Source organism: Trinickia sp., from assembly GCF_051954495.1.
Lineage (GTDB): Bacteria > Pseudomonadota > Gammaproteobacteria > Burkholderiales > Burkholderiaceae > Trinickia.
In genome coordinates, this window is the sequence record NZ_JBQCHR010000169.1 from 1 (window position 1) to 57,509 (window position 57,509).

At 63.7% G+C, this 57,509-nt stretch carries 48 protein-coding genes, 1 pseudogene and 2 riboswitches (1 of these 51 running past the window's edge); of the genes and pseudogenes, 18 read left to right on the plus strand and 31 right to left on the minus strand.

Features of this window, described 5'->3' with window-relative positions; all coding sequences use genetic code 11:
- The 5 genes from ACTHNR_RS23430 to mnmE all read right to left on the minus strand — a co-directional run.
- A partial coding sequence (locus ACTHNR_RS23430; RefSeq protein ID WP_440550778.1) for a MerR family DNA-binding transcriptional regulator occupies positions 1–68 on the minus strand: 68 nt, incomplete at its 3' end.
- Positions 69–400: 332 nt separating this feature from the next.
- Complete coding sequence (locus tag ACTHNR_RS23435; RefSeq protein ID WP_440550674.1) at positions 401–805, minus strand: DUF5615 family PIN-like protein; 405 nt, start codon at positions 803–805, stop codon at positions 401–403.
- Positions 802–1,485 (minus strand): DUF433 domain-containing protein, encoded by a 684-nt coding sequence (locus tag ACTHNR_RS23440; RefSeq protein WP_440550675.1) that lies wholly within the window; start codon positions 1,483–1,485, stop codon positions 802–804. The genes ACTHNR_RS23435 and ACTHNR_RS23440 overlap by 4 nt, the downstream gene beginning before the upstream one ends.
- Before the next feature lie 178 nt (positions 1,486–1,663).
- Entirely contained in the window at positions 1,664–1,981 is a 318-nt protein-coding gene (locus ACTHNR_RS23445) for a DUF3761 domain-containing protein (protein ID WP_440550677.1), read from the minus strand.
- A gap of 56 nt (positions 1,982–2,037) precedes the next feature.
- Entirely contained in the window at positions 2,038–3,441 is a 1,404-nt protein-coding gene (gene mnmE, locus ACTHNR_RS23450) for a tRNA uridine-5-carboxymethylaminomethyl(34) synthesis GTPase MnmE (protein WP_440550679.1), read from the minus strand.
- Positions 3,442–3,861: 420 nt separating this feature from the next.
- Between mnmE and ACTHNR_RS23455 the strand changes: the two genes are divergently transcribed.
- Complete coding sequence (locus ACTHNR_RS23455) at positions 3,862–4,284, plus strand: transcriptional regulator (protein WP_440550681.1); 423 nt, start codon at positions 3,862–3,864, stop codon at positions 4,282–4,284.
- 115 nt (positions 4,285–4,399) lie between these two features.
- Here ACTHNR_RS23455 and yidC read toward each other — a convergent pair whose 3' ends face one another.
- From yidC to rpmH, 4 genes are all read right to left on the minus strand, one after another.
- On the minus strand, positions 4,400–6,061 hold the full coding sequence (yidC, locus tag ACTHNR_RS23460) for a membrane protein insertase YidC (RefSeq protein WP_440550682.1): 1,662 nt from the start codon (positions 6,059–6,061) through the stop codon (positions 4,400–4,402).
- Between the two features lie 30 nt (positions 6,062–6,091).
- On the minus strand, positions 6,092–6,322 hold the full coding sequence (yidD, locus tag ACTHNR_RS23465) for a membrane protein insertion efficiency factor YidD (RefSeq protein WP_440550780.1): 231 nt from the start codon (positions 6,320–6,322) through the stop codon (positions 6,092–6,094).
- Positions 6,323–6,461: 139 nt separating this feature from the next.
- The gene (gene rnpA, locus ACTHNR_RS23470; protein WP_440550684.1) at positions 6,462–6,908 is read right to left on the minus strand and encodes a ribonuclease P protein component; all 447 of its coding nucleotides are present in this window, start codon (positions 6,906–6,908) and stop codon (positions 6,462–6,464) included.
- A gap of 82 nt (positions 6,909–6,990) precedes the next feature.
- Positions 6,991–7,125: a 50S ribosomal protein L34 gene (gene rpmH / locus ACTHNR_RS23475; protein ID WP_004198824.1), complete on the minus strand. Its 135-nt coding sequence runs from the start codon at positions 7,123–7,125 to the stop codon at positions 6,991–6,993.
- A gap of 418 nt (positions 7,126–7,543) precedes the next feature.
- Between rpmH and dnaA the strand changes: the two genes are divergently transcribed.
- The 3 genes from dnaA (at position 7,544) to gyrB (ending at position 13,193) form a co-directional block, all read left to right on the plus strand.
- Positions 7,544–9,151 carry a chromosomal replication initiator protein DnaA gene (gene dnaA / locus ACTHNR_RS23480; RefSeq protein ID WP_440550685.1) on the plus strand — a complete coding sequence of 536 codons (1,608 nt, stop codon included), beginning with the start codon at positions 7,544–7,546 and terminating at the stop codon, positions 9,149–9,151.
- A gap of 273 nt (positions 9,152–9,424) precedes the next feature.
- Entirely contained in the window at positions 9,425–10,528 is a 1,104-nt protein-coding gene (dnaN, locus tag ACTHNR_RS23485; RefSeq protein ID WP_440550687.1) for a DNA polymerase III subunit beta, read from the plus strand.
- A gap of 193 nt (positions 10,529–10,721) precedes the next feature.
- Positions 10,722–13,193, plus strand: coding sequence for a DNA topoisomerase (ATP-hydrolyzing) subunit B (gene gyrB / locus ACTHNR_RS23490; RefSeq protein ID WP_440550688.1), 2,472 nt, complete (start codon positions 10,722–10,724; stop codon positions 13,191–13,193).
- A 321-nt stretch (positions 13,194–13,514) separates the two neighbouring features.
- On the opposite strand, the gene ACTHNR_RS23495 is transcribed toward gyrB, so the two are convergent.
- On the minus strand, positions 13,515–14,135 hold the full coding sequence (locus ACTHNR_RS23495; RefSeq protein WP_440550690.1) for a LysE/ArgO family amino acid transporter: 621 nt from the start codon (positions 14,133–14,135) through the stop codon (positions 13,515–13,517).
- A gap of 554 nt (positions 14,136–14,689) precedes the next feature.
- On the opposite strand from ACTHNR_RS23495, the gene ACTHNR_RS23500 reads away from it, so the two are divergent.
- Positions 14,690–15,079, plus strand: a complete 390-nt coding sequence (locus ACTHNR_RS23500) for a DUF7079 family protein (protein ID WP_440550691.1) — start codon at positions 14,690–14,692, stop codon at positions 15,077–15,079.
- Between the two features lie 158 nt (positions 15,080–15,237).
- On the opposite strand, the gene ACTHNR_RS23505 is transcribed toward ACTHNR_RS23500, so the two are convergent.
- From ACTHNR_RS23505 to ACTHNR_RS23520, 4 genes are all read right to left on the minus strand, one after another.
- Positions 15,238–16,695 (minus strand): MFS transporter, encoded by a 1,458-nt coding sequence (locus ACTHNR_RS23505; protein ID WP_440550693.1) that lies wholly within the window; start codon positions 16,693–16,695, stop codon positions 15,238–15,240.
- Between the two features lie 49 nt (positions 16,696–16,744).
- Positions 16,745–17,341, minus strand: coding sequence for a TetR/AcrR family transcriptional regulator (locus ACTHNR_RS23510; protein ID WP_440550694.1), 597 nt, complete (start codon positions 17,339–17,341; stop codon positions 16,745–16,747).
- Positions 17,342–17,957: 616 nt separating this feature from the next.
- A complete protein-coding gene (locus ACTHNR_RS23515) occupies positions 17,958–18,368 on the minus strand; it encodes a hypothetical protein (RefSeq protein WP_440550696.1) in 411 nt (136 codons plus the stop codon).
- 278 nt (positions 18,369–18,646) lie between these two features.
- The gene (locus ACTHNR_RS23520) at positions 18,647–19,525 is read right to left on the minus strand and encodes a LysR family transcriptional regulator (protein ID WP_440550698.1); all 879 of its coding nucleotides are present in this window, start codon (positions 19,523–19,525) and stop codon (positions 18,647–18,649) included.
- Positions 19,526–20,172: 647 nt separating this feature from the next.
- Here ACTHNR_RS23520 and ACTHNR_RS23525 point away from each other — a divergent pair.
- Complete coding sequence (locus tag ACTHNR_RS23525; protein WP_440550699.1) at positions 20,173–21,609, plus strand: aldehyde dehydrogenase (NADP(+)); 1,437 nt, start codon at positions 20,173–20,175, stop codon at positions 21,607–21,609.
- A 205-nt stretch (positions 21,610–21,814) separates the two neighbouring features.
- Here the strand turns inward: ACTHNR_RS23525 and ACTHNR_RS23530 are convergent, their stop codons facing one another.
- Positions 21,815–22,168 (minus strand): DUF4148 domain-containing protein, encoded by a 354-nt coding sequence (locus ACTHNR_RS23530; RefSeq protein WP_440550700.1) that lies wholly within the window; start codon positions 22,166–22,168, stop codon positions 21,815–21,817.
- A gap of 299 nt (positions 22,169–22,467) precedes the next feature.
- On the opposite strand from ACTHNR_RS23530, the gene ACTHNR_RS23535 reads away from it, so the two are divergent.
- Entirely contained in the window at positions 22,468–22,866 is a 399-nt protein-coding gene (locus ACTHNR_RS23535; RefSeq protein WP_440550702.1) for a VOC family protein, read from the plus strand.
- Positions 22,867–22,996: 130 nt separating this feature from the next.
- Here ACTHNR_RS23535 and ACTHNR_RS23540 read toward each other — a convergent pair whose 3' ends face one another.
- From ACTHNR_RS23540 to ACTHNR_RS23555, 4 genes are all read right to left on the minus strand, one after another.
- Positions 22,997–23,152 (minus strand): hypothetical protein, encoded by a 156-nt coding sequence (locus ACTHNR_RS23540; RefSeq protein ID WP_440550703.1) that lies wholly within the window; start codon positions 23,150–23,152, stop codon positions 22,997–22,999.
- Between the two features lie 68 nt (positions 23,153–23,220).
- On the minus strand, positions 23,221–24,396 hold the full coding sequence (locus ACTHNR_RS23545; RefSeq protein WP_440550705.1) for a DUF4382 domain-containing protein: 1,176 nt from the start codon (positions 24,394–24,396) through the stop codon (positions 23,221–23,223).
- Between the two features lie 152 nt (positions 24,397–24,548).
- A complete protein-coding gene (locus ACTHNR_RS23550) occupies positions 24,549–25,856 on the minus strand; it encodes an MFS transporter (protein WP_440550707.1) in 1,308 nt (435 codons plus the stop codon).
- Between the two features lie 62 nt (positions 25,857–25,918).
- Positions 25,919–27,391 carry a M20 family metallopeptidase gene (locus tag ACTHNR_RS23555; RefSeq protein WP_440550709.1) on the minus strand — a complete coding sequence of 491 codons (1,473 nt, stop codon included), beginning with the start codon at positions 27,389–27,391 and terminating at the stop codon, positions 25,919–25,921.
- A gap of 179 nt (positions 27,392–27,570) precedes the next feature.
- Here ACTHNR_RS23555 and ACTHNR_RS23560 point away from each other — a divergent pair, with 179 nt between their 5' ends.
- Together ACTHNR_RS23560 and ACTHNR_RS23565 are read left to right on the plus strand one after the other, a co-directional pair.
- Complete coding sequence (locus ACTHNR_RS23560) at positions 27,571–28,470, plus strand: LysR family transcriptional regulator (RefSeq protein WP_440550710.1); 900 nt, start codon at positions 27,571–27,573, stop codon at positions 28,468–28,470.
- A gap of 108 nt (positions 28,471–28,578) precedes the next feature.
- Positions 28,579–29,796, plus strand: coding sequence for an MFS transporter (locus ACTHNR_RS23565; RefSeq protein WP_440550712.1), 1,218 nt, complete (start codon positions 28,579–28,581; stop codon positions 29,794–29,796).
- 102 nt (positions 29,797–29,898) lie between these two features.
- On the opposite strand, the gene ACTHNR_RS23570 is transcribed toward ACTHNR_RS23565, so the two are convergent.
- Positions 29,899–31,143 (minus strand): NAD(P)/FAD-dependent oxidoreductase, encoded by a 1,245-nt coding sequence (locus tag ACTHNR_RS23570; protein ID WP_440550714.1) that lies wholly within the window; start codon positions 31,141–31,143, stop codon positions 29,899–29,901.
- Positions 31,144–31,182: 39 nt separating this feature from the next.
- A complete protein-coding gene (locus ACTHNR_RS23575) occupies positions 31,183–31,962 on the minus strand; it encodes an ABC transporter substrate-binding protein (RefSeq protein WP_440550715.1) in 780 nt (259 codons plus the stop codon).
- Positions 31,963–32,133: 171 nt separating this feature from the next.
- On the opposite strand from ACTHNR_RS23575, the gene ACTHNR_RS23580 reads away from it, so the two are divergent.
- Together ACTHNR_RS23580 and ACTHNR_RS23585 are read left to right on the plus strand one after the other, a co-directional pair.
- Positions 32,134–33,096 (plus strand): ornithine cyclodeaminase family protein, encoded by a 963-nt coding sequence (locus ACTHNR_RS23580; protein ID WP_440550717.1) that lies wholly within the window; start codon positions 32,134–32,136, stop codon positions 33,094–33,096.
- Positions 33,097–33,155: 59 nt separating this feature from the next.
- On the plus strand, positions 33,156–33,800 hold the full coding sequence (locus tag ACTHNR_RS23585) for a helix-turn-helix transcriptional regulator (RefSeq protein WP_440550781.1): 645 nt from the start codon (positions 33,156–33,158) through the stop codon (positions 33,798–33,800).
- 130 nt (positions 33,801–33,930) lie between these two features.
- On the opposite strand, the gene ACTHNR_RS23590 is transcribed toward ACTHNR_RS23585, so the two are convergent.
- The 9 genes from ACTHNR_RS23590 to xylF all read right to left on the minus strand — a co-directional run bounded on the left by ACTHNR_RS23590 (position 33,931) and on the right by xylF (position 46,350).
- Positions 33,931–36,411: a family 20 glycosylhydrolase gene (locus tag ACTHNR_RS23590; protein ID WP_440550718.1), complete on the minus strand. Its 2,481-nt coding sequence runs from the start codon at positions 36,409–36,411 to the stop codon at positions 33,931–33,933.
- Positions 36,412–36,791: 380 nt separating this feature from the next.
- Complete coding sequence (locus tag ACTHNR_RS23595; protein ID WP_440550720.1) at positions 36,792–37,559, minus strand: hypothetical protein; 768 nt, start codon at positions 37,557–37,559, stop codon at positions 36,792–36,794.
- Positions 37,560–37,716: 157 nt separating this feature from the next.
- A complete protein-coding gene (locus ACTHNR_RS23600) occupies positions 37,717–38,874 on the minus strand; it encodes a fumarylacetoacetate hydrolase family protein (protein WP_440550722.1) in 1,158 nt (385 codons plus the stop codon).
- A 32-nt stretch (positions 38,875–38,906) separates the two neighbouring features.
- Positions 38,907–40,691 (minus strand): IlvD/Edd family dehydratase, encoded by a 1,785-nt coding sequence (locus ACTHNR_RS23605; RefSeq protein WP_440550723.1) that lies wholly within the window; start codon positions 40,689–40,691, stop codon positions 38,907–38,909.
- A 30-nt stretch (positions 40,692–40,721) separates the two neighbouring features.
- Entirely contained in the window at positions 40,722–41,606 is an 885-nt protein-coding gene (locus ACTHNR_RS23610; RefSeq protein ID WP_440550724.1) for an SMP-30/gluconolactonase/LRE family protein, read from the minus strand.
- Positions 41,606–42,376: an SDR family NAD(P)-dependent oxidoreductase gene (locus ACTHNR_RS23615; protein ID WP_440550726.1), complete on the minus strand. Its 771-nt coding sequence runs from the start codon at positions 42,374–42,376 to the stop codon at positions 41,606–41,608. The genes ACTHNR_RS23610 and ACTHNR_RS23615 overlap by 1 nt, the downstream gene beginning before the upstream one ends.
- A 66-nt stretch (positions 42,377–42,442) precedes the next feature.
- Positions 42,443–43,633 (minus strand): sugar ABC transporter permease, encoded by a 1,191-nt coding sequence (locus tag ACTHNR_RS23620; protein WP_440550728.1) that lies wholly within the window; start codon positions 43,631–43,633, stop codon positions 42,443–42,445.
- On the minus strand, positions 43,630–45,201 hold the full coding sequence (gene xylG / locus ACTHNR_RS23625) for a D-xylose ABC transporter ATP-binding protein (RefSeq protein ID WP_440550730.1): 1,572 nt from the start codon (positions 45,199–45,201) through the stop codon (positions 43,630–43,632). The genes ACTHNR_RS23620 and xylG overlap by 4 nt, the downstream gene beginning before the upstream one ends.
- Positions 45,202–45,321: 120 nt before the next feature.
- Complete coding sequence (gene xylF / locus ACTHNR_RS23630; RefSeq protein ID WP_440550732.1) at positions 45,322–46,350, minus strand: D-xylose ABC transporter substrate-binding protein; 1,029 nt, start codon at positions 46,348–46,350, stop codon at positions 45,322–45,324.
- A gap of 350 nt (positions 46,351–46,700) precedes the next feature.
- On the opposite strand from xylF, the gene ACTHNR_RS23635 reads away from it, so the two are divergent.
- Both ACTHNR_RS23635 and ACTHNR_RS23640 read left to right on the plus strand, forming a co-directional pair.
- Positions 46,701–47,915, plus strand: coding sequence for a XylR family transcriptional regulator (locus tag ACTHNR_RS23635; protein ID WP_440550734.1), 1,215 nt, complete (start codon positions 46,701–46,703; stop codon positions 47,913–47,915).
- Between the two features lie 23 nt (positions 47,916–47,938).
- The gene (locus ACTHNR_RS23640) at positions 47,939–49,021 is read left to right on the plus strand and encodes an aldose epimerase family protein (protein ID WP_440550736.1); all 1,083 of its coding nucleotides are present in this window, start codon (positions 47,939–47,941) and stop codon (positions 49,019–49,021) included.
- Positions 49,022–49,029: 8 nt separating this feature from the next.
- Here the strand turns inward: ACTHNR_RS23640 and ACTHNR_RS23645 are convergent, their stop codons facing one another.
- Positions 49,030–49,698 carry a hypothetical protein gene (locus ACTHNR_RS23645; RefSeq protein ID WP_440550738.1) on the minus strand — a complete coding sequence of 223 codons (669 nt, stop codon included), beginning with the start codon at positions 49,696–49,698 and terminating at the stop codon, positions 49,030–49,032.
- Positions 49,699–49,954: 256 nt separating this feature from the next.
- Positions 49,955–50,062, plus strand: a riboswitch (glycine riboswitch).
- 19 nt (positions 50,063–50,081) lie between these two features.
- Positions 50,082–50,240, plus strand: a riboswitch (glycine riboswitch).
- A gap of 98 nt (positions 50,241–50,338) precedes the next feature.
- On the opposite strand from ACTHNR_RS23645, the gene gcvT reads away from it, so the two are divergent.
- The 5 genes and pseudogenes from gcvT to ACTHNR_RS23670 form a co-directional block, all read left to right on the plus strand.
- Positions 50,339–51,457, plus strand: a complete 1,119-nt coding sequence (gene gcvT / locus ACTHNR_RS23650) for a glycine cleavage system aminomethyltransferase GcvT (protein WP_440550740.1) — start codon at positions 50,339–50,341, stop codon at positions 51,455–51,457.
- Positions 51,458–51,544: 87 nt separating this feature from the next.
- Positions 51,545–51,925, plus strand: a complete 381-nt coding sequence (gene gcvH, locus ACTHNR_RS23655; protein ID WP_440550742.1) for a glycine cleavage system protein GcvH — start codon at positions 51,545–51,547, stop codon at positions 51,923–51,925.
- A gap of 94 nt (positions 51,926–52,019) precedes the next feature.
- Positions 52,020–54,976 (plus strand): annotated as a pseudogene (gene gcvP / locus ACTHNR_RS23660) (aminomethyl-transferring glycine dehydrogenase).
- Positions 54,977–55,082: 106 nt separating this feature from the next.
- Positions 55,083–56,222 carry an alginate lyase family protein gene (locus ACTHNR_RS23665; RefSeq protein WP_440550744.1) on the plus strand — a complete coding sequence of 380 codons (1,140 nt, stop codon included), beginning with the start codon at positions 55,083–55,085 and terminating at the stop codon, positions 56,220–56,222.
- A 154-nt stretch (positions 56,223–56,376) separates the two neighbouring features.
- A protein-coding gene (locus ACTHNR_RS23670) for an L-serine ammonia-lyase (RefSeq protein ID WP_440550746.1) crosses the window boundary here: on the plus strand, positions 56,377–57,509 show its 5' portion. 256 nt of this gene lie beyond the right edge of the window; only the first 1,133 of its 1,389 coding nucleotides appear in the window; the start codon lies at positions 56,377–56,379; the stop codon falls past the right edge of the window.

Consider the following 57,509-nt stretch of genomic DNA (forward strand, 5'->3'; position numbering starts at 1 on the left):
TCTTTCTCGTAGAAACGAATCGTTTCGGTCGTGCAGTGGGCCGCTTTGGCCAGTTCTCCGATTTTCATCGAAACCTCATGGCGGCCATGGATTGGCCTTGGAGTGGCTACAGGGTCCTTACTGTACTCCGATCGCTCGTACACTGCTTTTCGCGAGGCGCGCTAATGGGCGCTCCAGCGAGCCAAGCTCACATTGCGGCGCGGTCCATATCTTGCGCGCCTGACCATGCTCGTCAGTAATGTCGAGACGATGGGGACGGCTGTCGATGAGCGCGGTTCTATGTCTGAAGCGGCAATTGCATTGAGGGTGAGCGCGCGAGGGGCCGTCGTAGTGGAGTCTGTCACGCGTGAGTTGTACGTCTGCCAGTAACAGCGTGGCGCGGAGTTGACCGAAGCCATCCCTATAGCTTGACCTGTTCGAATTGTCCTTTGCCGGTGAAATTGTAGGGGACCTTAAATGCCGCGCCCCCTTTGATCCCCTCGGACTGCTCGATGATCCGCGGCCACCATCGCACAAGGTTGTGCGCTATCCCCCAGAACCGGTGGTTTGACCGTCCCTTATCAAGAAAGAAGACGAGCAAGCCGGCACGTCTCAATGCCTCCCGTTCCAGCCCTTTGTTCAGTTTGTCGTGCGTGATTACCGACCATCCGCTCTCTCGGGCGAGAGCTTCGATCCAGTCCGAGTCCTTGGTGTTCGGAGCGAACTTTTCTCGCAGGTGGACAACGGAGTGGTCATCAGGCTCCGACAACGCATGTAGGGCCCGCGCTAGGGCCGGTGGAAGGTTGTTATCGACCAGGAACTTCACGCCGCGAGGCTTTCTTCGAAGGCGATAGCCGCGTTTACCGCGGCCACCGGCACCTCGTATAGTTTTGCCACGAGATTCTTGTTGCCTTCCGCGATGAACGCGTCGTAGAGGATCGATGTCCTGACGGAGCCGTGCGTGACGATGGGCTTGCCGAAGGCAACGGTTGGATCGAGCACGACCGCTTTGCTCCGCGGGGTCGGGTACCAGCGAGTCGCAACCTGCTCCTGGTTGAACTCGATCCCGGCGTAAAGCGAAGGCTCGATGACCTTCCGAAATGCGTACTGTTGGCTAACTAGGTCCAGCAACTCGGTTTCCCCGGTTTCCTCGATGGCCGACGCGAAAATTGTCCGCCCGTCGGTGCGGAACTGGTGTGAGGTGAACGGGTAGTCCGTCTTGAACAGTTCGCGAGCGCGCTTGCTGGGAAGGCGGATCGCCTGCAGGCTGACCCCATGTTTCCGAAACGCATGCACGAAGCGGACCTCGAGTAGGTCGTGGAAACTGATGCCGTCGAGAGAATCGTCGGCAAGCTCGGTTTCCCAGAGGGGGGCAACGGAGACCGAGGCGTGCTTCTTGTCCGGGTAGGAATAGCCGTCCAACCAGCGCCGCAGATCTCGGACGGGGATTTTTGTCAGCAGCGCCGCCTCATGGAAGGTATACAGGCCGATGTCAGTAAGCTGCACAACCCCTCCCTCCACAAGTTGATCGCCCCGAAAATCCCGGTGCGCGAAAAACGCCGATTTTACCTAATTCCGGCGCCGGTCTGGACGAATCGCTGTAGTCGGCGACGGTGCGCTGACCTCGTAGCGGGGCGCTCGGGAGCAGTGACGCGCGCGCAAAGCGCCACCGCGACGACGGCCACTATTCCCACTCGGCGACGCCGTGATGACGCGAGCACGTGCCCGAGTGGTGCTGACTGAAGCTGTACGTCCCGTCGCCACACCTTGCGGTGGCGCCGACCGGCACCGAGCCAGTTCTCGAGTGCGCGGGCGAATGCACGACATGCCCGTTGTGGTTCACGTAGTGGCCATGCTCCATCAGTTGGGACTCGTCGCGGGAAGAAGACTGATAACCGTACGCCGTGCCGGCGAACGCCAACAGGATTACGAGACCGCCGCATCGCGAAATGGCAAATGCACGCGCGCTAGCACGACCGCATTCCAGGAAAATTGGTGGCATCCCCGTCCTCGCTCTGGTTCTGTTTTTGGCTTATCGTCCCCGCCTCGGGCAAACGCTCACTTCCCGATACAAAACCGGCTAAAAATCACGCCCAGCAAATCGTCGGAGGTGAACTCGCCCGTGATGGAGTTCAGTGCTTCCTGCGCCAAGCGCAGCTCTTCCGCGAAGAGATCGAGCGATTGCGCGCGCTCTTGCGCATGCGCCGCCGCGAGCGCGACATGCTCTTGCGCGGCGCGCAACGCGATCAAATGTCGTTCGCGCGCGAGGTACACGCTCTCCGTCCCGGCTTGCCAGCCCGCGATGCGCAGCAACTCGGCACGCAGCAGTTCGATGCCTTCGCCCTTCTTGGCCGACAGCCGAACATCGCACACGTCGGCCTCGTCTTCGGTCGCCGCGAGCCGATTCACCTCCGGACCGACCTCGGTCAAATCGGTCTTGTTCAACACGCGCACGACGGGCACGCCGACGGGAAAACGTCGGGCGATGACGACGTCTTCCTCGGTCATCCCCAACCGCGCATCGAGCAGATGCAGGACGACATCGGCACGCTCGATCTCGCTCCATGTGCGCGCGATGCCGATCCGTTCCACTTCGTCTTCGGTTTCACGCAACCCGGCCGTATCGATGACATGCAGCGGGATGCCTTCGATCTGAATCGTCTGCGTGACCTTGTCGCGCGTGGTGCCGGCGATCGGCGTGACGATCGCCAGCTCGGCCCCGGCCAGCGCATTGAGCAGCGACGATTTGCCGACATTGGGCTGCCCCGCGAGCACGACCGACAGCCCTTCCCTCAACAACGCGCCCTGACGCGCCTCGCCGAGCACGTGATCGAGCCGTGCGCGAATATGCGCCAGCTTGCCGTGCGCGTCGGCCGCTTCCAGAAAGTCGATCTCCTCTTCGGGAAAATCGAGCGTTGCCTCGACGAGCATGCGCAAAGCGATGACTTCGTCGACGAGCGCGTGAATATCGCGCGAGAACGCCCCTTCGAGCGACCGTCCCGCGGAGCGCGCCGCGGCTTCGGTACTGGCCTCGATCAGATCGGCGACCGCTTCGGCCTGCGCAAGATCGAGCTTGTCGTTCAAGAACGCGCGCCGCGTGAACTCGCCGGGTTCCGCCAGCCGAAGGCCGAACGGTTGCCCGGCTTCGAGGCACCGCTGTAGGACCAGTTGCAGTACGACCGGCCCACCATGGCCCTGCAGTTCCAAGACGTGTTCGCCCGTGTAGGAATGCGGCGCCGCGAAGTACAGCGCGATCCCCCGATCGAGCACATTGCCGCCGGCATCGAGAAACGGAACATAGCTAGCATGACGCGGTGCGATCGCCTGGCCGCACAGCGCGCTCATCAAGGCAAGCGCCGCTTGCGCCCCCGCCCGCCCGCACGAAACGCGCACGACACCGATCCCCCCGCGGCCTGGCGCGGTAGCAATGGCGACGACGGGATCGGAATCGAGAGCGAGCATGATCGAACGGGAACGAGCGAAAGAGGGCTTATGCGGCGCACGGGCCACGCCGCAACGGAAAAACACGCGGGAACGATGCGGGGTGACGGCTCGGAACAAGCTTGCCGCGCAAGGCGTGCGCATGCCCGGCATTGTAGCGTGCCGCTGCGCGCGCCCATCGAACCGGCGGACAACGCCCTACGCCGCGATTACCATAGTTAAGATTTATCTTAATCGAGATAGCGTAGAATTCGGACGAAGTGAAGCGTGCGCGAGGGTATAGATCGCTGTGAGGCCTGCGCCAAGCGGCTTTCGCGTGAGTTGCGTCGACATGAATCAATCCCGTTATTTGGCTCGGACGACGCGGATGCGCACCCGATCAAGCTAAAGCTGGCCCGACCGGTTGTCTCATTCGAACGGGCGCAATTGCACAATTTCGCGATGCCAACCGTCGAAGAAAAAGCGGCGTTCTCCGAGCGCCTCAAGTTCGCTTTGCAGCGCAGCCCTGAAAAAGTCATGGGCGGGACGCAGCTTGCGTTGCATTTCAACCTGCGCCACCACGGCGATCAGCCGATCTCTCCGCAAACCGCACATAAATGGCTGACGGGTCGCACGATTCCGACAGCAGACAAACTGCGTACGCTGGCCGACTGGCTGCGCGTCGATCTGCACTGGCTGCATTACGGCCCGCCGCCTAACGTGGCGGCTCGCACCACGCCCAAGCCTTTGCCGCGTGACGAGAAGTACCCGCTCACGCCCGAGACGATCGAACTTGCCTCGAAGATCGAATCGCTTTCCCCGCATCATCGCTACCTCGTGCAGGAATTGATCGATCAGTTTTACGGCGACCGCCCCGAACGATAGAGCAGCGCGCACCATAAAAAACGCCCGGTTCAGCGTGTGAACCGGGCGTTTTTGCGTGCGGATGCGGATGGAATCGTGCCGGCCGGCGTGGCATGCGCCACACCGCCGGCTTCGATCAGGCGGCCTTCTTCTTGTCCCCGCCCATCATGCGCGTGATGTAGTACTGCTGCGCGATCGACAGCACGTTGTTCACGACGTAATAGAGCACGAGGCCGGCTGGGAAGAAGAAGAACATGACCGAGAATGCGATCGGCATGAACATCATCATCTTGGCTTGGACCGGATCGGGCGGCGTCGGATTCAAGCGCGTCTGCAGGAACATCGACACGGCCATCAGCACGGGCAGGATGAAAAACGGATCCTGCTGCGACAAGTCGTGAATCCAGAGAATCCACGGCGCACCGCGCATTTCGACCGACGAGAGCAGCACCCAGTACAGCGAAATGAAGACCGGGATCTGAATCACGATCGGCAAGCAGCCGCCGAACGGATTGACCTTCTCGGTCTTGTACAGCTCCATCAGGGCCGCGTTCATTTTCTGCGGTTCGCTCTTGAAGCGCTCGCGCAGCGCTTGCATGCGCGGAGTAATCGCCTTCATGCGCGCCATCGACTTGTAGCTCGCCGCCGACAGCGGGAAGAACACGGCCTTGATGAGCACGGTGAGCAGAACGATCGCCCAACCCCAGTTGCCGACGACGCCATGGATCTTTTCGAGCAGCCAGAACAGCGGCTTGGCGATGATCGTGACGTAGCCGTAGTCCTTCACGAGTTCGAGCCCCGGCGCGATGCCTTCGAGCGCGCGCTCTTCTTCGGGCCCGGCGAACAGGCGTGCCGAGACGTCCGTCGATTGTCCCGGCGCGATCGCCGCGAGCGGCTGCTGCACGCCCACGCGATAGAGCGTCGGGTCGATCTTCTCGACGTAGATGCTGCGCTGGGCCCCTTGCTGCGGAATCCAGGCCGTCGCGAAATAGTGCTGAACCATCGCGACCCAGCCGCTCGTTGCCGAATTCGCTACGTCGACCTTGTTCTTGTCGATGTCGCTGAACGTCACCTTCTGGAAGTGATGTTCGTTCGTGTAGACGGCCGGGCCGATGAACGTATGCGAGAAGCGCGGCGTCTCGACGGGCTCGCTGTCGCGCACGAGCTCCATGTAGACGCTCGGCTTGACCGGCGCCGTGCCGACGTTTTGGATTTTCGTATCGACGCCGATCACATAGCTGCCTCGCGTGAACGTGTAGGTCTTGACGACCTTCACGCCGCCCTTGACGGGCGATTCGAACGAGAGCTGCAGCGTCTTTTGGTCGTCGCCGAGCGTGCGCGGGCCGGCGACAGGCGTGTAGACGTCGTTGTGATTCGGGAAATCGCCGCCGATGAGGCCGGTGCGCGCGAGGTACGTGTGGTTCGCGGTGCGGTCGAACAGCGTGACGTTCAGCGGCGCGCCCTTCGGATCGGCATTCTTGGTCAGCACGAGCTTATCGAGCGTGCCGCCGCGGGTGTCGATCTCGCCGTCATAGACGTCGGTGCTGAAGTGGACCAGCTGCGCGGCAGCCTGCGGCTGGCTCGGCGCCGTGCCGGGCACGGGAGCGGCGTTGCTCGACGGCGCGGCGGCTTCGGAACCCGGCGTATTCGACGCGGCCGAGGCGGGGCTCGTGCTGGTCTGGTGCGTCGCGTTCGGGAAGAACATCGACGGGCGGCCGTGATCGCGTTGCCAGTTGTCGAACAGCATGACAGCCGACACGAAGAAGATCGCCCATAGGATGGTGCGTTTGATATCCATGCGTGGTCTCAGAGTCGATGGAGCGGCGTTTCAGCGCTTTTTCGGGGGTGCGGGTGGAACGAGATCGATCCCGCCCGCGGAAAACGGATGGCAGCGGCATAAGCGCTTCACCGCGAGGTAACTCCCGCGCGCGGCGCCATGATACTGGATTGCCTCGCGTGCGTAATCGGAACAGGAGGGATAAAAACGGCACCGGCTGCCGAGCATCGGGCTTACGGCAACCTTATACAGACGCAGCAGCGCGATCAGCACCGTTTGCATAGCCGTTTGCATGGCATGAGGGAGCGGGACTCCCATGAAGCAGCGAAGCGCGCGAACCGTGCGCGCAGAACCCCTCGACGCACACCCATGCTCCTTACTTAAAGCCCTAGAAGGCCCCGGCCGATGAAGGCGAGGAATTCTAGGCCTGCGAATCTTGCGCCGATTCGGGCGGCGGCACCTGCGCCTGACGTCGTGCGATTTCTCGCGACACCTTGCCGAGCAGCATCTCGATTTCCGTGCGGCACAACGCCCTGAGCGGCGGCGAGACGGCGCTGGGGAGCGCGGCCTTGTCGAAACGCGTGGACAGCCGCAACAGCACGTCCCAGCCGTCGAACTCGGCGCGGTGCTGGCGAAAATGCTCGCGCGCGATTCGCTTCACGAGATTGCGCGTGGCCGCGCGCGGCGCGAACTTCTTACCGACGACGAGCCCGAGACGCGCCGCCTGGCCGGTTGGCCTGGCGTACACGACGAAATGCGTCGAGCGACGCCACGGACGCAAACGAAAAACGGATGAAAATTCATCCGTTTTGAGAAGCCTCGCGGCTTTGGGGAAGGCTGCTGGCGCTCGCAACGGAACCGGGCCCAATCAGGACAGGCAAGGCAAGTGAGTGCCGACCGCCCCCGCGTTGCCGCGGACACCGGCCACGGCGCGCGTCGCCTTCGACTGCTTAGATGGCCAGACGCTTGCGGCCCTTCGCGCGGCGGGCGTTGATGACCTTGCGGCCGCCGGCCGTCTTCATGCGAACGCGAAAGCCATGGGTGCGCTTGCGGCGAGTAACGGACGGTTGGTAAGTACGTTTCATGTCGATCTCACTTGAGAATGGACCGCGCGCGCATCGGCACTAGACAACACTAGGCAACGGCCGGGGTCGAAAAAAGGGTGTTCGCTTTCGCGGGAACCCGCTATTTAAACCGCTTTTCTCTTGGCCGTCAATACTTTAGCCGCGCGAACGGCTTGCGCGTGTCGCGCGCGGTCGCGTTTTCGCGCGCATGGGATGCACGATCCGGCCCTGTGGATAACTCCCTTGCGCTTCGCGTTTGGCGGTAGAATCTCGCCTTACCTCAAGAAACCAGCACGCCGCTCCGAATCAGCCTGCTCGCCGCACACCGTGCGGCGCCAAGCTGCGGGGCTCGCTCGCTTTGCCGAACCGGGTCCTTTCTCCGCGCCATGTGCGGAGAGGGCGGCCGCGAGTCGTCGTGCCTTAAAAAGATATCGCTTTGATGAACGAATTCTGGCAACACTGTTCCGCACTGCTGGAGCGCGAGTTGACGCCCCAGCAGTACGTGACGTGGATCAAACCGTTGGCCCCGGTCGCCTTCGACGCCAGCGCGAACACGCTGTCCATCGCCGCGCCGAACCGCTTCAAGCTCGACTGGGTCAAGAGCCAGTTTTCGGGTCGTATCTCCGATCTCGCGCGCGATTTTTGGCAGGCGCCCGTGGAAGTCCAATTCGTCCTCGATCCCAAGGCGGGCATGCGCTCGAGCGCCGGCGGCTCGTCGGTGCCGCTGCCGCGCGTGCCGGCCTCGGCGGCATCGGCCATGAACGCGGCCAGTCTTGCGCGCGATGCCGGCGCGGGACAGGGGCCGGGCAACGGTTCCGCCGCGCAGGCGGCAAGGGCCGGCGGCGCGCTGGGGGCGAACGGCGGGAGCGGCGGGTCGGCCGCGGGCGCGGCGAACGGCGCGCTCGATGACGCCGCCGATCTCGATTTGCCGAGCGTCGACGCGCATGAAGCCGCCGCGGCTCGCCGCACTTGGCGGCCCGGCTCGGGCCCGGGGCTCGGCAACGCCGAGACCGAATCCATGTACGAGCGCTCGAAGCTCAACCCCGTGCTCACGTTCGACAACTTCGTGACGGGTAAGGCGAACCAGCTCGCGCGGGCGGCGGCGATCCAGGTGGCCGACAACCCGGGCATTTCCTACAATCCGCTCTTTCTCTATGGCGGCGTGGGCCTGGGCAAGACGCACTTGATTCATGCGATCGGCAATCAGCTGCTGCAAGACAAGGCCGGCGCGCGCATCCGCTACATCCACGCCGAGCAGTACGTGTCCGATGTGGTGAAGGCGTACCAGCGCAAGGCGTTCGACGATTTCAAGCGCTACTACCATTCGCTCGATCTGCTGCTCATCGACGATATTCAGTTCTTCTCGGGCAAGTCGCGCACGCAGGAAGAATTCTTCTACGCGTTCGAGGCGCTCGTCGCCAACAAGGCGCAGGTCATCATCACGAGCGATACCTACCCCAAGGAAATCTCGGGTATCGACGATCGGCTGATCTCGCGCTTCGATTCGGGCCTCACGGTGGCGATCGAGCCGCCCGAGCTCGAAATGCGCGTGGCGATCTTGATGCGCAAGGCGCAGTCCGAGGGCGTGAGCTTGTCGGAGGACGTCGCGTTCTTCGTCGCCAAGCATTTGCGCTCGAACGTGCGCGAGCTTGAAGGCGCGCTGCGCAAGATCCTCGCTTATTCGAAGTTCCACGGGCGCGAGATCTCGATCGAGCTGACCAAGGAAGCGCTCAAGGATCTGCTGACGGTGCAGAACCGTCAGATCTCGGTCGAGAACATTCAGAAGACGGTCGCCGATTTCTACAACATCAAAGTCGCCGACATGTATTCGAAGAAGCGCCCGGCGAATATCGCGCGGCCGCGGCAAATCGCCATGTATCTCGCCAAGGAGCTCACGCAAAAGAGCCTGCCCGAGATCGGCGAGCTATTCGGCGGCCGCGATCACACGACCGTGCTGCACGCGGTGCGCAAGATCGCCGACGAGCGCGGCAAGGACGCGCAGCTGAACCACGAGCTGCACGTGCTCGAGCAGACGCTCAAGGGTTGAGCCCGCGCGAGCCGGCGCCCCCGATGTCGAACGGCCATGCACGCCCGCCAACGTCCGTTTTGGCGGGAGCGGGGTATTTTTCAGGCACAATATAGGTTTAGCCCCTCGTGCCGGTCTCGCGCAGTCAGCGAGGCGCCGGCTCGGGATGAAAGCGCGGGACGAAAGCGCGGGCAGAACGGCGAAGGCGCGCAAGGAAATACGGGGTAACGGCGCTTTCGTCGAAGAATCTGCCGGGTGAGGCGTGGTTTGCCGTCATATCAACGAAGGAACCCTATGCAACTGGTCAAGACCGAACGAGACAACCTCTTAAGGCCGCTGCAAACCGTGAGCGGCATCGTCGAACGCCGCCACACGTTGCCGATCCTCGCGAACTTGCTGATCACCAAGAACGGCCCGGATGTGTCGTTTCTGTCGACCGACCTCGAGTTGCAGATCACGACGCGCGCCGATTTCGGCGTGGGCGGCGAATCGGTCGCGACCACTGTGGCGGCGCGCAAGCTGCTCGACATCTTGCGTGCGATGCCCGACGGCCAGGTGAGCCTGTCGCTTTCCGACAAGCGTTTGACGGTGCAATCGGGCAAGAGCCGCTTTGCGTTGCAGACGCTCGCGGCCGACGAATTCCCGACCGTTGCGCAGGCGAAGGATTACGGCGCCAGCCTGACCGTTCCGCAAAAGACGTTCCGCCAGTTGCTGGGCATGGTGTATTTCGCCATGGCGCAGCAAGACATCCGTTATTACCTGAACGGGATGCTGCTCGTCGTGGACGGCGGCCAGTTGATGGCCGTGGCCACGGACGGCCACCGCCTCGCGTTTTCGTCGATGAAGATCGACGGCGATTTCCCGCGCCAGGAAGTGATCATCCCGCGCAAGACGATTCTCGAACTGCAACGTCTGCTCGAGGATATCGACGACACGCTGACGATCGACATCGCTTCCACGCAAGTCAAGTTCACGTTCGGCCAAGTCGAACTCGTCTCGAAACTCGTCGAGGGCAAGTTCCCCGACTTCCAGCGCGTGATCCCGAAGGCGCATAAGAACACGTTCGTGATCGGCCGCGACGAATTGCAGCGTTCGCTGCAGCGGGCGGCGATTCTGACGTCGGACAAGTTCAAGGGCGTGCGCTGCGTGATCGAGCCGGGCCAGCTGAAGATCATGTCGACCAACGCCGATCAGGAAGAGGCGCAGGAAGAACTCGAGATCGCCTATCAGGGCGACACGATCGACATGGGCTTCAACGTCACGTACCTGCTCGACGTGCTCGCGAATCTGAAGGTGGACATGCTGCAGGTGAGCGTGGGCGACGCCAGCTCGAGCGCGCTGATCACGATTCCCGAGAACGACGAATTCAAGTACGTCGTCATGCCGATGCGCATTTAAGACGAGCCGATACAAGAACGAAACCAAGGGGCGCAGCGCCCCTTTGGCGTTTCTTAAAGGGCGTGCGAAACCTGCCGCCCGCCGCCTGCCCCGGTCACGGGGCGAGAAAAACTGGAGCCGCTGCCTGGTTTTTTGAAGGCGTTCGAAGTGTCGCGCGGCACAACCGCAGTGAATGCAGAACCGGAACCTATCCATGAGTGAACAGCACAATACGCAACCCGACAACAGCTACGGCGCTTCGTCGATCCAGATCCTCGAAGGTCTGGAAGCGGTGCGCAAGCGCCCAGGGATGTACATCGGCGACACGTCGGACGGCACCGGTTTGCATCACCTCGTTTTCGAAGTCCTAGACAACTCGATCGACGAAGCCCTGGCGGGCTACTGCAACGACATCCATGTGACCATTCACGCGGATAACTCCGTGTCCGTCACGGACAACGGCCGCGGTATTCCCACGGGCATCAAGCGCGACGACAAGCACGATCCGAAGCGCAGCGCCGGCGAAATCGTGATGACCGAACTGCACGCCGGGGGCAAGTTCGACCAGAACAGCTACAAGGTGTCGGGCGGCTTGCACGGCGTGGGCGTCTCGTGCGTGAACGCACTGTCGAGCTGGCTGCGTTTGACGGTGCGCCGCGACGGCAAGAAGCACTTCATGGAGTTTCACCGTGGCGTGCCGCAGAACCGCGTGATCGAGGAAGTGGACGGCGAGCGCGTTTCGCCGATGCAGCTCATCGGTGAAACCGAGAACCGCGGCACCGAAGTGCATTTCATGGCCGACGAAACGATCTTCGGTTCCATCGAATACCACTACGACATTCTTGCGAAGCGCATTCGCGAGCTTTCGTTCTTGAACAACGGCGTGCGTATTCGCTTGACCGACCAGCGCTCGGGCAAGCAAGACGATTTCGCGTTAGCTGGCGGCGTGAAGGGCTTCGTCGAATTCATCAACAAGACGAAGCAGGTGCTGCATCCGACCATTTTCCATGTCGCCGGCGAGAAGGACGGCGTGGGCGTGGAAGTGGCGATGCAGTGGAACGACAGCTACAACGAAAACGTGCTGTGCTTCACGAATAACATTCCGCAGCGCGACGGCGGCTCGCACTTGACGGGCCTGCGCGCGGCGATGACGCGCGTCATGAACAAGTACATCGCCGACCACGAAATCGCGAAGAAGGCGAAGGTGGAAACGTCGGGCGACGACATGCGCGAAGGTTTGTCGTGCGTGCTGTCGGTGAAGGTGCCCGAGCCGAAATTCAGCTCGCAGACGAAGGACAAGCTCGTGTCGTCGGAAGTGCGTGCGCCGGTGGAAGAGGTCGTGGCGAAGGCGCTGGAAGAATTTCTGTTGGAAACGCCGAACGACGCGAAGATCATCTGCGGCAAGATCGTCGATGCGGCGCGTGCGCGCGACGCCGCGCGCAAGGCGCGCGAGATGACGCGACGCAAGGGCGTGCTCGATGGCGTGGGCTTGCCGGGCAAGCTGGCCGATTGCCAGGAGAAGGATCCCGCGAAGTCGGAAATCTACATCGTAGAGGGTGACTCGGCGGGCGGATCGGCCAAGCAGGGGCGTGACCGGAAGTTCCAGGCGATCTTGCCGCTGCGCGGCAAGGTGCTGAACGTGGAGAAGGCGCGCTACGACAAGCTGCTGTCTTCCGAGCAGATCGTCACGCTGATCACGGCGTTGGGCTGCGGCATCGGTAAGGAAGATTACAACCTCGACAAGCTGCGCTACCACCGGATCATCATCATGACCGACGCCGACGTGGATGGCGCGCACATTCGAACGCTGCTGCTGACGTTCTTCTATCGGCAGATGCCGGAGATGATCGAGCGCGGGTACATCTATATCGCGCAGCCGCCGCTTTACAAGGTGAAGGCGGGGAAGGACGAGCGGTATTTGAAGGACGGGGCCGAGCTGAACGCGCATATGTTGCGCTTGGCGCTGCAGGGCTCGGAGCTCGTGCCTTCGGAAGGCGCCGCGCCGATCGCCGGCGATGCGCTGGGTGAATTGGCGCGTTCGTATTTGTTGGCGCAGGGCGTCGTGGAACGGTTGAGCCGGCTGTATGACGCGCAGGCGCTCGAGGCGGTGATGGACGGCATCGCGATCGATCTGGCAAGCGAGGCTTCGGCTGAGGCTACGGCTAAGGCGTTGGAGACGGCGCTGCGTAGCGATCCGATGAAGCCCGAAGTGCGCGTGCACGCGCAGTATGACGGTGTGCGGGAATTGTGGTCGCTTTTGGTTCAGCGCACGCATCACGGGAATGTGAAGTCGACCGTGATCGATGCGGACTTCTTGCTGACCGCCGATTATCAGCAGCTCGTGAATACGGCCAATACGTTCAAGGGGCTGATTGGGGCGAATGCGCTGATCAAGCGCGGTGAGCGCAGCATGGCCGTGTCGGATTTCAAAAGCGCGATGCGGTGGTTGATCGCGGATGCGGAGCGCAATGTTTCGAAGCAGCGGTATAAGGGGTTGGGCGAGATGAACCCCGAGCAGTTGTGGGAGACGACGATGGATCCGAACGTGCGGCGCCTGCTGCGCGTGCAGATCGAGGATGCGATCGCGGCCGATGGGATCTTTACGACGCTGATGGGCGATGAGGTCGAGCCGCGGCGGGCGTTTATTGAAAGCAATGCGCTGCGGGCGGGGAATATTGATGTTTGAGGGTGGTGATTGTAGATAGACGCGTGACCCGATAACGGAGGACCCATAAGTTGAGAAGCTTATGGGTCTTTTTACTTCGCAATCTGGATTTATCGAGTACGCGTGGATACCCGCAGCCGCGTTTAGCGAGGGTGCGGGCGTCTACGTGCGTCGCAGAACGACCCGTTTTTGCCCTTCACACTTCTCCAAAGCGGCCATTCAGTCACCACCAAAGCCAACAGGAAATCCGGCTCCTCACGTCTAGGTGGGGTTGTCCCGAGGGTCTCGCTTCGTAATCGCGGTGGGCAATTGTCATGGGGAGAAGTTCGCAGATGCCGATCTTCAAAGGTTGGTCGTGACTAGGTGAGCAGCGATCCCGAACATTGTGACGGCAACGAAGCCGTCAAGCGTTCGCCAGGCGATGCTGCGACAAAAGATCCAGCGGCAAGCGTACGAAAGTCGCGAAAGGAAAAGAAACCAGGCACAGGACGCTATGATCGCGCCGAGAACGAAAGGCCAGCGGGAGCCTGGCGACTTGCTTGCGGTCATCGCCCCGAGCACAAACACTGTGTCGATCCATGCGTAAGGGTTTAGCAGCGACACTACGGCCGTGGCAAGCAACGTTTTTTTGAAAGAAAAACTGGTGCTTACATCTCCAGCATGAACTGTCCGCTCGGTGCCAATTGCAGCGCGGAAAGCCAGCGCGCCATGGCAAATGAGATACGCGACTCCTCCCCATAACGAGATAGAAACGACAATGGGGTGGCTCGTCAGCAGCGCTGTAAAACCGCCGGCACCGAGTGCAAGGAGTAGAGCATCACTGCCGGCGCAAACCGCTACAACAAGGAGCAAATGCTGACCGGAGATCGAGTGTCTGATAACGAATACGTCTTTCGGACCCACAGAGGAGAACAGTCCGAGGCCAAGTAGTAGACCTTCGACAAAGACGGAGGTGTCTAACATGAGTCATGCCGACAACCTCTTAAGCTGAACCGGGGATAGTTACAGTAGATGGTGACTATACGAGAGCCGCGTTTGCATTGCAATCTCACCCGCAAATTTACCACGGGGCAGTTGGCGGGCCGCTCCCTGCGACGTAACAGCGAATCGGCAATTGCCTTGACGCGCCGATAGCTGCGGAAATTGTTGACGATCTAGCCAAGGTCATCGACTGACTCTTCATGGCCGAATGCGGAAACTCATCGTTCGTGGCTAGCCGATGCTGCCACCCGAGGCGAGATGCCGCCGATCGCACGGAACCCACTTACTGTCCAGCGTCTCTTGGCTGACCGATTTAATCGACTGGGAGCGGCTGGACGCGGCGAGCAGGGCACCCTGGCCGGTGCCGGTCTTATCGGTGGCCGAGCCGCTCGCGGCGCAGCGGTTGCGGTCGGTGTGTGCGCGGCGACTGCGCCCGTGTGCGTCGGCGCGATCGCATTCGTCGGTGGCTTGCTTGCGACCTACGGCGCTGAAGCTAGTTTCGGCTCTTTGTACCCTCGCCCGACCAGGTGATCACCGTGACGGAACAGTTGAACCTTGAACGCCGTGCCCCGGTCTGGGAAGCTCTCTCGGAGTTGTTCGTCGGTAAGGAACTCCAAGACTACGACTACGCCGGAATTGCCGAAGCGCTGCGCTTATCCGGTTACTCGCTCGACGAACTCGAAAACGTGCTCCGCGAGGAGGTCGCGCCGGTCTTCCGACGCAACCTCTCGCCGCTCGCCATTCCCGAGATGGAAGGGTGGACACAAGCAGCGGTCGTGAAAGAGATACGGACGTACCTTGGCCGTGAGAAAACGAGCCTGCCGCGGATGCTGACGCGCTTGCTCACTTCGAGGGCGCTGCCCGAGGTGGCGGCGAAGCGTTGGCTGCAAATCAGATCATTGCTTTCGCAGCAAACGATGGAGTGACGCCCGAGCTTTGCCGGGGCGGTTCATGCGTAGTGCGCCAGTCATCCTTTCGCTGCGGCGAATAGCCCAACCTGCCAGGGCGCGTCCCGCCCCACTCACTGTTCGCGTCTTGTTGCTGTGCCAATGTCGAGCGGGGGCGTTTGACCCACCGCGCAAAGTCATTTCGTCGATGCGATGTTGAAGTTCTGTCTGCTGACGGCCGGCGCGCGTGCGAGCGAGATGCCCAGCGCGGCGCCGGCAGCGAGGAACAACGACATCGAGAGAAGCGCGACGATGAACGCATGCGCAATGGCGGCTGGATCCTGGCGCGTGCCGAGGACCGTATAGAAAATTCCGCCGATGATGGCGACGCTGAGCGAGGTGCTGACCTGCAGCGTCGAACTGGCGATGCCGGCGATCATGCCGGAAAGCGCCGGGGCGACGCGCCCCGTCACCATGCGCATCAGCGTGGGCAGCGCGAGCCCCTGTCCGAAACCGATGACGAACAGCGCGGCGGCGAGCGGCACGGACGCGAGCGGCATCCCGACCGGCGTGACCTGGATCAACCACGCGAGGCTGACGAGCCCGACGACCTCCAGCCCCATGCCGAACGGATTGACGTAAGCGCCGATGAGACGTGCGCAGGACGGGGTAGACAAAGGGCCGAGCAGGAACCCCACGCCGAACGGCAAGAACACGAGGCCCGCGCTCAGCGCACCGACGTGCAATGCATTTTGCAGATACACCGAGAACAGCAGGAAGAACGCGCCGATCGCATACAGCAGCAACGCGATCAGCAACGCCCGTCCCAGCCCCGGCGCGCGCAGCGCGCCCGGATCGAGCAGCGGCGCACCGCCGCGGCTGCCCAGCCTGCGCTCATAGCGCCAGAAAGACCAGGCGAGGGCCGGCACCGCGATAAGGGACACCCATGCCCATATGGGCCAGCCTGCTTCGCGCCCCTCGATCAGCGGCACGATTAGCGCGCCAAGCGTCAGCACCGACAGCGCGGTGCCGCCGAGGTCGAGCTTGCGTGCATGCTGCGCACGCGTTTCCTTCAACAACGGAACGCCGAACAACACCACCAGAATTGCCAGCGGCAGATTGACGAGAAAGATCGTGCGCCAACCCAGGTTCAACAGGTTCAGCGAGATCAGGATTCCGCCCAGCGCTTGTCCGACCACTGCGGCGAGGCCGAACACCGCGCCATACAAGCTGAGCGCGAGCGGCTTTTCCGCTTCCGGGAAGATCGCCTGGATCGAAGCGAGCGCCTGCGGCGCCATGATCGCGGCGGTCACGCCCTGCAACGCGCGACCGACGATGAGCGACCACGGCGAGCTCGCGAGGCCGCACAGCGTCGAGGCCGTCGCAAATCCGATCAACCCGAGAAAGAACATGCGGCCGCGGCCGAAGAGGTCGCCCAACCGCCCGCCGGTGATCAGCGTCACCGCGTACAGGCCGGCATATGACGAAATGACCAGTTGCTCGGCCGATGACGTGGCGCCCAGCTCCGCGCGGATCGACGGCAGCGCGACGTTGATGATGAAGAAGTCCAACGGCGGCAGAAACGCGCCGACCAGCAGGACGGAAAACATGGCCCAGCGACGCGGGTCGGGCGAAACGGGACCATTTCGTGACATGGATGGCTCTCCATACGGAACCAGTAAGTTCCAAATTAAGTAAAAAAATTTAGTCGAGAAGGCGCATCGTGCGCTCGACCAGCGCGAGCATGTCGCTCTCGGGCACGCCGGTTTTCCCCAGCACCCGCATGCCCTCGACCTGGCAGACCAGCAAACGCGCCAGCACCTGTTCGTCCTGCTCGGCGATCTCGCCGCTCGCCTGGCCGCGGACGATCGCGCCCGCATAGAGCTGCTGCAGGCGCCGGAACATGCGCCCCGTGCGCTCCGCGACATCCGCGTCGCGCGCGGCCAGTTCGGTGGTCATCGCGACCGCGAGGCACCCCCGCCGGCCGGCCTCGCCGACAGACAGGCGTGCATAGCGCAGCAGCGAGTCGCGAATCGCATCCTTCACGGGGCCGGGTTGCGACAGGATATCCGCGGTCGCCTTGAGCCCATCGGCCATGTACAGGTCGAGCGCCGCCAGCAGCAGCGCCTTCTTGTCGCCGAAGGCCTTGTAGAGACTGCCGCGCGACAAGCCGGTACCGGCCATCAGATCGGGCAGGGACGCGCCTTCATATCCGAGGTCCCAGAAAACGTTCATCGCGTCGCGCGCGGCATCGCCAAGTTCGAATTCGCGGGGGCGGCCCACGCCAGCTGGATTTGCCATCGATCAGGTTCGCAAACGATGCGTTGCTTAAAAGTTAAGCCATGATATAGACCGATTGGTTCCGATGTCAATGGGTGTGTGTAGCGGCCGGGCCGTGCCCGTAAGACGGGTGTTTTGCGAGGATTTTTCGAGTATCCGGCCTTCCGAACGGCCGTTTGCGAAAATATTTCGAGACTTCTGAATGTTTTTCGAGTCTCGTGGCCGAACTAGAACCCGTTGGTTACCAACATCTTATCGAGAACCTTAACCTGGAACCACGGGCTCGGCCACTCGAGGCTCCCGCTTATCTCAACGGTTCCGTGAACCAGAAAGGCGGGGATCGCCGGCAGCTCTACCGGTGGGGTCTCGGGTTTGCGAGGCATATTTTCTCCTGGGGAGCATCATATGCCTTGAACACGAAATTACTGACAGACCCCGAAGAGGTGGTGCGCGAGGCTTTCAGCTCTGCATCGGCACATACCAGCAGCGGCGACGAATCCTCGCAGTCCTGAAAGACGGTACGTCGGGGCGCGCCGCTAAGCGCGACAGTTTTTCGAGGATGGCGGGCCAATAGTAGGGCTGACTGAAGAAATTTCGAGCAAAACGACAGAATTTCGTGTGACAACAGCGACGGCGGCTATTCCCTCACAGGCAACTGCGCTTGCTGTCCCTGCTGAAACGCTGAAATCAACGTCTGCGCCATGCCAAGATGTGCCGCTTGCGTGGCGTACGACGAAGCGATGACTGTGCCGACCACTGCTACAGTGAGCGTCGATGCCGCTAGCCACAGGTGCGTCTTGAGATTCGATGCGTTCTGCGCGGAGGCCGCCGCCGCCTGCACGAGCATTTCGAGCCGCTTATCGCGTTCATCGAGCCGATTATCACGTTCATCGAGCCGCATATCGCGCTCATCGAGTCGCTTATCCCGCTCATCCATGCGCGCGATAAGCGCATCGATCCGCGACACGGCTCCGGCAACGCGCGCATCCATGCGTGCCTCGATGGCCTCAATGCGGGCTTCGAATTCGATCCGGGTGACAATGCTCATATCTTCCACTTCAACGAGGGTCTTCAGTCATCGGCTCCTGCCCCGATCCTCGTGAACTTCGATCGTGGGTCGGCGCATGTCCGGACGCCACTGCCATTCCAACGTTCGCCCAGGCTTGCATGCAGGCGATCGCCAGAACGTCGGCGGCTTCCGACGCTTAAGTAACCGATTTGCCGCCGCAGTTCCCGCGTGCGGCGATGCCGGGTGCGCGGGCTCCATTTTTTGCGGGAAGGTGACATTCGGCCTCCGAGAATGACGCCCCTGTCAAAGGACAGCATTCACGTCGACGAATCCAACAGGACTGAACGGATGACTTCCAGGCGTAGCGACTGCTTGTGCCAGTAAGCGCCGTAGTCGCCCAACGTTAGCGTGGACGTTGTTTTGATTTTCTTGATGCGGTCGTCGCATGCAACGTGCTTGAAGACGGAACTTGGAAGCAATGCAAGGCAGTCTGAATTGCAGAGCGTTGCTACCGTTACCAGAGCGGACGCTGTGCGGAGTTTTATGACGGGCGGGCGCCCCGCGTGCTTCTGGAACCAAGTGGACAATAGGTCTGCAAGGGGGGCGCGTGATTCGTACCCCACCCAAGAGTACTTGGCTAAATCAGAGCATTCGTAGATTCGATTCGACTCGAGCGGATGCTGAAGGCCGGCAGCGATACAGACAGGCTCTGCCGCGAGAGGGATGGTTTCGATATCGGGCTGTCCTTCCAGCATGCCGCCTCGCGCGAAAACCAGATCCAACTCGCCCGATTGAAGTTTGAGCATCAGCTCCGCCGATGTGCCCTCTTGTGCATCGACCGTTAGGCCATGGCGGGATTCGCATGCTCGGCGAATGACATCGCAAAACGCCCCGGTAACAGCGCCCATGATCAGGCCGATCCTCAGGATCCCTTGTCGGTTGTGTTCGATGTTATCGAGATCGAATTTCAATCTGCGCAGTGAACCGATCATGCCTCTCGCGTGTTCAATCGCGCAGCTTCCGGCCTTCGTGGGTACCAGCCCACTATGCGTGCGCTCGAACAGCTGGGCGCCTAAAGCGGCCTCCATTTCCAACAGTGATTTACTCGCGGCGGGCTGTGTCACAGCCAGGTCGTCCGCAGCCCTTCTGATGGACCCATGATTCGCCACGGCTACCAGAAGCAGGAACTGTTTCATCCGGACCGAAACGAGCGCAGCGCTTGGCTGATCTATAAGCATTCGAATTTTACGTTTACGTGGTTATAGGGTGATAACTTCTTTTCAGTTCACAACGACAGGCGCTCGCCGTATTGTTCATGCTCCGTCGTTAGGCGGCGCCGAAGGACAAAGAACCAAAACGTCACAAAAGACCTGAGAGACCCAATGAATCATACAAACGCAGGTAGGCTCAACGCGAGCACGAACCTCTGTCATTCCATCGAAGGGCTGCTGCTCTCCTACTGCAGCGTCGCCAAAGTCCAGGGTGTCGTTTGGCTTCCACTATGACATGGGATTCAAACGCGTTCGGCCAGAACGCGGACGGACGATGCCGAAGGTGCTGCGGCGATACAGCGCCTAGACCAAGTCCTGCACCGGAATAAGCGGCACCTCGTGCTGGAGCCCGGGGATCTTGCCGTGATCAGCAACAACCACAGCATTCATTGTCGCGAGGTGCTGGAGGTAGGTGACTGCGATGCGCATCGAATTCGATGGCTGATCAAGACGTACAACGTTGACGATCTCGCAGCGCATCAATCACACATGATTCCTGGGGTGCCATATACCGTGGATGAGTGATGTGAGTCTCGCATATGGGTATTCAAAAGGGTAATTTCGGAGCAATCATGCAAATTCAAGATTCGTCGCCGGACGAAATCGACTCGGCTGTCCTCGCCGCATCGCAGGCTTCCAGCGCGTGGGCGCAGTCATCCGCAGAGGATCGAGCGCGGTTGCTCCAGGCGCTTGCGGATGACCTGCAGGGGCACCGAGATGCGCTCGTCGATATCGCTGATGACGAAACGTCGCTCGGGCCGGGACGCCTCAACAGCGAACTCGACCGAACGATCTTTCAGCTCGGCGGATTTGCCGACCATGTGACTGCCGGGACCGCCTTTGCCGCATCCGAGGACGCACCGATCGCCGGTGCGCCGCCACGTGGCCGTCCCCATCTTGTCCGGGTGCGGGTGCCGGTCGGACCCGTCGCAATGTTTTCCGCAAGCAATTTTCCGCTGGCATTCTCAGTGCTCGGCGGAGATACGGCCTCTGCGCTGGCGGCAGGCTGTCCGGTCGTGGTGAAAGCGCATCCGGGGCATCCTCGTCTTTCCCGCTACGTTTTCGAGGTGGCCCGGTCAACGCTTGGCCGACTGGAGTACCCCCAGGGGTTGCTTGGAATGGTCGAGGGAGCCGGTATCGATGTCGGCGTGAGGCTCGTGCGCCATCCCGACATCGCGGCCGTAGCTTTCACCGGTTCATACAGGGGCGGTATTGCGCTGTGGGAACACGCGAACTCACGGCCGCGGCCGATTCCATTTTACGGAGAATTAGGCTCGATAAATCCTGTTGTCGCCATGCCTAGCGCACTTGCCAACAGAGAGGAGGAGTTCGCGCAGATGTTGGCGAACTCGATGGAGTTCGGCTGCGGCCAGATCTGCACGAGTCCCGGCGTGCTTGTTCTATTCGAAGACGATACAGCCGACGTGTTCGAAAGCGCGCTGCGCGATGCGCTGGAAGCAAAGAGCCTCCATGCGATGCTGACGCCCGGAATGAAGAGAAACTTCGACAACGGCGTTGCGAGACTGTTCGATACGCCTGGCGTTCAGGCGGTGCTCGGAAGCAAAGTGGTGCACGGCGATCACATGCTGCCCAAGCCGGTATTGGCAAAAACATCCGCGCGAAATTTCGTCGCACAACCGACGCTGCACGAGGAGATTTTTGGCCCCGCGTGTCTGCTCGTCCGGGTCACTTCGGTGGACGAAATCGAGGACGTGCTCAGGGCTATCGGCGGGAGTCTGACCGTTACGCTTTGGGGCGCGGAAGCCGAGTCGGCAGATGCGCAGCGGATCACTGCGTGCGCTACTAGGATTGCGGGACGCGTACTGTTTGGCGGTGTACCTACCGGGGTGTCGGTTGCGTCCAGTCAACACCACGGCGGGCCGTGGCCGGCGTCAACTCAGCCATTCACTACCTCTGTGGGTTACGACGCCATGAATCGATTCCTGCGGCCCGTCACACTGCAAAGCCCACCGGCATGGGTACTCGACCGCAAAGGGCGGCCGTGCTGATTTGCCTTTGCTTGGCACGTGGAACCGATTTTCCGTCGCTGCTCCGGTTCGCAACGATGGCGGATGTGCACGCGCAGTGTCGATAGACGATATTGCGCGTGACGCACGTTGACCATACCGCTGCCTTGATACCTTGCAGCAAGAGCTGACACGCGATCCCCTGAATATGCGGGCAAAACCATATACCGCGTTCGGCTCAGAAGGCTTAACTGCCAAAGTAAATATCGCAGAAGCTAACGGGCCCGACGCAGCGCGACGACATCGGCATATGCGACGGCGCCCCCGCTTCAGTCGTGCCGTTCTGCGCGATGCCGCCTACGGCGCTCGAACCCGATTGCTGCGCATTCTGTGCAGCAATCTTCGCTTCCGCCGCTTGAATATCGGCCGGATAGTAAGGGTTGTCCCCTCCGTGGGCCGCATCGTAACCCGCTTGCTCGACGCGAACGAGGTCGGCACGAACCTGCGCACGGGTGAGTGGAGCGCTCGACTGAGCGTAGCTCGCAAGCGGAGCGGCAAACGTGGCGGCGGCGAGAGCGAGGGCGGCGAACATCTTCGGCATGATCAGGACTCCTAAATGAGATTGAACTAGCCCAGCCTGACTAGGTGGCTTTGCAGGGCAGTCGGACGGAGAGGCCAACCGGCATCTCATCGACTAGTGCCTAGTTTGATCCCCGACGGCTGTCAGAACCGAGACGCGAAGATGACAAATTTGCCATCGATGAACGCCAGTCGGATTTGAGCCGAGCGCGTCAAGGCAAGCATTGGGATTCGCGAAACATCCGAAGACCAGATAATCTGCCGTCTTCGGCGGCCCCCTTCTCGCCACCGCTCGCTCCGCAAACGACCAAGGACCAGCCAATGATTTCGCACGTATGCATCGGCGTGAACGACTTCGACAAGGCGTTCGCTTTCTATTCGATGGTGATGAGCGCCATGGGCCACGAGTTGAAGTTCCGCGAACTCGAGCGGCCGTGGGCCGGATGGATGGCAAAGGATAAACCGCGGCCGCTCTTCATCATCGGCAGGCCCTACGACGGCCAGGCCGCGCATAGCGGAAACGGTCAGATGGTGGCGTTCCTCATGCCAGATCGCGCATCGGTCGATCGCGTGCATGCCGTCGCGTTAGCAAACGGCGCGACGAGCGAGGGCGACCCGGGGCTTCGGCCGCATTATCACGCCAACTACTACGGCGCGTATTTCCGGGACATGGACGGCAACAAGATCGGCATCTGCTGCCACGAACCCGAGGCGCAGTAACCGTCATTCCTGCGTGGACGGCCGACGGAAGTTACGCCTCGTTACAAAGTCGAACGAGAGGCGCGGGAACGAATGGCGGAAGGGCCCGGTAGCGGCAACCTTGCATCCACCGGGCCGATAGTCACCGCGGTTAGCAATTACCCTTCTTGGCTTGTCCGGGCGGACAGAATCCGTTGCCCGGTCCGCCCTGCGGATGGACGACCACGCCCGGTTGATCGGGTACGTACACGGCGCACCCGGCCAGGGCCGAGCAAGCAACGGTAAGGGCGATGACGATTTTTTTCATGGGGTTCCCCGTAAAAGAGGAGGGGCGCCGCTCGCCCCTCGATTCGAATGATTGCAGGCTAGCCGTCGTTAGAAGCTGAAGTTCACACCGGTTTGCGCACCCGCCGTCACATCGACCGGCGTCGTTTTGACTGCGCCAGATGCCGCGTCGGCTTCGATCGTGTAGTGCCCTGCCGATGCCGTGACGGGGTTCAAGCTGACGGGAAGCGTACCCGTATAGGCCCCGCTCATGGGCGCCGCGACGGGCAGGCTCATCGTGTAAGCGCCGGTATCGAGGTTCGCGTTCGCCGATGCGATTTCATAAGTCCCGGCCGGCGTAGCTTGAAGCGCTCGTACGCTGGCATTCGCCGACGCCGTCACGGTGCCGCTCACCGAGTTCATCGTCGAGACGGGCAATGCGATCGGCTGGGCCGCCGTCGATACGTGCGTGGTCGCGCCGACCACGACGGGCACCGACGTCACGATTCCGGTCGTTTCGCCGGTCTGCGCGATCACGATGTCGTAGTTTCCGTTCGTGGAGCTTTGCGTCAAGGTCGAAAAGACGAAATGCCCGCTGCTGTCTGCCACGGTGCCGCTGACTACAGCGCCGTTTTGCTCCGCATAGACCGTGGCCCCGGCCTCGGCGACCGCGACGTAGCCGTCGATGATGCCGGCGACCGTGGTCGGGGTCGCGGTGATGACGGGCTTCAGGGCGTACGAGCCGTTGCCTTGCTGAACGACCGATTTGCAAGCGTTGAAATCAAGCACGAGATCGACGGTCGAATTCGCCGCGACGTCGAACGGGCGAATGATCTTCAAGCCGCTTTGCGTCGCACTCGGTGTCGCGAGCGGCTGTTCCGTGCCCGTACCCGACACCACAACGGAATTGGCGGTCGAATTGCCTTGGTTCTGCGCAAGCACGAGCCGCACTTGCTGGTATTGACCGGCGGGTAGCGTCGCCTGACCCAGCGTGGCCATCGTACCGTTCGTCAATGAAAGCAAATCGAGTTTTTGCGGCGTAGCGAGCGTGATCGTCGTCCACCCGCCATCGCTGTCAGCCGCGCTCGAGCTAGCGTTGATGCGCACTTGATTCACTGTGACATACACGTGATCGAAGCCGCACGCAGGCGCGTCGGTCATCTGTACGTTCACGGTGCCGGTGGGCGTTGCGCTCGACCCGCCACCCCCGCCGCCGCACGCGGCGAGCATGGCCGCAGCCAATGCCGAGATGGCGGTCGTTAAAAGCCCTGCACGCAGCGTATTCATCGCGACACCTTTAATTATATTTCGATGTGCGAAGAATAGATTCGGCAGACGCAACTCTATTTCTGACTTTGCAACAATCCGTAACCTGCTTCTAGCGATGTCCGCACGTACTGCGTAAGAAGCCGGGAAGGATAGCGACGAAGGACGACCTATTACGTCGCCAATCCCCGCTCGACTTCGACCCGCTTCACCCGGCTCACCGATGCCAGCGCGGCAAGGCTCACCATCGCCGTGATCATCACGTAGAAGCTCGGTGCGCTGCGGTTCGCCGTTGCGCTGACCAGCCAGGTCACCACCGCGGGCGTGAATCCGCCGAACACTGTCACGCCGACGTTGTAGGCAACCGACATACCCGTCGAACGCGTGGCCGCCGGGAAGATCTCCGACATCAACGCGGGCAGCGCGCCGAAGTACACCGATTTCAGTACCGCCAGCCAAGCCACGAGTGCGAACAGCGTGAAAGTCGATAGATGCGCGACCGTATAGGAAAACGCAGGATAGGCGGTGACGACGAACAGTAGCCCCACCGTCGCCATCTGCGTAAGACGACCGATGCGGTCCGACAGATGCCCCGCAAACGGCGTCACGCACGTCAGAATGACGCCGCCCAGCATCGTTGCCGCGAAGCTTGTCGATGCCGGCAAATGCAACTCGCGGATCGCAAACGTCGGCAGGTACTGCAGCAAATAATTGACCGACGTGGAAACCGCCAATGCGCCGGTCGCGATCAGCACCATGCGCTTTTGCGTGGCGAACACGTCACGTACCGGCGTTTCGGTGTGAACGGCCTCGGTGAAGTCGGGCGCATCCTCGAGAAAGCGGCGCAGATACAAACCTACGGGCCCGATCAGCAAGCCGATAAAAAACGGCACGCGCCAGCCCCACGATTCGAGGGCGTCGTGAGACAGCAACCGCGCGAGCGCGAAACCGCACGTCGCCGCCATCAATGTAGAAAGGCCTTGCGTCGCGAACTGCCAACTGGCGAGAAAACCGCGTCGATGCGGGGCGTGTTCGATCAGCATGGCTGTCGATGCGCCGAATTCGCCCCCCGCGGAAAAGCCTTGAATCAACCGGGCGACGAAGACGCCGATGGGCGCGGCAAGCCCGATGCTCGCGTAGCTGGGCAAGAGCGCAATGATCGCCGTGCCCACCATCATGAGGCCGACCGACATCATCAAAGCGGCTTTGCGCCCACGCTTATCGGCATACGCGCCGAGCACGACGCCGCCGATCGGCCGCACGAGGTACGAAGCGCCGAACGTGCCGAAAGTCAGCAGCAGCGATGCTGTCTGATCGGCCGTCGGGAAAAAGTTTTTGCCGATGTAGAGCGCAAAGAAGCCGTAGATCGCGATGTCGAACCATTCGAGCGCGTTGCCGGCCGAGGTCGCAATGACGATTTGCAAGAGGCTCAACGGCTTACGCGCGGATGACGCTGATGTTGCAGGCGGGCGGTGATTCATCGCGATCCTCGATGGGTTGACTGACGATGATGAAACGGGCGTCGATGCGCGCTAACCAAGCGCTAACCAAGCGCTGACGTATGCGCGGCCGGCCCGGCGGCGCGAGCCGCGCGCAGGGCGACGATGCGCCGCGCGTCTTCGCCGAGATCCCACCAAACGCCGGCCATGACCCCGAGCGCCTCGCGCGCGACGGAGCCGAGCAGATGCTCGTTCGGCGCATGCTGCGAGCAAGCGGGATACGAATGCGGCACCCACAGCGTGGGCAGCCCCAGCGTATCGGCGAACACGTCGTTCGGGACCGTTCCGCCCAAGTTGGGCAGCAGGGCGGGCTTCTTCCTAGTGGTGGTCGACATCGACGAGAGCAGCCAATCGACCCACGGGTCCTCAGGATCCAGTCGCGTCGCGGCGGCTGTCCGTGTGACGGTCACCTGCACCTGCGTCAAGCCGTGGCGAGCGAAATGGGCCGTCAAATGTTCGGCCGCATTCGCGCTGTCGGTGCCGACGACGAAGCGCAGCTGACACGTCGCGCGCGCGACGGGCGGAATGGCGTTCACGGGCGCGTCCGGGTTGCCGGCCTTGAAGGCCAGCACTTCGAGCGCATTCCAGGCGATGACGCGCTCGGTGGGCGTGAGGCCCGGTTCGCCCCACTCCGGATCGATGGCCGGTGCGTTCTCGTCGCCGCCGAGTTCGATATCGGCGAGTGCTCGACGTACGGTGTCCGGTATGGGAAGCGGACGCAGGCCGTCGACGACGATGGCCCCGTCGGCATCGACGAGGCTCGCGATCGCATGGGCAAGGACGATCGCCGGGTTGCGCAGCACGCCGCCCCAATTGCCCGAGTGGTGTGCGCCTTCACGCAGATCCACGGTCAGGTCGAAGTTCACGCCGCCGCGCGAGCCGAGAAAGACGGTGGGGCGTTCGGCGTTCACGCGCGGGCCGTCCGACGCGATGAACACGTCGGAGGCGAGTGCTTCACGTTCTTGCGCGCAGATTTCGTCGAGTCCCGGCGAGCCGATCTCCTCGCCCATTTCGAAGATGACCTTGACGTTGTAGCCGAGCGTGCCGCCGCGCGCGTCGAGCACCGCGGCCAGCGCCGCGAAATTCACCGAATGCTGGCCTTTGTTGTCGGCGCAGCCGCGGCCGTACCAGCGGTCGCCTTCGACCGTCAGCTCCCACGGGCCGCTACCGGCGCGCCACTGTTCGTCATAGCCGCGCACGACGTCGCCGTGGCCGTATGTCAGCACGGTCGGCAAAGCCGGATCTTCGATGCGCTCGGCGATGAGAAACGGCACGCGCTCGGCCAGGGGGTTCGCCGCGATGCGACACGTGAAGCCGAGCCGTGAAAGCGTCGGCGCGATTTCGTCGGACAGATAGGCATGCATGGCGTCCGCCTGGGCCGGGTTCTGGCTTTCGGTTCGGTATGCGACGCGGCGCGTCAGATCGTCGAGGAAGCGGCCGGAGTCGTAGGCCGCCTGCGCGCGATCGATCGCCTGCCGGCGTGCGCTGCCATTGGTTTGTTCTCCAAGCCCGGCCATCGTGTCCCCTCCTAATGTCGATGAGACCAAGGTTAGGAACGCCAAAAATTCGCAACAATTTCAATTTTGTCGATTAGGCTTGCCGAAAAAGCAATGTGCCCTCGCGTGGGCGTCGTGCGTTTCGCCCCGCTCGCCGCGCCGCACCCAGGCTCAACGTCCAACCATCGGAGACCGTCCGCATGCTGCACGGCATCGCCCTTCGTTACTTCGTCGAAGTCGCTCGCACTGGGTCGCTCGCGGCCGCTTCGGACAATCTGCACGTGGCCGTGTCGGCCATCAGCCGGCAAATCAGCAAACTCGAAGCGGATGTCGGCGCGCCGCTGTTCGAGCGGCTCCCGCGCGGCATGGTGCTGACCGAGCCGGGCGAATTGCTCGCCGAGCACGCGCGGCGCACGCTGCTGGAGGCCGACGCGGTGCTTGGCGAGATCTCCGCAAGCGAAGCGCGTGGCGGCAAGCTTGTCCGGATCGGCTGCACGGAGGGCTTCACGCGGTCGTTCTTGCCCGCGGTATTGGCGCGTCACCATGGAGCTGCGCCGAACGCGCGTTATGCGTTGCGCTCGGGCGCGCCGGCGCAAGTCGAGCACTGGGTGACGGCAGGCGAGGTGGATATCGGCGTCGCATTCTCCGGCGGTGGTTCGTCGGTACCGCTGGATGTCGTCTATTCGATCGATATGCCGGTGCGCGCGCTGCTCGGCGCGACGCATCCCCTAGCGTCGCGCGCGTCGCTGACGCTGGCCGATTTGCAAGCCTATCCGCTGGCGCTGCTCGAGCGCGGCACGACCGTGCGGCAATTATTCGATCTGTGCTGTTCCACGCGAGGCGTGCGCATCGAACCGGTGCTCAGCAGCAACAACTCGGCGGCGCTGCACGCATTTGCCGCGCTGACGGGCGCGATCACCCTCGGCAGCGCCGTGGCGCTCAAGGGTGCGGAGAACGAGATGTCCCTCGTATGGCGGCCGATCGACGAGCCTTTGCTCAGCCAGCGTGTTTTGCAGGTTACGACCATGCGTGAAAGGCGCTTGCCCGCCGTGGTGAAAGGACTGCTCGCGACGATCGTCGACATGATCGCAGCCGAGTAAGCAGCTGCTACACCGTATTTGATTCGCGCGTCGTGCTCGCAGCATGGGAGCGTCCCGCGGAACATCGTTTGCTGCCCCGGACGGAAACCGGTTTCTCTGGGGAAGTCGATGGACACGACGCGTCCGTGGTATCGGGCGACGCTCGGCAATCGAGTCTCGCTATGGGCCAGCGCTTTCTTGCTCGCGGCGATCTACGCGGGCAGCACGATCGTCACGCCGCTCTATCCGCTCTATCAGCGCACATTCGGCGTATCCGAGGTGACGATTACGCTCGTCTATGCGACGTATGTCATCGGCAATCTCGGCGCATTGTTCGCGTTCGGCCGAGTATCGGACCAGGCCGGCCGCCGGCTAGTGAGCTTGCTCGTGCTCGCTGTGGGCGGGGCAAGCACGCTGCTGTTTCTGTTCGCCGTGCATCCGGCCATGTTGTTCGCTGCACGAGCGGCGAGCGGCCTTGCCATTGGCGTAGGCGCGGCCACCGCAACGGCTTGGATCGCCGACTTGCATCCGAACGCGGACAAAGCGGATGCGAGCCGCCTGGCCGCGGCGGTGAATCTCGTGGGACTCGCGGTGGGCGTGTTCATCTCGGGCATGCTCGCCCGGTACGCGCCTTCGCCGCTTCGGCTGGTCTACGTGATCTACTTCCTTGTTTTACTGATCACGACCGCGGTGATCGCACGCACTCGTGAAACGGTCGATTCGCCCCCGCGGGAAGGTAAAGAAGGAATATCGCTGAAGCCGCGCATCGGCATTGCGCCGCAAGCGCGGATGGCTTTCATCGCGCCGGCTGTCACCGCGTTCGCCACGTTCGCGCTGCTCGGGTTTTACGCGGCGCTCGCGCCGAATCTGCTCGCGAACAGTATGCACTTGCGCAGTCCGGCCGTGAGCGGCGCAATCGTCGCGGAATTGTTCGCCGCCAGCGCGATTGCGGTCGTGGCCGCGCCGATGATCTCGCCGCGGGTCACGATGTTCATCGGGTTATGGCTGCTGGCGCCCAGCCTTGCATTGCTGCTCTGGGCGCAGTTCGCGGGGTCGCTGGCATTGCTGATCGCGGCCACCGCTTTGTGCGGCATCGCATCGGCGTTCGGGTTTCGAGGAAGCCTGCAAGAGGTCAACCGCATCGCGCCCGCCGAGCGGCGGGCGGAGATGCTGTCGGCCTATCTGCTCTGTTGCTACGGCGGCAATTCGTTGCCCGCCGTCGGCGTGGCGCTGCTGTCGCGGAAGATCGGCCATCTATGGGCGGACGTCGCGTTCGCGGGTGTGTCGGTGGGGTTGGCGGCGATTGCGCTCATCGTTGGCGCGCGTTGGGGACGAAGCGAAAGCTGACGGCGACGATGGCCCGGTCCGAGCCTTCCGCGGCATGGTATTGCGCAGTTTGTTTCGCAGGCCCCGCTCTTTCAGCTTGAATCGCGGATTTCGGCCGCTTGCTCAACGAAAGCGACCGACCCGAAACGGCGCCGGGTTCGCGAAGGGCTCGTCGCCCGTCATCATTTCCGCCAGCAGCCGCCCGGTCACGGGGCCGAGCGTCAGCCCGTGGTGGTTGTGTCCGAATGCGAACCACAGACCTCGGTGGCGCGGCGCGGGGCCGATGACCGGCCGCATGTCGGGCATGCATGGGCGCATGCCGTGCCAAGGCTGTGCGTCGATGCGCTCGCCAAGCCCGAATGCGGCGCGCGCGAACGGTTCGGCGCGTGTGAGCTGCACGGCTGCAGGGGCGGTGCGATCGTTAGCGATCTCGACGCCCGTAGTCAATCGCAGCCGATCGCCTTCCATCGGCGCGACAGCGTAGCCGCGCTCGGTATCCACGATCGGCAGCGAAACGGTTCGCCCGGCGGCGCGGTAATGCATGTGATAGCCGCGTTTGCCCCGCAGCGGGATGCGGTAGCCGAAGCGCGCGAAGACCGTGTCGGACCAGGGCCCAAGCGCAACCACGATGGCTTTCGCGCTGAGCGCGCCGCGATCCGTATCGACGATCCACGCGTCGTCCGATCGCCGAAGCGTGGCGGCGTCGCCGGTCGCGAACGTGCCGCCCTCACGCTCGAACAAAGCGGCGTAACCTTTGACGAGGCCGCCCGGATCGCGAACGCTCTTCGGATCTTTCCAGTGAATCGCGCCATGAATCTGCGCGCCGACGGCTGGCTCTCGCGCGCGCAGCGTCGCGCCGTCCAGGACGTCGATGTTCAGGCGGTGGGCCTGCGCGCTAGCGTGCGCTTCCTTCACGGCACGCTCGAATGTGCTAGGCGTGCGAAAGGCCTCAAGCCAGCCGCGCGCTTGAACGAGACGGTCCACACCCGCGCGCGAGATCAACGCATCGTGTTCCCGCACGCACGCATCGATCAGCGGCAACAGGTCGCGCGACGCCTCTTCCAGCCGACGCGGCGACGACGCCAGCCAAAACCGCGCGAGCCAGGTCGCGTAGCCCGGCAGCGCGCGGTAATCCCAATAGAGATCCGTCGAGCGATTGCAGGCATAGCGCAGCAGCGTGCCGATATCGCGCGGAAAGCCGAACGGCACGACCGACGAGCGCTCGATCAGCCCCGCGTTGCCGAAACTCGTTTCCTCGCCCGCGGCGCGCCGATCGACGAGCGCGACGCGGCAGCCGCGATCTTGCAGATGAATGGCCGACGAGACGCCGACGATGCCGGCGCCGAGCACGATGACGTCAAAGTCCATGGCGTGAAGCTCGAAGATTCGGCACGCTAGCCGACGGGGTCATTTCGCGATGATGTCGCGCTTGAAGTACTTCTGCGACAGCGCCGTGAGCGTACCGTCCTTCTTCAACGCATCGAGTGCGGCATCGACCTTGGCGAGCAGCGCCTTATCGCCCTTGCGCAAGCCGAAACCCGTGCCTTCGCCGAGCGTCGCGGGGTCTTTCAAAGGCGCGCCGGCGATCTCGTAGCCCGCGCCGTTCGGTTTGTCGAGGAAGCCGTCTTGCGCCGTCTGCGCTTCCTGCACCGCGGCGTCGAGGCGGCCGGATACGAGATCGGAATACACCTGATCCTGGTCCTGGTACGACACGATGTCGACACCTGCGTTGGCCCAATGCTTCTTCAGAAAATCTTCCTGCGACGAGCCCTGCAGCACCCCGACATGCTTGCCCTGAAGCGCCTTCGTATCGGGCAGCAAGCCCGAGCCGCGCTTGGCGACCATCACGATCGGCACGACATAGATTGGCGGCGTGAAGTCGATGCTTTCCTTGCGCTTGGCCGTGATGTTCATCGCCGAATTGATGACGTCGAACTTGCGTGCGCGCAGCGCCGGAATCAGGCCGTCGAACGCGTTCTCGACCCAGACGCATTTGACTTTCATCTTCGCGCACACGGCGTTGCCGACGTCCACGTCGAACCCGACGAGCGTGCCCGAGGCCGTCTTGCTTTCGAACGGGGGATAGGCGGCTTCGATACCGAAACGCAACGTGTCGGACGATTGCGCGAACGCGGCGCCGGCCGTCATCGCGAAGGCGGCGGCAAGCAAGGAGTGCTTCAGCTTCATGGCGGATTTCCTGTCTGGGGTGATCGATACGGCCCTCAGCCGACGACGACGCGACGATTCGATATCGTGTAGACTGTTTGTCCAATATAGACTATTTTGGATCGTATGGTCCAGTGGCCAAAAACCCTACCGGGGCGCTTCCTTCCGCTCATCGTTTTCGGAGACTCACGCATGAAACCCGCCTTGCCGCTCGTCGTCGATGAACAGACCGCACGCGATGCATTGCCAGCGATCGATATCCGCGGCGCGCTCGCGGCCATGTTTGGCGCGTTGGCCGCCGAGCAAGCCGTTCAGCCTGCGCAGACGCTGACGTTGTTGCCCAACGGGGCGGGCGATTTCATCACCTATCTGGGCGCGCTGGCCGGGGAGAAAGTGTTCGGCGCCAAGCTGTCGCCGTATCTGGTGGGCGGCGACAAAGCCGTGATCACGGCGTGGACGACGCTGATGTCGATGGAAACGGGGCAGCCGCTGATGCTTTGCGATGCCGGTCTGCTGACGGCCGAACGCACCGCCGCCACGACAGCGCTCGGCATCGATCTGCTCGCTCGGCCCGATGCCGTCCGTTTGGCGCTCGTCGGCACGGGGGCGGTCGGGCTCGCACACTTGCGGCATGCGGCGCCGCTTCGTCCGTGGCAGTCGATCCGCGTGTTTTCTCCCGACCTTGTGCATAACGACGCGAAGCGCGCTGCTTTAGCCGCAGCCGACTCCCGCGCGCGGGCGAGCGCGAGCATCGAGGCCTGTGTCGAAGACGCGGACGTGGTGATGCTATGCACGTCGTCGGGCACGCCGGTGCTGGCAAGGCAGGCGCTGACGAAGCCCGCCCTCGTGACCTCGATCAGCACGAATGTGGCGAACGCGCATGAAATCGCACCGGCTTGGCTGCCCGATCTCGATGTCTATTGCGATTACCGCAAAACCACGCCGGGCAGCGCCGGCGAAATGAAGCTCGCCGCGCAGCATGGCTGGTCGCCCGAGCGGATCGTGGGCGATTTGCCCGCGCTGGTGAGCGAGGCGTGCGCGAAGCCTCGATATGAAAAGTCGGCATTCTTTCGATCGATCGGCCTCGGGCTCGAAGACGTGGCGATCGCGTACGCGCTGTACCGGCATTTGAGCGGGCGACAGTCGCTACAATGATGCCGCGCCGCCGTGCTTCGCCGCGGGCGGCCGCCTCCCTCGAACGCGGTTTCCCGATGATGCGCAAGCAGAAAACGTCCCCCGTCAAAGACCTATTGCTGTCCCGCTATGCGCCGATCGCCGACGGCATCGCCGCGCTGTTCTTCCCTTACGCGGAAGTCGTGATTCACGATCTGCACGATCAGACGGTGCTCTACCTCGCGAACAACCTGTCCAAACGCGAGGTCGGCGACGATTCGGCGTTGGAAGAAATCGACCATTCCGCACGCGAGCGCGTGATCGGCCCCTACGAAAAGCTGAACTGGGACGGCCGAAAGATGCGTTGCGTGAGCAACGTGCTGTTCGACGACAGCGGGCAGCCGGCGGGCATGATGTGCATCAACTTCAACATCGCCGTGTTCGAGGATGTGCGCTCGACGCTTGAGCTGTTCATCAAGGGGGCGGGTCTCGTCGCGCAGCCCGACGAGCTGTTTCGCGACGATTGGCAGGAACGCATCAATACGTTCCTGCACGGTTGGCTGCGAGAGCGCCAGCTCGGTTTGAACGGCCTGACGCGCGAGCATCGGCGGGAAATCGTCGAAGCGCTCTACGCCGAGGGCGCCTTTCGCGGGAAAAGCTCGGCGAACTATATCGCCAACGTGCTCGGGATGGGACGCGCCACCGTCTACAAGCATTTGAAGCAGTTGAAAGACGGGGCGAACTGACGCCGAACGTGGCCGCGCCCGGCAGGCGCGGGTCCATACAAAAAACAAGGCCCGCGAGCGTCGATGCGCCGCGGGCCTCGGCTTCACATGCCCAGCTTCGATGCCTCCGATGCCGACGACGGCCGGTCGATCAATACCCCGTCAACGTGAACGTCGGCTGCCGATACCCAATGCCCGCGCGCGCAAGCTTCGGCAGTTCGCGCTGCATGAGAACTGTGGCGAATCCGGCCCAATCGCCGTTGAGCGCGGCCATGTTGACGTGATGCGTGACGCCGAGCTCGAAGCTCACGCCCGCGGCGTACGGCAGCTCCCAATCGGCTTTGTGCCACGCGCGTTCGGCCAGCGCCAGCAGACGCGGGTACACCATGTACTCGAGGAAGCGGTCGTTGCGCATAACTTCACCCCACGCTTGACCCTGTATGCCGTGGATCGCCGGCGCGGCGCCCGTGCCCGTCACTTGGAACGGATTGCCGTCGCGGTCGCCGAACACTTCGGCGTTCTGCGGCAAATTCTCCGGTGCGAACGAGAAGACCTTGTACTCGTCCGTCGCATGCGATCCCCAGTAGTAGCCGCGCTCATGCGGGTTCAGCGTGTACGGGAAGTCGAAGTAGAGATAGTCGGGCAGCGCGAGCACCGTCCGGAACCCTTTCGCGCCGTAGTCGCGCGTGCTGTCGGCGGCGCCCCAGAACACGGTGTCCCAGATGAGCGCGTTGACGTGGCGCGTGCTGAAATCTTGCGCGCCGGTCGCCCCCTTCAACCCGTCCTCCCATGCGCCCATCGTGTCGATGCCGTTCGCGGCGACTTGCGCGCTGACTTGCTTGGCCAAGCGCGTCGGCAGCTCATCGATCGATTTGATTTCGCCGCGGGCCAGCAACGCCGTGCAAGCGGGCGAGCGCGCCCAGGGCTTGTCCTGGATCGCGAGATCGATGCGGCCCTTGCCCGGGTCCGTTCCGTTCAGCGGCTGGAAGCCGGCGCCTAGGAAGATGTTCTTCGCCTCATCGCCGCCGAAGTACCAGCTGTGAAGGGGGACCTGCGCGTCCGCGTACATCGACGCGATTTCACGGATCACCTTCGACGTGAAGTTCAACGTGCCGGGCACGCACGGGTTCAGATCGCTGTGCCGGTCGTAGAACTGCACCGTGGTGAGGGTCGTGCTCTCTTGCGGATCGAGCACGCGATATTGCGCGGCCTCTTGTTCGCGTCCCTGCGCGTGCAGGCGACGGTAGCGCGCTTCCATCGACATGACGGCCGCGCGTGCGTGCGCGGGCATGTCAATTTCCGGAATGACTTCGACGAAATGGTCGGCTGCGTAGCGCAGCAGGCTCACGAAATCGTCGCGCGTCAGATAGCCGCCGCCCGATTGATTCTCGGGACCGGAGGCGAGTTCGGGCAGCAGGCAGTGGGTCTCGCTGGTGTCGAAGCAGCGGCGGCCGCCGACTTCCGTCAGCTCGGGTAGGCCCGGAATTTCGATCCGCCAGCCTTCGTCGTCCGATAAGTGCAGATGCAGGCGATTGAGTTTGTAGGCACTCATTTGGTCGATCAGACGGCGCAGCGTCGGCACGTGCTTGAAGTTGCGCGCGAGATCGACGTGCTCGCCGCGGTATGGGAAGCGCGGCGCATCTTCGATCAGCATCGCGGGGATGCGGCCCCCGCCGGCCGGCGACAGCGAGAACAACGTCTGCACGCCGTAGTAGACGCCCGCGGCATCGTAGCCTTCGATGAATACGCCGCGCGGCCCGATCGCTAGGCGGTAGCCGCCCGGTGTGGCGATGTCGGCGGGTAGGCGGCCGGGCGCGACGATGCCCACGACGGGAGTACGTGCGTCGTCGAGGCCCAGCGTTTGCGCTCGCTGGCGCAGCGCTTCGGTTTGCCCTGGCGATAGGTTCGCCAACATCAAACGCACGCCGCGCAGATCGAGTGCGCCGTCGAGCGGGCGTTCTCGTTTGACGCTCGGTAGCGCCCGATAAGCGATCGGCTGCGCGGCGACGGGCGGCGCGTTGCCTGTGGAGTTGTTTTGCGCGTCGGCGGGCAGCGATACGACGTAGCGCGTTTCGTCGTCCGTGTTGTCGAACTGCAAGATGGCCGGCGCCGCGCCGGGCACGACGACGAACGGGCGCGGCAGCAAATCGCTGAAGCGCAGATACCAGTATTCGCCGACGAACGGCAGCTCCACGCTTTGGCCCGGCGCAAGTTGCAGCGAGCCCGGCTGCGGCGCGAGTTCGTAGAGGTCGCCGGTCAAATGCTGGAGGGTGATGCCCGCATGGTCGATTTTCAGCAGGCGCCGAATGCTGTGCAGGTAGAGCTTCCAGCCGCCGGCCGAGATGGTTTGACGCCCCTGGTTCGTCAGGATCAGGCGGCCCGTTGCACATGTCGCCCAATCGGCGCCCAGATCGGCGCAGGGCGCCCCGACGGCCGCGCCGTGGTTGCTGTCGATGGCTATGCGCAAGGCGAGATCGTTTGCGAGTCGCGAGGCCAGTGCGGCTGGAGAAGCGGCTGTCGCGGCGCTCGTCTGCGTCGTCGTGGCCTGGGCCTGCGCCTGCGCGGCGAGCGGCGCGAGCGCCGCGATCGCGGCCATGAGGCCGGTGCGCAGGAAATGGGAAAGGCGATTCATGAAGGCTCCTCGGAAAAAAACGGCGATACGACGCCGCGTATTACGTCGCTGCGATCGGGTCTTTCAAGGAAGCTGGAACTGGGAAAAGCGGAGGGACGCGACGAGATGCGAAGCGGTCCCCTGGTGATCGAGGCAGATTTCACACCGATCCCTGCAGGATCTTAGGTGGACTTTGATTGGTATTCAAGTGGCATCGTTTTGGATGCAAAGTGGTATTTTTTACGCGCGTGGATCCGCCCACCACAGATTCCGGGCGAGCGAGACGAATGGAAGGGAGAGTGTGCCAGTTGCTACCCGGCTGCAACGCATTGTGAATTCACTGGAGGGGTACGCCGGCAAGGAAAGCTTCTTCTCCGGCTCGTGGGGCGGTGGCTAGACCTTCAAACGAATATCACGCGGGCGTCTCGCATTCGGATCGTTTCGACGCGTTTATTCTTCCGCCGCGGCGGCGTGACATAGAAGTGCTTCTCTTGCCCGGCGGCGCCCGTCCCTGAATGGACAGGCACCAAAACTACTTCCCCGTAGTAGCCAGCCGTCGTTCCCTTGAAGCCATAGTCCGCTTTCATGCGCCTCTGCAAATCGGCCGCTAGACTTCTTTCGCTCTTGAGCGCACTGCTCAGTGTTCCTTTCTCCAAATGATCGATCCATTCCGTTGGTGGGCCCGTAAAGCTGGCGCCCGCGCCGCTATAGCAAACGGGAAGGCGCAGCTCAGATTCGGAGGGCAGCGCTATGGTGCTAAGCACGGCGGCGGCCTCTGCGGTCGACCGAACTTCGCCGCCCTGCGCGCGACTCATAAAATTGAGGTTCCCGGCTAGCCCGTGGCCGGCGAAGTACACGCGCGGCCGTGGATTATTGATTCCTCGCAAGTCCATTCGGGTCTTTGACGAATTTGGCTGCGAGCGTGCCTCGAGGTAGGACAGCGCACGAAAACGGTCGGTGTTTTGTCCCTTGCCCAGCCCTTGCAGTTGGACCTTCGCCATCGCGTTGAATGCATCCCTTTGAGCGCTGTCCTTGAACACGGGCTTGAGCGGCAGCTTGCCTCGAGATAGCTTGTGCACGCTCATTCTTAGCGCCGTCCCGAACATCGCTTCAACATCGTCCAACGCCGAGGCGACATAGTGCCGGGTCATCTTGGGCTTGCAGGGCATAAGCGTTCTCGGGGGCGGGTGCGTTGCGGCCGACGACCGCAGGACGAACAGTGTATCGCTGTGCGCCTGGCCAGGCCGCCCGCGTAATCACCGCAAGCAGCCTTGGCCTTTGTCGAAAGCCACCATATGAGAAATTTCGCCCGGGTCCCGGCAGGCCCTACCTCACCCCGCGCGCGGCCAAATTGCGATACAGCGCTCGCACGCCGAATTGCCAAGGTGCAATCTGCGTCGACAATCTCACCGTGTTGACGAGCGCGCCTAGCTCCGGGGTCGAGATCGTCACGACATCGCCCAGGTGATGCGTGAAGCCGCCGCCCGCCGTATCGCGGTCCTTGATCGGGGAGAACATCGTGCCGAGGAACAGCATGAAGCCGTCCGGATACTGATGATGGGCGCCGCACGTCTGCGCGACGAGATCGAGCGGATCTCGGCTGATCTCGCGCATGTGACTCACCCCTTCGAGCACGAAGCCGTCTTCGCCGTCGATACGCAATGAAACGCTGGCCTCGCGCAGCGTATCGAGGGAGAAGCCTTCATCGAACAAACGGACGAACGGGCCGATCGCGCACGAGCCGTTGTTGTCCTTCGCTTTGCCGAGCAGCAGCGCCGAGCGGCCTTCGATATCGCGCAAGTTGACGTCGTTGCCGAGCGTTGCGCCGACGATCGTGCCCGCGGCGTTCACCGCCAGCACGATCTCGGGCTCCGGATTGTTCCACGCGGACGTTGGATACAGGCCGATGTCGGCCCCGAAACCCACGGCCGACATCGGCTGCGACTTCGTGAACACCTCGGCGTCTTCGCCGATCCCCACCTCCATGTATTGCGACCACGCGCCGCGCCGTTGTAGTTCTTCCTTCAAACGCAGCGCGGCCGGCGAACCCGGACGGATCTTCGCCAGGTCGGTGCCGATCAGCTCGTGCAGCGAGGCCCGAATGTCGGCCGCCCGCCCTGGATCGCCACCGGCTTGCTCTTCGATCACGCGCTCGAGCAGGCTCACCGCGAACGTCACGCCGCAAGCTTTGATCGCCTGCACGTCGCAAGGAGCGAGCAGGGAAGCTTCCGCGTTCGCGCCTTGGCCGAGCAGTGCTTGGACAGGCCCCAGCGCTTCGCCGGGCGCCGAACGCGCGAATGCGGCGACGTCGTCCCGATCGAATAGATCGCTCGTCGTCGGCGCGCTAGCGGTGATGTCGAACACTTCGCCGTTGCGCACGACGACGACGGATGGCCCGTCGATGGGCGCGCCGCGCCAAATGCGGCCGATGAGCAGCGCACGGTCGAGGTCGGAGGGCAGGCAGGCAGCGGGATCGATATGCATGTCGGTCAATGCTCGGAGTGATTGGATTTCGTTCAATGAGAATGGCGAGGATCGCCGCGCGTTTCGATCACTTTCAGATACAGCGTGGCGGGCTCCAGACAGCCGCCCGTCGAGAGCTGGCCGACGAATTGCCGATAGATCTCCTGCCAGGGCGTTTGCGATGCCGGAACAGCAGGCGCGCCTTCGGCGCGGCGCCGCTCGAGCTCCGCCTCGTCGACGAGCAGCTCGATGCGCCGCGCGTTCAGATCGACGCGTACGCGATCGTCCGTGCGCATCAGCGCGAGGCCGCCTCCCGCCGCCGATTCCGGCGACATGTTCAAGATCGACGGGCTGGCCGACGTACCGCTTTGACGCCCGTCGCCCATGCAAGGCAACGATGTGATGCCGCGCTTCACCAATTCCGCCGGGGGCGCCATGTTGACGACTTCGGCGCTGCCCGGGTAGCCGAGCGTCCCGCAGCCGCGCATGACCAAGATGCAGTGCTCGTCGATTTTGAGCGAAGGATCGTCGATGCGGGCGCGGTAGTCCTCGGGACCGTCGAAGACGATGGCGCGCGCCTCGAACGCGTTCTCGGCGCCCGGTTCGCTGAGGTAAGTCTTGCGGAAGGCATCGCCCACGACCGACATCTTGATGATCGCACTGTCGAAGAAGTTGCCCGACAGCACGATGAAGCCAGCGCCGTGCTTCAACGGCTCGGCGTACGGACGAATGACATCGCCGTCGGCTTGCGGCGCCTGCTCCACGATTTCATCGATCGTGCGGCCCGATACAGTCAGGCAATCGCCATGCAGCAAGCCGGCCTGCGCAAGCTGCCGCAGAACGGCCGGCACGCCGCCCGCGCGATGGAAGCTCTCGCCCAGGTATTCCCCCGCCGGCATGCAGTTGGCGAGCAGCGGCACGTCGGCGCCCAGGCGCTGCCAGTCGTCGAGCGACAGTTCAATGCCCATGTGCCGCGCGATGGCGATCAGATGCGGCGGGCAATTGGTCGATGCGCCGAGCGCGGACGCCACGACGATCGCATTCTCGAACGCCTCGCGCGTGAGGATCTTCGATGGCCGCACGTCCTCGCGCACGAGATCCACGATGCGCTTGCCCGTCACGTACGCCATCTGCCCCCGCTCCCGGTAGGCGGCCGGAATCGACGCGCAGCCGGGCAGCGACATCCCGAGCGCTTCGGCCAGGCTGTTCATCGACAGAGCGGTGCCCATCGTATTGCAGTGACCGATCGAGGGGGAGGCCGCCGCCGTGAGCTGCATGAAGCCTTCGTAATCGATGTCGCCGGCAGCGAGCAGATTGCGCGCATGCCAAATCACCGTGCCCGAACCTACGCGCTTGCCGTCGAACCAGCCGTCGAGCATGGGGCCGCCCGAGAGCACGATGGCCGGCATGTCGACCGTCGCCGCCGCCATGAGGCACGCGGGCGTCGTCTTGTCGCAGCCTGTCGTCAGCACCACGCCGTCGAGCGGATAGCCGTGCAAGATCTCGACGAGCCCCAGGTAGGCGAGATTGCGGTCCAGCGCGGCGGTGGGCCGGCGGCTTTGCTCGGCGAGCGGGTGAACGGGGAACTCCATCGGAATGCCGCCCGCGTCGCGGATGCCGGCCTTCGTACGGGCGGCGAGCTCGATGTGGTGGCGATTGCAGGGCGCGAGATCGCTGCCCGTCTGCGCAATCCCAATGATCGGCCGGCCCGACTGCAGTTCCTCGCGCGTCAGTCCGTAGTTCATGAAGCGCTCGACGTACAGCGCGGTCATATCCGCGTGTGTCGGATCGTCGAACCAATTTTGGCTGCGCAGCCTGCGCGGGGGCGTGGGTGACATGAGTGTTCTTTTCTCCAAAATGACGCGCCGTTACCGCGAGCGCGCGAGGCCGCGCGTGAGCACGTTTTGCGGCAGGCCAGGTACCGGCGAACGAAACGCAAACAGCCCGCCCGCGAGCGTCTCGCGTTCGCGCTGGCTTGCGCTCAAGCCCTTTTGCGCGGTAGTGACGTACGCGGTACGCAGGTCGTCGCCGCCAAATACCAGCTTCGTGATGTTCGAGCACGGAAAGGCGACAGTATCGATCTGCGCGCCGTCGCTCGAATAGCGTTCGATACATCCGCCGCCGAAAAGTGCGATCCACAGGCAACCTTGCGCATCGACGGCCATGCCGTCGGGGTGTGCCGTGCCTTGGACGCGGATGAACGCTCGCTTGTTCGAGAGCGCGCCGCGCTCGTCCACGTCGAAGGCGTAGACGGTGCGGCCGAGCGTATCCGTGTGATAAAGCGTGCGCCGGTCGGGGCTCATCGCCGGCCCGTTCGTGATCGCGTAGCCATCGTCGCGCATTTGCACCTTGCCTTTCTCGTCCACGCGATACAGCGCGCCGGTGGGGGCGTTTTCCGCATCGTCCATCGAACCGAACCATAGGTGGCCCGTTGGATCGACAAAGCCATCGTTCAGACGGTTCGCGCCACGCTCGGGCTCGACATCTACGAGCTTCTCGAAGGCGCCGGCGCGCGCATCGAATCGATAGAGGCCCCGGCGCAACCCGCAGACGAACGAGCCGTCGGATGTCGGGGCGATGAAACACGGCTCGCTCGGCGCCGGCCAGGTCATCGTTTCGCGCGTCTCGGCGCTGTACCGGTGCACCTGCTTGCGCTTGATGTCGACAAAATAGACTGCTTTATCGATGCGGCTCCATACGGGCCCCTCGCCGAGTTCGGCGCCCAAGGGCCATATGCATTCGGGTGAAATCATCAGGATGCTCCATACCATCCCGCATCGACGAAGTATTCGCGCCCCGAGCATCGCGATCCGTCGTCCGATGCGAGAAACAAGGCCATGCGTGCGACATGCTCGGGCTCGACCCGCTCGGGCAAGCATTGGTCCGCGACGAGCTTCGCCTCCGTTTCGGGCGATTGCCACAGCTTCATCTGCCTCGGCGTCCGGACGGCGCCCGGGATGATCGCGTTCACGCGAATACCGAAGACGCCGAGCTCGCGGGCCAGTGCGCGGGTGAGCCCTTCGATGCCGGCTTTCGCCGTCATGTAAATCGATAAGCTCGGCAGCGCAAGGTGCCACGAGATCGAACCGAGATTCAGAATCACTCCGTTTCCTGCAGCCTTCATGCCGGAGGCGGCGTTCTGCGCGCAAAAAAATTGGTGCCGCAAGTTCACCGCGATTCGCTCGTCCCAGTAAGCGGGGGTAATCGAGCCGAACGTGTGCCGGTCGTCGTTGGCCGCGTTATTGACGAGCACGTTGATCGGGCCCGCTTCGGCGCAGATCGCCGCGAAAACGGCGGCGATGGCGTCCGTATCGCGCAAGTCGCAGCGATGGAAAGCCGGGGGATGCGCGCAATCGCGCAACCGTTCGGCCAGCGCGTGCGAGTCGGCTTCGGCAATATCGAGGAAGAACACGCGCGCCCCTTGCTGCGCGAATGCTTCGACGATGGCGGCGCCGATGCCGCTGCCGCCGCCGGTAACGACAACGGTCTTATCGGCCAAGCTCGGATAGATGGCGTACGACATGCGAAATTCCACGGTTGAAGAAATTGCCGCCCGCGAGGGGCGGATGTTGCGTTGCAGCGACGGCGCTTACCGCCGGTTCGTGCGCGAGACGACGTCGATCCAGACGGCGAGCACTAGGATGGCTCCCTTGGCGATCATCTGCCAATAGGCATCGACGTCGAGCATCGACATGCCGTTGTCGAGGCTCGCCATGACGAGTGCGCCGATCAGCGCGCCGTAGACGGTGCCCGACCCGCCGCGCATCGACGTGCCGCCGATGAAGCATGCAGCAATGGCGTCGAGTTCGCCCATCGTGCCGGCCGACGGCGAGCCCGCGGCGAGGCGCGCCGTATTGACGATCCCGGCGAAGGCGCACATGAGCCCCATCAAGGCGAAGATGGCGAGCTTGACCCGGTTCGTGTCGACGCCCGACAAGCGCGTCGCTTCCAGGTTCGATCCCACCGAGTAGATGCGCCGGCCGAAGACCGTTTGGGTCGCGACCCAGGTGAAGACGCCGAGCAGGATCAGGACGAGCAGCACCGGCACCGGGATCCCCCCATAGCTGTTCAGCGTGGCCATGAATGCGACGATGATCACGCCCGCACCGACGATTTTCGCCCCTTCTTGCCATAGCGCCGGCACGGGTAGGTCGTAGCGGCGGCGGTTGCCGCGCTGGCGTGCCGTCACGACCGTCAGCACGGCGAACAGCAGCAGCGCGAGCGCATCGCCGGCGAGGCGCGGCAGATAGCCCTGCCCGAGAAAGACGAAGCGGTCCGAAACAGGCGCGATCGTCGAGCCGCCGGTGATGCCAAGCAGTACGCCGCGGTAGGCGAGCATGCCGCCCAGGCCGACGATGAACGAAGGTACCCGCCGATAGGTGGAAAGCCAGCCGTTGACGAGACCCGCCACGACGCCGAGGACCATCACGACGGGGATCGTCGCCTCGATCGGCCAGCCGCGGTTGGCGTCGAGAATCGCCGCGATGCCGCCGAGCAGGCCGAGGAGCGAGCCCACCGACAGATCGATTTCGCCGGCGATGATGACGAACACCATGCCGCAGGCCAGCATGCCGCTGATCGCCATTTGCCGCAGCAGATTCGACAGGTTGCGCGGCGTGGCGAAGGCGCCGTGCGTGAGCACGGTGAAAAACAGCCAAATCAGCGCGACGGCGAACAGCAGCGCGAGAATCTTGTAGCGCGCGAACCATTGGCGAATGCGGTCCGCGCCGCCGGGGCCGGCGGCGTCTTGCGGGCGAGCGGAAGAGATGTCCGGTGTCATGCTGAAGCCGTTTCGTGGGAGTGAGAGGCCGCGCGCCGGGGCGTCGGTTCGATGGCGGCCGTGAGAATCGCCTCTTGCGTGAGGCCGTCGTTGAGGAAATCGCCGCGTAGTTCGCCCTCGCCGATGACGAGGACGCGGTCGCTCAAGCCGAGCACTTCCGGCAGTTCGGACGATACGACGACGATTGCCATGCCTTGTTTGGCGAGCGCAAAAATGAGCTTGTAGATCTCGTACTTCGCGCCGACGTCGACGCCGCGCGTGGGCTCGTCGAGGATCAGCACCTTCGGTTCGGTCAGCAGCACGCGCGTGAGCACGGCCTTTTGCTGATTGCCGCCCGAGAGGTTCGCAATCGACAGCAGCGGATGCGCCGCGCGCACCGACAGCTGTTTCATCGATTTGTGAATCGTGTCGAGTTCGGCGGCCGCGTCGATCGCGCCGCGCTTAACGAAGCGCTTGAGCACGGAAAGCGTGATGTTGTGGCCCACGCCGAGATCGGGCACGATGCCGTGCGCCTTGCGATCCTCGGGCGCGAGGCCGATGCCGGCGCGGATGGCGTCGGCGGGCGAGCGCACGGCGATCGTCTTGCCCTCGACGATGACCGTCGCGCGGCTCGTGCCCGGATAGGCGCCGAAGATCGCCTGCATGAGCTCGGTGCGTCCCGAGCCGACGAGCCCGGCCACGCCGAGGATCTCCCCGCGGCGGACGCTGAACGAAATGTCGTCGACGCGCTTGCGGCGCGGGTTCGTCACGTCGAAGCAGGTGACGTTGCGCGCTTCGAGCACGACCTCGCCGATCTCGTGCGGCTCGCGCGGAAAGAGGTTCGTGATTTCTCGTCCGACCATCAAAGCGACGATGCGCGGCGCGCTCATCTGAGCGAGCGGCGCCGTTTCGACGTGCCGGCCGTCGCGGATGACGGTGACCGTATCGCAGACAGCCTCGACTTCGTCGAGTTTGTGCGAAATGTAGATGCAGGCCACGCCGCGCCGTTTGAGGTCGCGCACGATGTCGAGCAAGATGCGCGTTTCGGCCGCGGTGAGCGAGGAAGACGGCTCGTCGAGAATCAAAAGCCGCGCATCCTTGTTCAGCGCCTTCGCGATTTCGATCAGCTGCTGGTGTCCGCCGCCGTAATTCATGACCGGCTGCGCGACGTTGATGCCCTCGATCCCGAGGCTGCGCAGCAATTCGTCGGCGCGTTGATGCATCGCCGCGTAGTTCATGCGCGCGCCGGGCAGCGTGATCTCGTTGCCGAGAAAGATGTTTTCGGCCACCGAGAGCTCGGGCACGAGCATGAGCTCCTGGTGAATGATGACGATGCCGGCGCGCTCGGTGTCGCGCACGCTCGATGCAGTCAAGGGCGCACCGTCCCACAGGATTTCGCCGTCCCAAGTGCCATGCGGGTAGACGCCCGACACGATCTTCATGAGGGTCGACTTGCCTGCGCCGTTCTCGCCGCACAGGCCCACGCATTCGCCGGGGGCGACCGAGAGATCGATGCCGTCGAGCGCCTTCACGCCCGAAAACGTCTTGACGATGCCTTTGAGCGACAGCAACGGTTGTGCTTGCGCCATGCGTCTCGTTCCTTTCTTCTACCAAAAATGCGCCGATGCCCTCGCTCGCGCGGCCGTCGTCGAAAGACAGGACGGCCGCGCGCGCTCGGGTGTTCAGCGGCGCGCGGGGCGAACAGCGCCTTATTGGCTCGAGAGCTGCGCTTGCGTGTAGAAGCCGTCCTTGACGACGACGTCGACGTTCTTCTTGGTCAGCAAGATCGGCTGGAGCAGCACGGTGTCGACCTTCTTTTTGCCGTTGTCGTACTGCGAATTGAACGCGGGCTTTTGACCCTTGACGAGGTCGACCGCGAGCTTGGCGGCTTCGCTGGCGATCAGTTTGATCGGCTTGTAGACGGTCATGGTCTGCGTGCCGGCGATCACACGCTTGACGGCCGCCAGATCGGCGTCCTGGCCCGAAACGGGCACCTTGCCCGCGAGCTTTTGCGCGGCCAGCGCTTGAATCGCTCCGCCGGCCGTGCCGTCGTTGGACGCCACGATTGCGTCGATCTTGTTGCCGTTGGCCGTGAGGGCGTCCTCGACGATGCGCAGCGCCGTTGCCGCGCTCCATTCAGGCACCCATTGCTGCCCCACGACCTTGATGTCGCCGCGATCGATCGCGGGTTTGAGCACCTTCAACTGGCCTTCGCGCAGCATCTTCGCGTTGTTGTCGGTCGGCGCGCCGCCGAGCAGGAAGTAGTTGCCCTTCGGTTGCGCGTCGTACACGCCCTTGGCCTGCAGTTCGCCCACCTTCTCGTTGTCGAACGAGATATAGGCATCGACGTCTGCATCGAGGATCAGTCGATCGTAGGAGATGACCTTGATGCCGGCCTTCTTCGCTTCGGCCACGACGTTGCCGAGCGTCTTCGAATTGAACGGCACGATGACGATGGCATCGACGCCGCGCGAGATCAGGTTTTCGATCTGCGAGATCTGACGCTCTTCGCTGGCATCCGCGGACTGCACGGAGACGGTCGCGCCCAGTTTCTGCGCCGCGGCGACGAAGTAATCGCGATCGCGCGACCAGCGCTCGACGCGCAGATCGTCGATGCAAAAGCCGATCACGGGATGGTCCTTGCTCGCATGCGCGAGCGGCGCGGCGAGCGTCAAGCCCGCTAGCACCGCGCTCGCGACGAGCGAACCTAAGATGGAACGACGCTTTGCGAATGCCATGTCTCCACTCCTTGTTGTCTATATTGGGCGTCGCCTGTTTTCATCGGTCGGTCGGACGGCGCGCGCGCGGCGACTCGCGCGGCCGTCTCGAAGTGCGGCCATGGTGCAGCGGCGGCGCGTGGGCCACAATTGCGAAATTGCGCAGCGCGGGTAACGTTTCTTGCCGACGCGCCCGCCGGCCTGCGCATCGACGGCATTCCCGCCTAGAATCGCGGAATGCACCGAAAAGCAACGAACGGAGACAAAGCCATGCGCGAGGTGGAACGCGCGATAGAACAAGGCGCGCACGCCTGCTGCGGCCGCGGTTTCGGTTTCGGCTGCGGCTTGGCCTTCGGCGAAAGGCCGCGGCGATGACCAAATCGCCCGCCCCGCGCAAGGCGCACCGCATCGCGCTGCTGTTCAACGCGAACAAGGTCTACGACCGCGAGATCATCACGGGCGTGGGCCAATATCTGCTGTCCACGCGCGTGGGCTGGAATCTTTTTCTCGAAGAAGACTTCCGCTGCCGTTTGGCGGGCATCGAGCGCTTCGACGGCGACGGCATCATCGCCGACTTCGACGACCCGGCCGTCAGCGAGGCGCTGGCCGATTGCCCGCTGCCGGTCGTGGCCGTCGGTTCGTCGTTCGCCGACCCGGCTCACTATCCGAGCGGCGTGCCTTATATCGCGACGGACAACCTCAAGCTCGTCTCGCTGGCCTACACGCACCTGATCGAGGCGGGCCTGCGCAATTTCGCGCTTTACAGCCTGCCGCTGGCGAACGAGCACCGCTGGGCGTATCAGCGCGAGCTGGCATTCGCGCAATTGCGTGAAGCCGACGGCCGCACGCGCGAGCAGATCGACGGCGAGATCTATCGCGGGCTATCGACGAGCGCGCCCACGTGGAACCAAGCGATCGACCAGCTCACGCAGTGGCTCGCTGCGCTGCCCAAGCCGGTCGGCATCATCGCCGTCACCGACGCCCGTGCGCGGCACTTGCTGCAAGCGTGCCTGATCGCCGGCATCCCGGTGCCCGAGGACGTGGCGATCATCGGCATCGACAACGATCCGCTCACGCGTACGCTCACGCGCATCCCGTTGTCGTCGGTGATTCAAGGCACCGAGGAAATGGGCCGCACCGCGGCGCACCTGCTGCATCAAATGCTGCATGGCGCGCGTTTCGCCGGCCGCACGATTCTCGTGCCGCCGGTCGGCATCAACGTACTGGAGTCGACCAAGCATCAGCCGCTCGCGAGCCCCTACGTCGCCCGCGCCCGGCATTTCATCCGGCAGTACGCGTGCCAAGGCATCCGCACCGAGCAAGTGGCCGACTACGTGGGCGTGTCGCGCTCGTCGCTGGAAGAATATTTCCGGCGCGAGTTGCAATGCACCGTGCATCAGGAGATCCTTCGGCAAAAGCTCGACGCGGCCAAGGCGCTGCTCGTCAAGCGCGACGTGTCGAGCGCCGACGTCGCCGTGCGCTGCGGTTTCAAATCGGTGCAGTATCTGCACGCGGTGTTTCGCCGCGAACTCGGCTGCACGCCGCGCGAATACCAAGAGCGCGCGAGCGCACAGGCGCACGCTTGAAATTTCAACCTTCCTATGTCGCTATGATCAGCACAGCCAAGTTGTCGCATGAACCGTGGGGCGCGTTGCCCAACGGCCAAACCGTCCATCTCTTCACGCTGCGCAACGCGCACGGTATGCGCGTGTCCGTCAGCGAACTCGGGGGTACGATCGTTTCGTGGATGGCGCCGGATCGGGCGGGGCGGCTCGGCGACATCGTGCTCGGGCACGATACGCCCGAGCAATACTGGGAAGCGAAGGGCTACTTCGGCGCGCTCATCGGCCGCTGGGCCAATCGCATCGCAGGCGGTCGTTTTATGCTCGACGGAATCGAGTACAACGTCGATCGCAACGAGGGGGACAATTTGCTGCATGGCGGCGCGACGGGATTTCACCGCGCGATCTGGCAGGCGAGCGAAGACGACGGCGCGCTCGTCCTGCGGCTGGAATCGGAGGAAGGCGACGCCGGGTTCCCGGGGAACGTGAGCGTCGAAGTGCGCTACACGCTCGACGACGAGGGCGAGCTCACGATCGACTATCGCGCGCGCACCGATGCCCCCACGCCGCTCAATCTGACGAATCACGCTTATTTCAATCTGGCGGCGCAAACCGGCGCGGACGTCACGGGTCACATGCTATCGATCGACGCCGACGCGTTCTTCGAGGTCGACGCAACGCTCATTCCGTTGCGGCAGACGGCCGTGGCCGGCACGGCGTTCGATTTTCGCGAGGCCGCGCCGATCGGCGCGCGGCTCGACTGGCCGCACGATCAGATCGCGCTCGCGCGCGGCTTCGATCATTGCTATGTGCTTAGCGACGGCCAGGTTTCGGCTCGAAACGAAAAGGGGCCTCGGCCCGTGCGCGAGGTCGCCAAACTCTACGATCCGGCTAGCGGCCGGTCGATGACGGTGTCCACCGACCAGCGTGGTTTGCAGCTATACACGGGCAACTATCTGGACGGCGTACCCGGCCGCCAGGGCGGCACGTATGCGCGGCACGCGGGGCTTTGCCTCGAAGCAGGCGGCTTCCCGAATCAGATCAACATGGCGGATCGGGAAGACGTGATCTCGCGCGCCGACAAACCCTATCGGCAGGTGACGAAGTACCGCGTGGGCGTGCGCGGTTAAGTCGCGGCCTACGACACGCGGACATACCGGCACACCTCGTGTTCGGCGCGAATGCCGGGGTGCTCGCGCGTCGTTTGCCAGAGCGGCGACGTGCCCGTGCTGCCCTGCTGCCCGTAGTGACCGCGCGCGACGGCCTCGCGATGGGCGTCGGCGCTCGTCCAGCGCGAGAAGTTCAGCACCGTGGCCTCGTCGTGCGTGGCGAAGAAATTCGCCGAAATCAATCCGCCAGGCGGCTCCGCGTCGCCGTTCAGCGCCAGCAAGACCCGGTCGATCCAACTTGTCTGAATGCGGGCGTCCGGTTTTTCGAGCGGCTGGCGCACGAGCACGAGGCAATCGCCCGGCCCGCTGCGGCCGGACGTCCACGCGCCGGCCGGCACGGCCACGTCGACCCACTCGGGCGTGGCGTCCCCGCGCAGCGGCTCGATGGCGTGCGCGATGGCGTCGACGACCGTGCGCTCGGCCGCTTCGAAGCGAACCACGCGCCAGGCGGCGACGAACAGCAAGGCTTCGGTGTCGACGTCACGGAATACGTCGGCCAGCGTACCGGTCGGGACGGTGCGCGCGCGCTCGACGAGCGGCGTCATCGCGCGTTCCAGCGCTTGACTCGAAGCGAAGCGCACGCGGCCCGCGGCCAATAGGCGAATGTCGGGGTCGGTGCAGCAAAATCGGTTCGACATAAAGCTTTCCTCCTCTGTGTTGCCGCGGGCGCGTCTCGCCTACGCCGCTCTTCCTGAGACGAGGCTGCACGCGCCGCTATTCCCGTCGAACATCGCAGTGGACAGAGCGGCGCGTTCGTAGTTCGTCGCGCACATCGCTAAGTTAGCGCGTCTTCGCTCAGCCTGCTGGATTGCATCGCACATTCCTGCTCACATTTGTCTCGCACGCCTGTCCAATGTCGCGATTTGACAACCCCCTGTCGCTCGCGTAAATTTCGCGCACGCGTCGGGAGAGCGTGTCCTCGGTAGGGTTTTGATCCGCCGGCGGGCGCCGCCGAAGGGGCACACCCACAAACTCTCAGGCAAAAGGACCGACCGCGTCGAAAGGCCCGCCACCCGGCAGCTTTTCGCACTCTGGAGAGCGGCGATAGCTCGCCCACGCAGCGTTCACGACGCCGCGGTGCGCGAGCCGGTCACCCACCGAAGGGGCGCGCGCAATATTCGGCAACGCATAGCGTTCCGGCTAGCGCAATCTCTCAGGTACCGAGGACAGAGGGGTCATGCACCGCATGTGCGCCAGGCGTTCGAGCATTCGAGCCCAGCGCGTCGGCCGGCATGGCCCTTTTTTGTTTTCGCGAAACCTTTGCGCGCCGAGGCCCAGATGACCGAACTGAAACACACCCCGCTGAACGCTACCCACCGTGCCCTCAATGCGCGCATGGTCGATTTCGGCGGCTGGGACATGCCCGTCAACTACGGCTCGCAGATCGACGAGCATCAAGCCGTCCGTACCGATGCCGGTATGTTCGACGTCTCGCATATGTGCGTCGTCGACTTCACGGGTGCGCGCGCCCGCGCTTTCTTCGAATACGCGATCGCCAACAACGTCGGCAAGCTGCAAACGCCCGGTCGTGCACTGTATTCGTGCATGTTGAACGAGCAGGGCGGCGTGATCGACGATCTGATCGTTTACTTTTTCTCCGATGATTTCTTCCGCGTGGTCGTCAATGCCGGCACGGCGGACAAAGATATCGCTTGGTTCGGCCGCTTGAACGCCGAGCGCGGCTTCGGTTTGACCATCACGCCGCGCCGCGACTTCGCGATCGTCGCCGTGCAGGGCCCGAATGCGCGCGCCAAGGTCTGGCAAGTGCTGCCGACGGCGCGCGAGGCGACCGAAGCGCTCAAGCCGTTCAACGCGGCGCGCGCGAACATCGCCCCGTACGGCGAACTGACGATCGCCCGCACGGGCTACACGGGCGAGGACGGTTTCGAAATCGTCGTACCGGCCGCGCAGGTCGTCGCGCTGTGGCAAGCGCTGCAAGGCGCGGGCGTGCGCCCTTGCGGGCTCGGCGCGCGCGACACGCTGCGTCTCGAAGCGGGCATGAACCTGTACGGGCAAGACATGGACGAAGGCGTCTCGCCGCTCGACGCGGGCCTTGCTTGGACGGTCGATTTGTCGGCCCCCCGCGAATTCGTGGGCCGCGCCGCACTGGAGCGGGACGGCACGCAAAAGGATTTCGTGGGTCTGATCCTGCAAAAGGAAAACGGCAAGGCCGGCGGCGTTCTGCGCGCGCATCAGAAGGTCGTCACACCGCATGGCGAAGGCGAAATTACGAGCGGAACGTTCTCGCCGTCCATGCAAGAATCGATCGCGTTCGCGCGCGTGCCCAAGGGCGTGCGCCCCGGCGACGTGGTGCAAGTCCAAATTCGGGACAAAGCGCTTCCCGCAAGCGTGGTAAAACTGCCGTTCGTGCGCAACGGCAAGGTGCTTGCCGCGTAAAACGCCGCCCTGCGCGCGTGTTTCGGTCCCTACACTTGGCTTAAGGCCGCCCTATTCAACGCATTTCCTTTTCACCAGGAGCAACACATGAGCAACGTTCCGGCCGATCTGAAGTACACCGAGGAACACGAGTGGGTCAAAGCCGAAGCGGACGGCACCGTGACAGTCGGCATTACCGACCACGCGCAAGAAACGCTGGGCGACATCGTTTTCCTCGAACTGCCGGCGGTGGGCAAGACGATTGCGGCGGGTGATGCGATCGGCGTCGTCGAATCGGTGAAGGCCGCTTCGGATATCTACTCGCCCGTCTCGGGCGAGGTGGTCGAGATCAACGAAGCGCTGGTCGACACGCCCGATGCGGTCAACCAGGATGCCTACGCCAGCTGGCTCTTCAAAGTGAAGCTCGCGGCCGGTTCGTCGATCGACAAGCTGCTCGACGCCGACGGCTATCAAAAGCTCGTAGGCTGACCTTTTTCTCCCGTTCCTTGCCGCGCGGCGCGTCTCGTCTCGTCGTTATCGTGATCCATCCAGCCGAACCGCCGCGCACAACCGCTGCCCAATCATGAAGCTCGAACATCCGGACCGTTTGATGAACCGCACCCCTTATTCGCTCGCCGCGCTCGAAGTGCACGACGCCTTCGCCGAGCGGCACATCGGCCCGGATGGCGCGGATCAGAGCGCCATGCTCGAGGCCCTCGGCTTCGCGTCGCGCGCCGCGCTGATCGATGCGGTGATTCCGCGCGCGATCCGCCGCACCGACCCCCTGCCGCTCGGCCCGTTTGCGCAGCCGTGCAGCGAGGCGGAAGCGATCGCTCGGCTGCGCGAGCTGGCGGACAAGAACGAAGTGTTCCGCTCCTACATTGGGCAGGGTTACTACAACACCCATACGCCGGCCGTCATTCTGCGCAATGTGCTGGAGAATCCGGCGTGGTACACGGCCTATACGCCGTATCAACCTGAAATCTCGCAAGGCCGCCTCGAAGCGCTGCTCAACTTCCAGCAGATGATCGGCGATCTGACAGGGCTCGAAATCGCGAACGCGTCGCTGCTCGACGAAGCCACGGCCGCGGCCGAGGCGATGACGCTGCTGCAGCGCGCCGGCAAGGCGAAGTCGAACGTCTTCTACGTGGCCGACGACGTGCTGCCCCAGACGATCGAGGTCGTGCGCACGCGGGCGGAGCCGATCGGCATCGAAGTGAAGGTCGGCCCGGCGCAGGCGGCCGCCTCGGCGAACGCCTTCGGCGTGCTCTTGCAGTACCCGGGCGCGGGCGGCGACGTGTGCGACTACCGCGCGCTGACCGAAGCCGTGCATGCTGCGGGCGGCCATGTCGTCGTCGCGGCCGATCTGCTCGCGCTCACCTTGCTGCAGCCCCCGGGCGAATGGGGCGCCGACGTGGCCGTCGGCACGTCGCAGCGCTTCGGCGTGCCGGTCGGCTTCGGCGGCCCGCACGCGGCCTACATGGCCGTGCGCGATGCGTTCAAGCGGCAAATGCCGGGCCGGCTCGTCGGCGTGACCGTCGACGCGCAAGGCAAGAGCGCGCTGCGTCTCGCGCTGCAAACGCGCGAGCAGCATATTCGCCGCGAAAAGGCGACCTCCAATGTCTGCACGGCGCAGGCGCTGCTCGCGATCATGGCGAGCATGTATGCCGTTTATCACGGCCCCAGCGGCCTGAAGACGATCGCGCGGCGCGTGCATCGCGTGTGCGCGTTGCTGGCCGCCGGCGTGAAGCAACTCGGCTACACGGTCGTCAACGATACGTTCTTCGACACGCTCACGATCGAAACCGGCGCGCGCACGGCCGCCGTGCACGATGCCGCCAAGCGGATGCGTATCAATCTGCGCCGCGTGAGCGATACCCGCGTGGGCGTATCGATCGACGAAACGACCAAGCGCACCGATCTGGCGGACTTGCTGGCGCTCTTCGCGAACGCAGCCGGCGCGATCGACGTGCCGCACGTCGACGTGCTCGATGCCGCGCTCACGCGTGCGGAAAGCGAAGGCCACGGCGGCGAATCGGCCGCGTTGCCCGCGACGCTCGTGCGCACGAGCGCCTACCTCACGCACCACGTTTTCAACCGTCACCATTCGGAGACGGAGATGCTGCGCTATCTGCGCGGCCTGGCCGACAAGGACTTGGCGCTCGACCGCTCGATGATTCCGCTCGGCTCGTGCACGATGAAGCTGAACGCGACTTCGGAGATGCTGCCCGTCACGTGGCCGGAGTTTTCCCAGATTCACCCGTTCGCCCCGGCGGAGCAGACGGTCGGCTATCGAGAAATGATCGACCAGCTCGAACAGATGCTCGTCGCGGCCACGGGCTATGCGGCCGTCTCGCTGCAGCCGAACGCCGGCTCGCAGGGCGAATATGCCGGTCTGCTCATCATTCACGCCTATCACGCCTCGCGCGGCGAGGGCCATCGCGACGTTTGCCTCATTCCCGCTTCGGCGCACGGCACGAACCCCGCCTCGGCGCACATGGCGGGCATGAAGGTCGTCGTGGTCGCGTGCGACGATCAGGGCAACGTCGACATCGACGACTTGCGCGCCAAGGCGACGGAACACGCCGCGAATCTGGCGGCGATCATGATCACCTACCCGTCGACGCACGGCGTGTTCGAACAGAACGTGCGCGAGATCTGCGAGATCGTGCATGCGCACGGCGGTCAGGTGTACGTCGACGGTGCGAACATGAACGCGATGGTCGGGCTGACCGCGCCGGGCAATTCGGCGGCGATGTCTCGCACTTGAACCTGCACAAGACGTTCTGCATTCCCCACGGCGGCGGCGGCCCGGGCGTCGGTCCGGTTGCGGTCGGCGCTCACTTGGCGCAATTCCTGCCGAATCAGATTTCGTCGGGCTACCGGCGCGCCGAAAACGGCATCGGCGCCGTGTCGGCCGCCCCGTACGGGTCCGCTTCCATCCTGCCGATCTCGTGGATGTACATCGCGATGATGGGCGCGAAGAACCTGACGGCGGCGACCGAGGTCGCGATCCTCAACGCGAACTACGTGGCCAAGCGCCTCGCGCCGCACTACCCGGTGCTCTACGCCGGCCCCGGCGGCCTCGTCGCGCACGAGTGCATTCTTGACCTGCGCCCGATCAAGGACGCGAGCGGGATCAGCGTGGACGACGTCGCCAAGCGGCTGGCCGACTACGGCTTCCACGCGCCGACGATGAGCTTCCCGGTGCCGGGCACGCTGATGGTCGAGCCGACCGAATCGGAGTCGAAAGAGGAGCTCGACCGGTTCATCGACGCCATGATCGCGATCCGCGAAGAGATCCGGGCCGTGGAAGAGGGCCGGGCCGATCGCGAGGACAATCCGCTCAAGCACGCGCCGCACACGGCGGCCGTCGTGACGGCGAACGAGTGGCCGCACGCCTACTCGCGCGAGGCGGCAGCCTATCCGCTGCCTTCGCTCGTGACGCGCAAGTACTGGCCGCCGGTTGGGCGGGCGGACAACGCTTATGGCGATCGCAACCTGTTCTGTTCGTGCGTGCCCGTGGCGGACTACGCGTAACGGCAAAGGCGAAAGCCGAACGTCCGAAGGCGACGATCGGCGCATCGTTCGTCGCAAATACCGGCTACCATCTCAAACCGCGATCAAGTCAACGAAGGAGCGACGGATGGGGCGAGAGGTGGTGCCGGCGACGACAGTGCGCGTGCGGGTTGCCGATGCAATGAAACGACCCGGCGCGTCGTTCGCGGCCTGGCTGTTTGCCTGTGCGGGCGTCGTCGCGCCGCTGGGCTCGGCGCATGCGGCGATGAACTTCTGCGCCGCGCCGGCCATGCAGACGAGCGAGCGCACGAGCGCCGCGCCCATCGCGCAGGGGCTCGTCAAGCGCGTGGCCGCGCGGCTGAACGATCAGCCCAAGGCGCTCGCGCGGCTGCATACGGAAGGCACGTTGCCGCATGAGGGCATCTACGATCAGAGCGTCGAGGCGCAACAAGATCTCGAACTCATGCGCGACGCGGCGCTGGTATGGCGTGCGACGGGCGACGAACGTTACCTGCGGCTCGTCGACCGCTTTCTGCTGGCGTGGACCACGACTTACCAGCCTAGCTTCAATCCGATCGACGAGACGCATTTCGATTCGCTGATTCTCGCTTACGACATGACCGCGAGCGCGCTGCCGGTGAAGACGCGCAACGCGGCGACGGCGTTCATCGCCAAGCTCGCGAACGGCTATGTGCAGCGCGTCGACGCGCAGCCGCGGCCGCTATCGGGCACGTACCGCAACAATTGGGAGAGCCATCGCGTGAAGCTCGTCGCGATGGCGGCGTTCACGCTCGACGACCGCAAGCTCATCAACGCGGCGCAGCGCCTGTTCATCGAGCAGATCGGCGAAAACGTCGCGGCCGACGGCGCGACGGTCGACTTCGCCGAGCGCGATGCCCTTCACTACGTGACGTACGACTTGGAGCCGCTCGTCGTCGCGGCGCTGGCGGCCCGGCGTCACAACCGCAATTGGCTCGGGGAGCGCGCGCAAAACGGCGCGTCGCTCCAACTGGCGCTCGATTGGCTCGTGCCGTACGCGCTCGGGGAAAAAACGCACGAGGAATTCGTGCATTCGAGCGTCGCGTTCGATGCGAAGCGGCGCGAAGCGGGCCTGCCGGGCTATTCGGGGCCGTGGGATCCGAAAAATTCGGCGCAATTGTTTCACCTCGTCGCGCGGCTGTCGGGCCGTTATGCGAGCGTCGCGCTGCGCCTGTCGCCGATGCCGCCCGCGTGGCTGGCTGTGTGCTTGCCGCTGCCGGCGAGATAACGAAGCTTGCGCGCCTCGCGCAATGCCGGCCGAACGTTGCGCCGCATGACGGCGATGGCGATATCTGCCGCTGCGGCAAGGCGCGAACAATTTAACCTCCGAGGCGTGCGCTCGCCGTTTGCGTGCTTCGCCTCGATCCGCTTTTGGAGCAGCAATGGCAGTCAGCGTCTTTGATTTGTTCAAGATCGGCATCGGTCCGTCGAGCTCGCACACGGTCGGGCCCATGCGCGCGGCCCTGCTGTTCGTGCAAGGGCTCGAGCGCGATGCGTTGCTGGAGCAGACGGCGTCGGTCAAGGTCGAGCTCTACGGCTCGCTAGGCGCAACGGGCAAGGGGCACGGCACCGATCGCGGCGTGATGCTCGGTTTGATGGGGGACGCGCCGGACACCGTCGATCCCTCGACGATCGCCGCGCGGCTCGGCGCCGTGAAGGCGTCGCGGCGCCTCGCGCTTGGCGGCCGGCACGAGATCGAATTTTCGCCGAAGGAGGGAATTGCCTTCTATCGGCAAGCGTTGCCCGAGCATCCGAACGGCATGAAGCTGCGCGCGGCCGACGCGGCCGGTGCGATTCTGCGCGAGGCGACGTATCTGTCGGTCGGCGGCGGTTTCGTCGTGACGGCCGGCGCGCCGAATACGAAGGTGCTGCAGGCCGCCGACGAACGCGCTTATCCGTTCAGCACCGGCAACGAACTGCTCGCGCTCTGCGCCTCGACGGGCAAGTCGATCGCCCAGCTCATGTGGGACAACGAGCGCGTTTGGCGCTCGGAAGAGGAAACGCGCGCCGGTGTATTGAAGATCTGGGATGCGATGCAGTCGTGCGTCGCGCGCGGCTGCGGCATCGGCAATCCCGACGCCGACGGTACGTTGCCGGGGCCGTTTCAGGTCAAACGCCGCGCGCCGCAGCTTTACCGCGCACTCTCGGGCAATCCGGAACAAGCGTTGCGCGATCCGCTGTCGATGGTCGATTGGATCAACCTGTACGCGATCGCCGTCAACGAGGAGAACGCGGCGGGCGGCCGCGTGGTGACGGCCCCGACCAACGGCGCCGCGGGCATCGTTCCCGCCGTGCTGCATTACTACACGCGCTTCGTGCCGGGCGCGAACGAGCAGGGCGTCATCGATTTCCTCATGACGGCCGCTGCTATCGGCATGCTCTACAAGCTCAACGCATCGATCTCGGGCGCCGAGGTGGGCTGCCAAGGCGAGGTTGGGGTGGCGTGCTCGATGGCCGCCGGCGCGTTGGCGGCGGTGCTCGGCGGCACGCCCAAGCAAGTCGAGAACGCGGCCGA

Bases quoted from the DNA above. Each gene is read 5' to 3' on its own strand.
- ACTHNR_RS23515 (WP_440550696.1), bottom strand. From the start codon at position 18,368: ATGAGCATTGTCACCCGGATCGAATTCGAAGCCCGCATTGAGGCCATC.
- ACTHNR_RS23665 (WP_440550744.1), top strand. From the start codon at position 55,083: ATGGGGCGAGAGGTGGTGCCGGCGACGACAGTGCGCGTGCGGGTTGCC.
- xylG (WP_440550730.1), bottom strand. From the start codon at position 45,201: ATGGCGCAAGCACAACCGTTGCTGTCGCTCAAAGGCATCGTCAAGACG.
- ACTHNR_RS23555 (WP_440550709.1), bottom strand. From the start codon at position 27,391: ATGGCCGGGCTTGGAGAACAAACCAATGGCAGCGCACGCCGGCAGGCG.
- ACTHNR_RS23525 (WP_440550699.1), top strand. From the start codon at position 20,173: ATGCAAATTCAAGATTCGTCGCCGGACGAAATCGACTCGGCTGTCCTC.
- ACTHNR_RS23635 (WP_440550734.1), top strand. From the start codon at position 46,701: ATGACCAAATCGCCCGCCCCGCGCAAGGCGCACCGCATCGCGCTGCTG.
- ACTHNR_RS23595 (WP_440550720.1), bottom strand. From the start codon at position 37,559: ATGCCCTGCAAGCCCAAGATGACCCGGCACTATGTCGCCTCGGCGTTG.
- ACTHNR_RS23600 (WP_440550722.1), bottom strand. From the start codon at position 38,874: ATGCATATCGATCCCGCTGCCTGCCTGCCCTCCGACCTCGACCGTGCG.
- gcvH (WP_440550742.1), top strand. From the start codon at position 51,545: ATGAGCAACGTTCCGGCCGATCTGAAGTACACCGAGGAACACGAGTGG.
- ACTHNR_RS23510 (WP_440550694.1), bottom strand. From the start codon at position 17,341: ATGGCAAATCCAGCTGGCGTGGGCCGCCCCCGCGAATTCGAACTTGGC.
- gyrB (WP_440550688.1), top strand. From the start codon at position 10,722: ATGAGTGAACAGCACAATACGCAACCCGACAACAGCTACGGCGCTTCG.
- mnmE (WP_440550679.1), bottom strand. From the start codon at position 3,441: ATGCTCGCTCTCGATTCCGATCCCGTCGTCGCCATTGCTACCGCGCCA.
- ACTHNR_RS23455 (WP_440550681.1), top strand. From the start codon at position 3,862: ATGCCAACCGTCGAAGAAAAAGCGGCGTTCTCCGAGCGCCTCAAGTTC.
- ACTHNR_RS23545 (WP_440550705.1), bottom strand. From the start codon at position 24,396: ATGAATACGCTGCGTGCAGGGCTTTTAACGACCGCCATCTCGGCATTG.
- ACTHNR_RS23445 (WP_440550677.1), bottom strand. From the start codon at position 1,981: ATGCCACCAATTTTCCTGGAATGCGGTCGTGCTAGCGCGCGTGCATTT.
- ACTHNR_RS23530 (WP_440550700.1), bottom strand. From the start codon at position 22,168: ATGCCGAAGATGTTCGCCGCCCTCGCTCTCGCCGCCGCCACGTTTGCC.
- ACTHNR_RS23560 (WP_440550710.1), top strand. From the start codon at position 27,571: ATGCTGCACGGCATCGCCCTTCGTTACTTCGTCGAAGTCGCTCGCACT.
- ACTHNR_RS23605 (WP_440550723.1), bottom strand. From the start codon at position 40,691: ATGTCACCCACGCCCCCGCGCAGGCTGCGCAGCCAAAATTGGTTCGAC.
- ACTHNR_RS23610 (WP_440550724.1), bottom strand. From the start codon at position 41,606: ATGATTTCACCCGAATGCATATGGCCCTTGGGCGCCGAACTCGGCGAG.
- xylF (WP_440550732.1), bottom strand. From the start codon at position 46,350: ATGGCATTCGCAAAGCGTCGTTCCATCTTAGGTTCGCTCGTCGCGAGC.
- yidD (WP_440550780.1), bottom strand. From the start codon at position 6,322: ATGCAAACGGTGCTGATCGCGCTGCTGCGTCTGTATAAGGTTGCCGTA.
- rpmH (WP_004198824.1), bottom strand. From the start codon at position 7,125: ATGAAACGTACTTACCAACCGTCCGTTACTCGCCGCAAGCGCACCCAT.
- ACTHNR_RS23565 (WP_440550712.1), top strand. From the start codon at position 28,579: ATGGACACGACGCGTCCGTGGTATCGGGCGACGCTCGGCAATCGAGTC.
- ACTHNR_RS23535 (WP_440550702.1), top strand. From the start codon at position 22,468: ATGATTTCGCACGTATGCATCGGCGTGAACGACTTCGACAAGGCGTTC.
- ACTHNR_RS23645 (WP_440550738.1), bottom strand. From the start codon at position 49,698: ATGTCGAACCGATTTTGCTGCACCGACCCCGACATTCGCCTATTGGCC.
- ACTHNR_RS23590 (WP_440550718.1), bottom strand. From the start codon at position 36,411: ATGAATCGCCTTTCCCATTTCCTGCGCACCGGCCTCATGGCCGCGATC.
- ACTHNR_RS23505 (WP_440550693.1), bottom strand. From the start codon at position 16,695: ATGTCACGAAATGGTCCCGTTTCGCCCGACCCGCGTCGCTGGGCCATG.
- ACTHNR_RS23585 (WP_440550781.1), top strand. From the start codon at position 33,156: ATGCGCAAGCAGAAAACGTCCCCCGTCAAAGACCTATTGCTGTCCCGC.
- ACTHNR_RS23495 (WP_440550690.1), bottom strand. From the start codon at position 14,135: ATGTTAGACACCTCCGTCTTTGTCGAAGGTCTACTACTTGGCCTCGGA.
- ACTHNR_RS23520 (WP_440550698.1), bottom strand. From the start codon at position 19,525: ATGAAACAGTTCCTGCTTCTGGTAGCCGTGGCGAATCATGGGTCCATC.
- ACTHNR_RS23550 (WP_440550707.1), bottom strand. From the start codon at position 25,856: ATGAATCACCGCCCGCCTGCAACATCAGCGTCATCCGCGCGTAAGCCG.
- yidC (WP_440550682.1), bottom strand. From the start codon at position 6,061: ATGGATATCAAACGCACCATCCTATGGGCGATCTTCTTCGTGTCGGCT.
- dnaN (WP_440550687.1), top strand. From the start codon at position 9,425: ATGCAACTGGTCAAGACCGAACGAGACAACCTCTTAAGGCCGCTGCAA.
- dnaA (WP_440550685.1), top strand. From the start codon at position 7,544: ATGAACGAATTCTGGCAACACTGTTCCGCACTGCTGGAGCGCGAGTTG.
- ACTHNR_RS23580 (WP_440550717.1), top strand. From the start codon at position 32,134: ATGAAACCCGCCTTGCCGCTCGTCGTCGATGAACAGACCGCACGCGAT.
- ACTHNR_RS23615 (WP_440550726.1), bottom strand. From the start codon at position 42,376: ATGTCGTACGCCATCTATCCGAGCTTGGCCGATAAGACCGTTGTCGTT.
- ACTHNR_RS23570 (WP_440550714.1), bottom strand. From the start codon at position 31,143: ATGGACTTTGACGTCATCGTGCTCGGCGCCGGCATCGTCGGCGTCTCG.
- ACTHNR_RS23620 (WP_440550728.1), bottom strand. From the start codon at position 43,633: ATGACACCGGACATCTCTTCCGCTCGCCCGCAAGACGCCGCCGGCCCC.
- ACTHNR_RS23575 (WP_440550715.1), bottom strand. From the start codon at position 31,962: ATGAAGCTGAAGCACTCCTTGCTTGCCGCCGCCTTCGCGATGACGGCC.
- ACTHNR_RS23540 (WP_440550703.1), bottom strand. From the start codon at position 23,152: ATGAAAAAAATCGTCATCGCCCTTACCGTTGCTTGCTCGGCCCTGGCC.
- gcvT (WP_440550740.1), top strand. From the start codon at position 50,339: ATGACCGAACTGAAACACACCCCGCTGAACGCTACCCACCGTGCCCTC.
- ACTHNR_RS23640 (WP_440550736.1), top strand. From the start codon at position 47,939: ATGATCAGCACAGCCAAGTTGTCGCATGAACCGTGGGGCGCGTTGCCC.